The 55,648-nt window shown below is 66.2% G+C and carries 57 protein-coding genes, 1 tRNA gene and 1 pseudogene (2 of these 59 running past the window's edge); 44 read left to right on the top strand and 15 right to left on the bottom strand.

The genetic code is table 11. The features are described from left to right. Nucleotides 1–325 carry the 5' end (the start) of a type I glutamate--ammonia ligase gene (gene glnA / locus EV560_RS15150; protein ID WP_131856602.1) on the bottom strand. It extends 1,085 nt beyond the left edge of the window, so only the first 325 of its 1,410 coding nucleotides appear in the window; the start codon lies at nucleotides 323–325; the stop codon falls past the left edge of the window. A 97-nt stretch (nucleotides 326–422) separates the two neighbouring features. Further along, nucleotides 423–761, bottom strand: coding sequence for a P-II family nitrogen regulator (locus EV560_RS15155; RefSeq protein ID WP_043236635.1), 339 nt, complete (start codon nucleotides 759–761; stop codon nucleotides 423–425). A 347-nt stretch (nucleotides 762–1,108) separates the two neighbouring features. Here EV560_RS15155 and EV560_RS15160 point away from each other — a divergent pair, with 347 nt between their 5' ends. Then, entirely contained in the window at nucleotides 1,109–2,620 is a 1,512-nt protein-coding gene (locus tag EV560_RS15160; protein ID WP_131856780.1) for an NAD(P)H-hydrate dehydratase, read from the top strand. A gap of 58 nt (nucleotides 2,621–2,678) precedes the next feature. Here the strand turns inward: EV560_RS15160 and EV560_RS15165 are convergent, their stop codons facing one another. Beyond that, nucleotides 2,679–3,227, bottom strand: a complete 549-nt coding sequence (locus EV560_RS15165; RefSeq protein ID WP_165923476.1) for a PRC-barrel domain-containing protein — start codon at nucleotides 3,225–3,227, stop codon at nucleotides 2,679–2,681. A gap of 218 nt (nucleotides 3,228–3,445) precedes the next feature. Between EV560_RS15165 and EV560_RS15170 the strand changes: the two genes are divergently transcribed. Both EV560_RS15170 and EV560_RS35780 read left to right on the top strand, forming a co-directional pair. After that, entirely contained in the window at nucleotides 3,446–3,670 is a 225-nt protein-coding gene (locus EV560_RS15170) for a hypothetical protein (RefSeq protein ID WP_131856604.1), read from the top strand. 115 nt (nucleotides 3,671–3,785) lie between these two features. Next, complete coding sequence (locus tag EV560_RS35780) at nucleotides 3,786–3,959, top strand: hypothetical protein (protein ID WP_165923477.1); 174 nt, start codon at nucleotides 3,786–3,788, stop codon at nucleotides 3,957–3,959. Between the two features lie 88 nt (nucleotides 3,960–4,047). On the opposite strand, the gene EV560_RS15175 is transcribed toward EV560_RS35780, so the two are convergent. Then, nucleotides 4,048–4,122, bottom strand: a tRNA-Lys gene (locus EV560_RS15175). Between the two features lie 234 nt (nucleotides 4,123–4,356). On the opposite strand from EV560_RS15175, the gene EV560_RS15180 reads away from it, so the two are divergent. The 12 genes from EV560_RS15180 (at nucleotide 4,357) to EV560_RS15235 (ending at nucleotide 15,237) form a co-directional block, all read left to right on the top strand. After that, nucleotides 4,357–5,430, top strand: coding sequence for a hypothetical protein (locus EV560_RS15180; RefSeq protein ID WP_131856605.1), 1,074 nt, complete (start codon nucleotides 4,357–4,359; stop codon nucleotides 5,428–5,430). Nucleotides 5,431–5,464: 34 nt separating this feature from the next. After that, nucleotides 5,465–5,776: an FtsB family cell division protein gene (locus EV560_RS15185; protein WP_131856606.1), complete on the top strand. Its 312-nt coding sequence runs from the start codon at nucleotides 5,465–5,467 to the stop codon at nucleotides 5,774–5,776. Between the two features lie 743 nt (nucleotides 5,777–6,519). Next, a complete protein-coding gene (pdhA, locus tag EV560_RS15190) occupies nucleotides 6,520–7,500 on the top strand; it encodes a pyruvate dehydrogenase (acetyl-transferring) E1 component subunit alpha (RefSeq protein ID WP_248312073.1) in 981 nt (326 codons plus the stop codon). Nucleotides 7,501–7,579: 79 nt separating this feature from the next. Next, on the top strand, nucleotides 7,580–9,016 hold the full coding sequence (locus tag EV560_RS15195; protein ID WP_131856607.1) for a pyruvate dehydrogenase complex E1 component subunit beta: 1,437 nt from the start codon (nucleotides 7,580–7,582) through the stop codon (nucleotides 9,014–9,016). Nucleotides 9,017–9,028: 12 nt separating this feature from the next. Next, a complete protein-coding gene (locus EV560_RS15200) occupies nucleotides 9,029–10,381 on the top strand; it encodes a pyruvate dehydrogenase complex dihydrolipoamide acetyltransferase (RefSeq protein ID WP_131856608.1) in 1,353 nt (450 codons plus the stop codon). 7 nt (nucleotides 10,382–10,388) lie between these two features. Further along, nucleotides 10,389–11,081: an SGNH/GDSL hydrolase family protein gene (locus EV560_RS15205; RefSeq protein WP_131856609.1), complete on the top strand. Its 693-nt coding sequence runs from the start codon at nucleotides 10,389–10,391 to the stop codon at nucleotides 11,079–11,081. Between the two features lie 78 nt (nucleotides 11,082–11,159). Next, nucleotides 11,160–12,599, top strand: coding sequence for a dihydrolipoyl dehydrogenase (gene lpdA, locus EV560_RS15210; RefSeq protein ID WP_131856610.1), 1,440 nt, complete (start codon nucleotides 11,160–11,162; stop codon nucleotides 12,597–12,599). Between the two features lie 75 nt (nucleotides 12,600–12,674). Continuing rightward, complete coding sequence (locus EV560_RS15215) at nucleotides 12,675–12,923, top strand: GlsB/YeaQ/YmgE family stress response membrane protein (protein ID WP_131856611.1); 249 nt, start codon at nucleotides 12,675–12,677, stop codon at nucleotides 12,921–12,923. Between the two features lie 48 nt (nucleotides 12,924–12,971). Then, complete coding sequence (locus EV560_RS15220; RefSeq protein ID WP_248312052.1) at nucleotides 12,972–13,310, top strand: GlsB/YeaQ/YmgE family stress response membrane protein; 339 nt, start codon at nucleotides 12,972–12,974, stop codon at nucleotides 13,308–13,310. A 47-nt stretch (nucleotides 13,311–13,357) separates the two neighbouring features. Continuing rightward, a complete protein-coding gene (locus EV560_RS15225) occupies nucleotides 13,358–13,642 on the top strand; it encodes a GlsB/YeaQ/YmgE family stress response membrane protein (protein WP_131856612.1) in 285 nt (94 codons plus the stop codon). 93 nt (nucleotides 13,643–13,735) lie between these two features. Then, on the top strand, nucleotides 13,736–14,740 hold the full coding sequence (gene lipA / locus EV560_RS15230) for a lipoyl synthase (protein ID WP_131856613.1): 1,005 nt from the start codon (nucleotides 13,736–13,738) through the stop codon (nucleotides 14,738–14,740). A 17-nt stretch (nucleotides 14,741–14,757) separates the two neighbouring features. Beyond that, complete coding sequence (locus tag EV560_RS15235) at nucleotides 14,758–15,237, top strand: type II toxin-antitoxin system RatA family toxin (protein ID WP_131856614.1); 480 nt, start codon at nucleotides 14,758–14,760, stop codon at nucleotides 15,235–15,237. A 35-nt stretch (nucleotides 15,238–15,272) separates the two neighbouring features. On the opposite strand, the gene EV560_RS15240 is transcribed toward EV560_RS15235, so the two are convergent. Further along, nucleotides 15,273–15,779 (bottom strand): CinA family protein, encoded by a 507-nt coding sequence (locus EV560_RS15240; protein WP_131856615.1) that lies wholly within the window; start codon nucleotides 15,777–15,779, stop codon nucleotides 15,273–15,275. Between the two features lie 4 nt (nucleotides 15,780–15,783). Continuing rightward, on the bottom strand, nucleotides 15,784–16,989 hold the full coding sequence (locus EV560_RS15245) for a bifunctional 2-C-methyl-D-erythritol 4-phosphate cytidylyltransferase/2-C-methyl-D-erythritol 2,4-cyclodiphosphate synthase (protein ID WP_207908034.1): 1,206 nt from the start codon (nucleotides 16,987–16,989) through the stop codon (nucleotides 15,784–15,786). Nucleotides 16,990–17,208: 219 nt separating this feature from the next. Here EV560_RS15245 and dusB point away from each other — a divergent pair, with 219 nt between their 5' ends. The 8 genes from dusB to EV560_RS15285 all read left to right on the top strand — a co-directional run bounded on the left by dusB (nucleotide 17,209) and on the right by EV560_RS15285 (nucleotide 26,924). Then, nucleotides 17,209–18,231, top strand: a complete 1,023-nt coding sequence (dusB, locus tag EV560_RS15250) for a tRNA dihydrouridine synthase DusB (RefSeq protein ID WP_131856617.1) — start codon at nucleotides 17,209–17,211, stop codon at nucleotides 18,229–18,231. 16 nt (nucleotides 18,232–18,247) lie between these two features. Continuing rightward, nucleotides 18,248–19,390 (top strand): two-component system sensor histidine kinase NtrB, encoded by a 1,143-nt coding sequence (locus tag EV560_RS15255; RefSeq protein WP_465247009.1) that lies wholly within the window; start codon nucleotides 18,248–18,250, stop codon nucleotides 19,388–19,390. A gap of 25 nt (nucleotides 19,391–19,415) precedes the next feature. Beyond that, entirely contained in the window at nucleotides 19,416–20,867 is a 1,452-nt protein-coding gene (gene ntrC / locus EV560_RS15260; protein ID WP_131856618.1) for a nitrogen regulation protein NR(I), read from the top strand. Between the two features lie 131 nt (nucleotides 20,868–20,998). Further along, nucleotides 20,999–23,272, top strand: coding sequence for a sensor histidine kinase NtrY-like (locus tag EV560_RS15265; RefSeq protein ID WP_248312053.1), 2,274 nt, complete (start codon nucleotides 20,999–21,001; stop codon nucleotides 23,270–23,272). Next, entirely contained in the window at nucleotides 23,269–24,636 is a 1,368-nt protein-coding gene (ntrX, locus tag EV560_RS15270) for a nitrogen assimilation response regulator NtrX (RefSeq protein WP_131856619.1), read from the top strand. The genes EV560_RS15265 and ntrX overlap by 4 nt, the downstream gene beginning before the upstream one ends. A 248-nt stretch (nucleotides 24,637–24,884) precedes the next feature. Beyond that, nucleotides 24,885–25,133, top strand: a complete 249-nt coding sequence (hfq, locus tag EV560_RS15275) for an RNA chaperone Hfq (RefSeq protein WP_057192822.1) — start codon at nucleotides 24,885–24,887, stop codon at nucleotides 25,131–25,133. Nucleotides 25,134–25,175: 42 nt separating this feature from the next. After that, on the top strand, nucleotides 25,176–26,528 hold the full coding sequence (hflX, locus tag EV560_RS15280) for a GTPase HflX (protein ID WP_248312054.1): 1,353 nt from the start codon (nucleotides 25,176–25,178) through the stop codon (nucleotides 26,526–26,528). Nucleotides 26,529–26,624: 96 nt separating this feature from the next. Next, nucleotides 26,625–26,924 carry a putative quinol monooxygenase gene (locus tag EV560_RS15285; protein ID WP_131856621.1) on the top strand — a complete coding sequence of 100 codons (300 nt, stop codon included), beginning with the start codon at nucleotides 26,625–26,627 and terminating at the stop codon, nucleotides 26,922–26,924. Here the strand turns inward: EV560_RS15285 and mazG are convergent. Beyond that, a complete protein-coding gene (gene mazG / locus EV560_RS15290; RefSeq protein WP_131856622.1) occupies nucleotides 26,921–27,760 on the bottom strand; it encodes a nucleoside triphosphate pyrophosphohydrolase in 840 nt (279 codons plus the stop codon). The two genes, EV560_RS15285 and mazG, sit on opposite strands and share 4 nt — an antisense overlap. A gap of 38 nt (nucleotides 27,761–27,798) precedes the next feature. Here mazG and arfB point away from each other — a divergent pair, with 38 nt between their 5' ends. Both arfB and EV560_RS15300 read left to right on the top strand, forming a co-directional pair. Continuing rightward, entirely contained in the window at nucleotides 27,799–28,218 is a 420-nt protein-coding gene (gene arfB / locus EV560_RS15295) for an alternative ribosome rescue aminoacyl-tRNA hydrolase ArfB (protein WP_131856623.1), read from the top strand. A gap of 1 nt (nucleotide 28,219) precedes the next feature. Next, on the top strand, nucleotides 28,220–28,777 hold the full coding sequence (locus EV560_RS15300) for a regulatory protein RecX (protein WP_248312055.1): 558 nt from the start codon (nucleotides 28,220–28,222) through the stop codon (nucleotides 28,775–28,777). 18 nt (nucleotides 28,778–28,795) lie between these two features. Here EV560_RS15300 and EV560_RS15305 read toward each other — a convergent pair whose 3' ends face one another. After that, entirely contained in the window at nucleotides 28,796–29,773 is a 978-nt protein-coding gene (locus tag EV560_RS15305) for a Bug family tripartite tricarboxylate transporter substrate binding protein (protein WP_131856624.1), read from the bottom strand. 192 nt (nucleotides 29,774–29,965) lie between these two features. Between EV560_RS15305 and EV560_RS15310 the strand changes: the two genes are divergently transcribed. Beyond that, entirely contained in the window at nucleotides 29,966–30,466 is a 501-nt protein-coding gene (locus EV560_RS15310; RefSeq protein WP_131856625.1) for a class I SAM-dependent methyltransferase, read from the top strand. 174 nt (nucleotides 30,467–30,640) lie between these two features. Continuing rightward, a complete protein-coding gene (locus EV560_RS15315; RefSeq protein WP_131856626.1) occupies nucleotides 30,641–31,045 on the top strand; it encodes a winged helix-turn-helix domain-containing protein in 405 nt (134 codons plus the stop codon). Here EV560_RS15315 and msrA read toward each other — a convergent pair. The 4 genes and pseudogenes from msrA to EV560_RS15340 form a co-directional block, all read right to left on the bottom strand. Further along, nucleotides 30,997–31,746 (bottom strand): peptide-methionine (S)-S-oxide reductase MsrA, encoded by a 750-nt coding sequence (gene msrA / locus EV560_RS15320; RefSeq protein WP_131856627.1) that lies wholly within the window; start codon nucleotides 31,744–31,746, stop codon nucleotides 30,997–30,999. The genes EV560_RS15315 and msrA overlap by 49 nt on opposite strands. A gap of 16 nt (nucleotides 31,747–31,762) precedes the next feature. Continuing rightward, nucleotides 31,763–33,633: pseudogene (locus tag EV560_RS36405) on the bottom strand (cytochrome c biogenesis protein DipZ). An 18-nt stretch (nucleotides 33,634–33,651) separates the two neighbouring features. Continuing rightward, a complete protein-coding gene (msrB, locus tag EV560_RS15335) occupies nucleotides 33,652–34,140 on the bottom strand; it encodes a peptide-methionine (R)-S-oxide reductase MsrB (RefSeq protein ID WP_131856630.1) in 489 nt (162 codons plus the stop codon). Nucleotides 34,141–34,254: 114 nt separating this feature from the next. Further along, nucleotides 34,255–35,037 carry a class I SAM-dependent methyltransferase gene (locus EV560_RS15340; RefSeq protein WP_131856631.1) on the bottom strand — a complete coding sequence of 261 codons (783 nt, stop codon included), beginning with the start codon at nucleotides 35,035–35,037 and terminating at the stop codon, nucleotides 34,255–34,257. A gap of 120 nt (nucleotides 35,038–35,157) precedes the next feature. Here EV560_RS15340 and EV560_RS15345 point away from each other — a divergent pair, with 120 nt between their 5' ends. From EV560_RS15345 to EV560_RS15355, 3 genes are all read left to right on the top strand, one after another. Next, nucleotides 35,158–35,538 carry a hypothetical protein gene (locus EV560_RS15345; RefSeq protein WP_131856632.1) on the top strand — a complete coding sequence of 127 codons (381 nt, stop codon included), beginning with the start codon at nucleotides 35,158–35,160 and terminating at the stop codon, nucleotides 35,536–35,538. 53 nt (nucleotides 35,539–35,591) lie between these two features. Next, nucleotides 35,592–37,022, top strand: a complete 1,431-nt coding sequence (locus EV560_RS15350) for an aldehyde dehydrogenase family protein (RefSeq protein WP_131856633.1) — start codon at nucleotides 35,592–35,594, stop codon at nucleotides 37,020–37,022. Nucleotides 37,023–37,203: 181 nt separating this feature from the next. Then, nucleotides 37,204–38,079 (top strand): aldo/keto reductase, encoded by an 876-nt coding sequence (locus tag EV560_RS15355; RefSeq protein ID WP_131856634.1) that lies wholly within the window; start codon nucleotides 37,204–37,206, stop codon nucleotides 38,077–38,079. Here EV560_RS15355 and EV560_RS15360 read toward each other — a convergent pair whose 3' ends face one another. The 3 genes from EV560_RS15360 to EV560_RS15370 all read right to left on the bottom strand — a co-directional run bounded on the left by EV560_RS15360 (nucleotide 38,080) and on the right by EV560_RS15370 (nucleotide 41,063). Further along, nucleotides 38,080–38,610 carry an HPP family protein gene (locus EV560_RS15360; protein WP_131856635.1) on the bottom strand — a complete coding sequence of 177 codons (531 nt, stop codon included), beginning with the start codon at nucleotides 38,608–38,610 and terminating at the stop codon, nucleotides 38,080–38,082. Nucleotides 38,611–38,686: 76 nt separating this feature from the next. Next, complete coding sequence (locus EV560_RS15365) at nucleotides 38,687–39,892, bottom strand: NAD-dependent formate dehydrogenase (RefSeq protein ID WP_131856636.1); 1,206 nt, start codon at nucleotides 39,890–39,892, stop codon at nucleotides 38,687–38,689. Nucleotides 39,893–39,977: 85 nt separating this feature from the next. Next, on the bottom strand, nucleotides 39,978–41,063 hold the full coding sequence (locus EV560_RS15370) for a LysR family transcriptional regulator (protein ID WP_131856637.1): 1,086 nt from the start codon (nucleotides 41,061–41,063) through the stop codon (nucleotides 39,978–39,980). A gap of 319 nt (nucleotides 41,064–41,382) precedes the next feature. Here EV560_RS15370 and EV560_RS15375 point away from each other — a divergent pair, with 319 nt between their 5' ends. The 14 genes from EV560_RS15375 to EV560_RS15440 form a co-directional block, all read left to right on the top strand. Next, nucleotides 41,383–41,796 (top strand): GlcG/HbpS family heme-binding protein, encoded by a 414-nt coding sequence (locus EV560_RS15375; protein ID WP_131856638.1) that lies wholly within the window; start codon nucleotides 41,383–41,385, stop codon nucleotides 41,794–41,796. A 48-nt stretch (nucleotides 41,797–41,844) separates the two neighbouring features. After that, nucleotides 41,845–42,648, top strand: coding sequence for an SDR family oxidoreductase (locus tag EV560_RS15380; RefSeq protein ID WP_131856639.1), 804 nt, complete (start codon nucleotides 41,845–41,847; stop codon nucleotides 42,646–42,648). Between the two features lie 98 nt (nucleotides 42,649–42,746). Further along, nucleotides 42,747–43,247, top strand: a complete 501-nt coding sequence (locus EV560_RS15385) for a nuclear transport factor 2 family protein (protein ID WP_131856640.1) — start codon at nucleotides 42,747–42,749, stop codon at nucleotides 43,245–43,247. Nucleotides 43,248–43,370: 123 nt separating this feature from the next. After that, nucleotides 43,371–44,216, top strand: coding sequence for an oxidoreductase (locus EV560_RS15390; protein WP_131856641.1), 846 nt, complete (start codon nucleotides 43,371–43,373; stop codon nucleotides 44,214–44,216). 96 nt (nucleotides 44,217–44,312) lie between these two features. Beyond that, entirely contained in the window at nucleotides 44,313–44,837 is a 525-nt protein-coding gene (gene tsaA, locus EV560_RS15395) for a tRNA (N6-threonylcarbamoyladenosine(37)-N6)-methyltransferase TrmO (RefSeq protein WP_131856642.1), read from the top strand. A gap of 34 nt (nucleotides 44,838–44,871) precedes the next feature. Next, nucleotides 44,872–45,924: an ABC transporter substrate-binding protein gene (locus EV560_RS15400; protein ID WP_131856643.1), complete on the top strand. Its 1,053-nt coding sequence runs from the start codon at nucleotides 44,872–44,874 to the stop codon at nucleotides 45,922–45,924. A gap of 13 nt (nucleotides 45,925–45,937) precedes the next feature. Further along, nucleotides 45,938–46,975, top strand: a complete 1,038-nt coding sequence (locus EV560_RS15405; protein WP_131856644.1) for a FecCD family ABC transporter permease — start codon at nucleotides 45,938–45,940, stop codon at nucleotides 46,973–46,975. Then, entirely contained in the window at nucleotides 46,968–47,771 is an 804-nt protein-coding gene (locus EV560_RS15410) for an ABC transporter ATP-binding protein (RefSeq protein ID WP_131856645.1), read from the top strand. Before EV560_RS15405 ends, EV560_RS15410 begins: the two co-directional genes overlap by 8 nt. A gap of 47 nt (nucleotides 47,772–47,818) precedes the next feature. Then, complete coding sequence (locus tag EV560_RS15415; RefSeq protein WP_165923479.1) at nucleotides 47,819–48,544, top strand: substrate-binding domain-containing protein; 726 nt, start codon at nucleotides 47,819–47,821, stop codon at nucleotides 48,542–48,544. 456 nt (nucleotides 48,545–49,000) lie between these two features. Then, a complete protein-coding gene (locus EV560_RS15420; protein WP_165923480.1) occupies nucleotides 49,001–49,963 on the top strand; it encodes an NAD-dependent epimerase/dehydratase family protein in 963 nt (320 codons plus the stop codon). Between the two features lie 37 nt (nucleotides 49,964–50,000). Further along, nucleotides 50,001–52,049: a glycosyltransferase family A protein gene (locus EV560_RS15425; protein WP_207908035.1), complete on the top strand. Its 2,049-nt coding sequence runs from the start codon at nucleotides 50,001–50,003 to the stop codon at nucleotides 52,047–52,049. A gap of 34 nt (nucleotides 52,050–52,083) precedes the next feature. Continuing rightward, on the top strand, nucleotides 52,084–53,598 hold the full coding sequence (locus tag EV560_RS15430; protein ID WP_131856649.1) for a DUF6212 domain-containing protein: 1,515 nt from the start codon (nucleotides 52,084–52,086) through the stop codon (nucleotides 53,596–53,598). A gap of 277 nt (nucleotides 53,599–53,875) precedes the next feature. After that, nucleotides 53,876–55,261, top strand: a complete 1,386-nt coding sequence (locus tag EV560_RS15435; protein ID WP_131856650.1) for a c-type cytochrome — start codon at nucleotides 53,876–53,878, stop codon at nucleotides 55,259–55,261. Further along, nucleotides 55,258–55,648, top strand: the 5' portion of a protein-coding gene (locus EV560_RS15440; protein WP_131856651.1) for a (2Fe-2S)-binding protein. The gene runs 107 nt beyond the window's last position; only the first 391 of its 498 coding nucleotides appear in the window; it begins with the start codon at nucleotides 55,258–55,260; its stop codon lies beyond the right edge, outside the window. Before EV560_RS15435 ends, EV560_RS15440 begins: the two co-directional genes overlap by 4 nt.

Raw genomic sequence — 55,648 nt, forward strand, 5'->3', positions numbered from 1 at the left:
TGCCGCGCGGGTCGCGGTTATAGGGCTCGCCGGTGGCCGGCTCGAGCACGTCGCAGGTGATGACCATGGTCGAGGCGGAGAAGAACGGGTCGATGACGGCGGTCGTCGGATCCGGCATCAGCAGCATGTCGGACTCGTTGATCGCCTTCCAGCCGGCGATCGAGGAACCGTCGAACATCGTGCCTTCGGCGAAGATGTCCTCGTCGATCATGGTGATGTCGAACGTCACATGCTGCCACTTGCCGCGCGGGTCGGTGAAGCGGAAGTCCACATACTTGACGTCGTTGTCCTTGATCGCCTTGAGGACGTCCTTGGCGTTCTTCATCTTCGCATTCCTCTCGAAAGCAGTTTCTCAATTCCATCGATCCGCGGGTCTTCGACCCGGCGGTAAGCCGATCTCGTGGGTTCGGGATTGAAGCCCGTCAGATTGCGTCCGCGCCAGTTTCTCCGGTGCGGATGCGGATCGCCCCCTCCACCGTCGATACAAAAATCTTGCCATCGCCGATGCGCCCGGTCTGGGCTGCTTTCTTGATGGCTTCGATGGCGCTCTCCACCATCTCGTCGGCAAGGACGATCTCGATCTTCACCTTGGGGAGGAAGTCGACGACATATTCCGCGCCGCGATAAAGCTCGGTATGGCCCTTCTGGCGGCCGAAGCCCTTGGCCTCAAGCACGGTGATGCCTTGCAGGCCGACCTCCTGGAGGGCCTCCTTCACCTCGTCCAGCTTGAACGGCTTGATGATCGCTTCGATCTTCTTCATGCGCCGACCGGCCTCCCTCATGCGCAACTCAGGAGCGGACGATAGCCCGCATCCCGACATCGCCTGTCAGCCCGGCCGATGCAATGCCGAAATGTCCGGGCCGATGGTCCCGGCAGCCATTTCGACAGCGCGTCGCGGCAGGTGATGCCGTTGCTGCCCTGCTCATAGCATCGGCCCGGGCGCCTCGCCATGTGGGAGCAGGGCGCGAACCGCCTCTTCATGAGGCGGAATTCCGCCTATAATTTATGCAGATGCCGCTTCAATAGACAATCCCCGTCACAAGGGACGGGCTTGCCCACGAGGGGCTGCTTTCGGATGATGCGGGCGTGAGCATTTCCGACAAGACCATGCTGGCGCTGCTGACGCCTCGCGAGATGGCGCAGGCCGACAAGGCCGCGATCGCGGCGGGTACGCCTGGACTCGTCCTGATGGAGCGAGCCGGCAAGGCCGTAGCCGATTCGGTCAGCCGCCGGGTGCGGCCGGGGCAACGCATCCTGGCGCTGTGCGGGCCGGGCAATAATGGCGGAGACGGCTTCGTCGCGGCGCGGCTGCTGCGCGAGCGTGGCTATGCCGTGACTCTGGCGCTCGCCGGCGAGCGGGCGGCGCTTGCGGGCGATGCCGCTGCCATGGCCGCGCGCTGGACCGGCGCGGTCGAGCCACTCGCGGCCGCCAAACCGGAGGAGGCGGCGCTCATCGTCGATGCCCTGTTCGGTGCCGGGCTCAGCCGGCCACTTTCCGGGGAGGTGGCGGATCTGGTTGAGCGCGTGAACACCGCGGACGCTGCAATCGTCGCCGTGGATGTGCCGAGCGGGCTCTCGGGCGAGACCGGGCAGGCGCAGGGACCGGTCGTAAGGGCCGACGAGACCGTCACATTCTTCAGGCTGAAGCCAGGTCATCTGCTTCAGCCGGGGCGGGCGCTTTGCGGCGTGACCACGCTCGCTGATATTGGCATCAGCGAAGCGGCGGCGTTCGGGCCGGGCGGCCTCAGCCCGGCGTCTTTCCGCAACGATCCGCGGCTTTGGTGGTCTGCTTGGCCGATCCATGGGGTCGAGACCCACAAGTATCAGCGCGGCGCCGTGCTCGTCCTGGCCGGAGGCCTTGCTGGCGTGGGGGCGCCGCGCCTGAGCGCGCGTGCGGCGCTCAGAATCGGCGCCGGGCTCGCGACCGTCGCCTGCCGGCCGGAAGCGCTCGCTGCACATGCTGCGCGTGGGCCGGACGCGCTGATGCAGAGAGCCGTGGCCGAACCCGACGAACTCGATGCCCTGCTGGCGGAAAAGCGCCTTGCCGCTGTACTCGCCGGCCCGGCCCTCGGGCTCGACGCGACCGCGCGCCAGCAGGTGATGGCTGTGCTGCGCAGCCCGGTGCCGGCCGTGTTCGATGCCGATGCATTGAGCCTGCTCGCGGCGCGGACCGGCTCGCTGAAGCGAGCCATCGCGAAACGCGGCGCGCTATGCGTGCTGACGCCGCATGAGGGCGAATTCCATCGACTGTTCGGGGGCTTGCCCGAGATCGCGCAGGCGACGTCCAAACTGGAGCGGGCACGACGCGCTTCTGCCTATACTGGGGCGGTGATCGTGCTCAAGGGGCCGGATACGGTGATCGCCGATCCGGCTGGTGAGGCTGCGATCAATGTCACCGGCTCTTCGGCCCTGGCGACCGCCGGTTCGGGCGATGTGCTCGGCGGCATCATCGCGGGGCTTCTGGCGCAAGGCATGCCTGCCTACGAGGCTGCCGCGGCGGCCGTCTGGCTGCACGGCATGGCCGGCGAATCCTGTGGCCCCGGGCTGATCGCGGATGACCTGCCCGAGGCGATCAAGTCAGTGGCTGCCGAACTTCGCCATCAACCGAAGCGCGACTGAGGGTCTGCACAGGCAAAAAAGCGGCCCGCTTCAACGAAGCGGGCCAGTTTGCGCCATTCTAGCGAGCGGCGTAGGTCACGGCCGGAGCGCTGGTGAGCTGCTCCTTGGTCATGGTGATCTTGCCGTGATCCGGATACATGGTCGGACCCTTCGGCGCAGATGCCCCGGACGGCGGGGTCGGCGAAGCGGACATGCTGCCCGAACCACCCGACGGGGCCGGAGCCGGCGCCGCCTGCACCATCGGCTCGTCGCTCCAGGTGATCTGCTCGAACGGGATCGCGACATCCTTGGAGCCGAGGCCCAGGAAGCCGCCGACGCCGACCGTCACGGTTTCGATCTTGCCGCCCTTGTCGAACACGACCTCGGTCACGTCGCCGACCTTCTTGTCGTCGGCGCCGTAAATATCGACGCCCATCAGCTTCGAGGCGCGCCACTTGCCTGGCGCCGCCAGATTCTGCTCAGGCGGCTTCGTGCTCTCGGTGGCAGCCGGCGGAGCGGCAGGAGCGGCAGATGGCGGGCTCGGCGAAGGTGCGCTGGTCTGCGCAACGGCCGTCGCGGCGATAAACGCGGCGCCGACAGCCGTCAGCGCAATATGACGCTTCAACATTGTTTCCTCCATTAAAGGCCGCCCAGGGCGGCATGTAGGAGGAACGTCGAAATGCGGATTTGGTTCACCTATCTGCTGTTGCTTTTCCGTAAGGGCAGCAATCTGGCCGGGAAACAGCGCGCTTTGCGCGTGATGCGCCGGTTGAGCGAACCGGCCTTCCCGTGTTTCGATGGTACCGGATGTCGCCGCCAGGCGTTCCAGTCGATGAGGAGAACGCCATGCCTGCGAGCGCTGCGCCGAAGACCGAAATCAGCCTTCATCTCTCGGCAGACGAACTGGCGGCGGTCGACCGTCACCTGCGCGAAAGCCAGTCGCGCCAATCTCGCGAGGAGGCGCTGGCCGGGATCATCCGGCGCTGGGCGGTCGACAAGGGCCTTCTCCCGGAACAGGGCGACGAGGACGGACTCGAGCCCGACGAGCTCAATGCCAGCAACGACGGGTGACGCCGTTTGGCGCTGAGTCCGTGTCGATTGCGCTCCGCCTCTGATGGAACGGGCGCAGTCACCGGCCGTTGATGTGAGCCCAATATCGCTCCGGGCCAGGTGCGGGAGATTTCAGGTGAAAGAACCGATCGTGATTCACACCGAGGATGACTACGAGCGCGCCCAGCTGCGTGTGAAGGAACTCGGTCGGCCGCCCGAAGGCAGCGCCGAGGAAAAGGAGCAGCAGGCGCTGGCCGAGGCGATGCTGGCCTGGGAGCTCAGGCACGACGAGGCCGATGACCGGGGCTGAACCTGCAAGGCCTCTGCCGTCTCTGCTTCTTCAGGGACGTGGCGCCGCACGGCCCTGAACTGAGCTGCGCTCTATCCGCCGAGGGGCTTGGTGAGCGGGGAGGGGATCGAACCCTCGACCACATGATTAAAAGTCACGTGCTCTACCACTGAGCTACCCGCCCTCACTTGCGCGCTGACATACGGAGGCCCCGCGCGCGGGTCAACATGGTTCGTTCTTCGGCGAACGATTGTTCCGCTGCGGCTTTGGTGGCAGAAGGCGCGCGTGAGGTTCTGTATGCTCGATTTGCCCGGTTTCTACGAAACGGCCGCGCCGTTCTTTCTCGGTGGCGATCATGGCGACCTGCCGCTGATCCAGGCCGCGCCTGCCGGACAGATGTTCCACATTGGTTGATTCCATGAAACCGGCGCCGGATTGGCGAGGCTGGACGAGGAGTTTCCTCGTCACGGCGCTGCTGCTCGTCGCGCTGCTGTTCAGCTTCATCGCGATGCTCGATCCGTTCGGCTCGCGGGTCGGCCCCGGGCAGGCGGCACGCCCGCTGATGGACCTCAATCAGCGCTTCATGTATCCGCAGCTCGTTCGCTCCGGCCGATATGATGCTGCGGTCTTCGGCACCTCGACCATGCGGCTGCTCGACCCGGCGATCCTCTCGCAGGGTCTCGGCGCACATGTCGTCAACCTCGCGATGAACGCGGCGACGCCCTGGGAGCAGCTCCAGATGGTCGAGCTGTTCACGCGCAAGACTGTTGCACCCAAGATGGTCCTCTGGGGCATCGACCAGACCTGGTGCGATGCCGATGCGACCACCCCGGAGAAACGGCTGACGCCGCGGCCATTCCCGCCCTGGCTCTACGACGACAAGCGTTGGAACGACTGGCCGGAACTGATCAACCTGACGACGCTCGAGATCGCGGCGCGGTTGTTCATGCACAAGCTCGGATACATGCCGGAACGGATTCGCGGTGACGGTTACGAGGTCTTCACGCCGCCGGAGGAGCAGTATGACCTCGCCCGGGCACGTTTCCACCTGTTCCAGCACACTGGTGGCGTTGCGCCGGAGCTCTCACCGATTGTTCCGCCGATAGCGGTCGGCGCCGAGGAACGGGCAGCCTGGCGTTTTCCGGCGCTTGACTGGCTCGACTCAGCGTTCGCCGCGCTGCCGGCCTCGACGCAAAAGCTGATCGTGCTGCCGCCGCTCCATCTCGGCGGCTTGCCGCGCGAGGGCTCGGCCGGCTGGCAGCACTATGCCGCCTGCAAGGCGGCGCTCGGTACGATCGCGGGCAGACACGGCGCGGTGATCGTCGACTATGCCCATGCCTCGCCGATCACGCGCGACGATGCGAACTACTGGGATCCATTGCATTTCCGCCTGCCGATCGCGCGGCGGGTCGAGGCCGATCTGATCGCGGTGGCGCATGGCGGAGAGCCGACGGCGGATGGCGCGGCCCGCGTCCTGCAGCCAATTCGTTAACCTTGGAGAAACCACGTCGGCCTAGCCTGTCGACATGGTCGTTCGCCGCGGTGTCAGATCCATTGTCGTCACGCTCCTGCTCTACCTCGTGTCGAGCGCGGCGGTCGGCTATTTCATGTTCCACGCCCAGCATGGTTCGCGCGGGCTGGAAGCGCGCAGCGACGTGCAGGAAGCGCTCAGGGCCGAGGAAGAGCAGCTTGCGGCGCTGGTCAGCGAGCGCAAGGGCTGGGAACAGCGCCTGTCGCTGATGCGCGACGAGGCTGTCGACCGCGACCTGCTGGAAGAGCGGGCCCGCACCGTGCTCGGGCGCGTGCACAAGAACGATGTCGTGATCATGGGGCGCTGATGCGCCAGATCATGCTCGGGACGCGCAGCGCGTCTCGGGAGCTCCCTGCTAAAGCATTTTCGAGCGAAGTGGACACCGGTTCGCGTGAGGAAAATGCGTTAAAACAAAGGGGTAGAGAATTTTCGCGATTCGGAGAAGCGCGGAAATGCTCTAGAACGAAGTCCCGATCCCGCAGCCGCCGGCCCCGCTCCCTCCGCGCCCGCTTCCGCCGCCTCCGCCAAAGCCACAGCCGGCTCTGCCGCAACCCGACAAGGCGAGGGCGAGGATGATCGTCAGGAGAATGCGGCAGGGCATGGCGGAAGGACTCGTGCCAAAGCGCCGGGACAGGGCGTCACCGGCCTGACGAATTCATTCCGGATGTCAGGAGATTGATCAAGGTCGAAGCGATCCTTGCACAATCCGGAGATATGCGTCCCAACCGCGGTCCATGTCGGCCGTGACGTGGCCCCCCAGGGGCCTCGTCGCGACGCCGGCAAATAGTCCCGAATACATCGATCAACCGAATTTCAGTTAATTCTCGAAAATCAAGCGATTTCAGCAACATAACTCTATGCTGCATTGCGAGATACGGCCCTCGCCAAGGGTTTGGCGATCCTCTACAACCAAAGGCGAATGATCTTGGAGGATCGCCGATGGCTATCGCCGCGCGCAAGACGAAAGCTCCCGCTCAACCGAAAACGGCCGCGAAGGGAGCTGCCAAGAGCAACTCCGCCAAGTCCGGCGCCGACAAGCCCTTGAGCAATATGCCGACTTTCTCCAAGGAGGAGGAGCTTCACGCCTATCACGAGATGCTGCTGATCCGCCGCTTCGAGGAGAAGGCGGGCCAGATGTACGGCATGGGCCTGATCGGCGGCTTCTGCCACCTCTATATCGGCCAGGAAGCGGTCGTCGTCGGCATGCAGATGGCCTCGAAAGAGGGCGACAAGGTCATCACCGGGTATCGCGACCACGGCCATATGCTCGCCTGTGGCATGGAATCGCGCGGCGTGATGGCCGAACTGACCGGGCGTCGCGGTGGCTTGTCGAAGGGCAAGGGCGGCTCGATGCACATGTTCAGCCGCGAGAAGCACTTCTACGGCGGCCACGGCATCGTCGGCGCGCAGGTATCGCTCGGCACGGGGCTCGGCTTCGCCAACTGGTATCGCGGCGACAACACGGTCTCGCTCACCTATTTCGGCGACGGCGCCGCCAACCAGGGCCAGGTCTACGAGAGTTTCAACATGGCGCAGCTCTGGAAGCTGCCCGTGGTCTTCGTCATCGAGAACAACCGCTATGCCATGGGCACGGCCGTGAACCGCGCCTCGGCCCAGACCGATTTCTCCAAGCGCGGCCTGTCTTTCGGCATCCCGGGCGAGCAGGTCGACGGCATGGATGTGCGTGCGGTTCGCGATGCGGCCGAGCGCGCGATCGAGCATGCCCGCTCCGGCAAGGGCCCCTATATCCTGGAAATGCAGACCTACCGCTATCGCGGCCACTCGATGTCCGACCCGGCGAAGTACCGCTCCAAGGACGAGGTCCAGCGCATGCGCGAGGAGCACGATCCGATCGAGCAGGTGCGCGGCCGCCTGACCCGCGACTTCAAGATCGGCGAGGACGAGCTCAAGGCGATCGACGCCAAGGTGCGAGAGATCGTCAACGATGCCGCCGAATTCGCCACGCATGACCCCGAGCCGGATGTCTCCGAGCTCTGGACCGACATCACGCTGGAGAAGGCGCGGGCCTGAGAGCCCGCCCGACCTCACACGCCTTCGCCGGCTTCCGGCGCTCCCCATCCCCGAGTCCAGTCAAATCCCGGGTGCATTCATGCCGATCGATATCCTGATGCCCGCGCTCTCGCCCACGATGGAAGAGGGCAAGCTCGCCAAATGGCTCAAGAAGGAGGGCGACGCGGTCAAGGCCGGCGACGTCATCGCCGAGATCGAGACCGACAAGGCGACCATGGAGGTCGAGGCCGTCGATGAAGGCATCCTCGCCAAGATCCTGATCGCCGACGGCACCGAAAACGTCGCGGTCAACACGCCGATCGCGGTGATCGCCGCCGATGGCGAGGATGTCAGCACCGCCGCGAGCGGAGCGGGCAAGTCAGAGAAGCCGGCCGCCAGCCAGCCGCAGGCGGCTGAATCGGCTCCGCCTGCTGCGACCGGCGAGGCTCCGAAGACCGCCGAGGCACCGAAGGCTGAATCGGCCGCCGCGCATCCGCCGGTCCCGGCCCAGGCCAAGGCCTATGACGCATCCTCCGAGTTCCCGGCCGGCGCCGAGATCGTCCATATGACCATGCGCGAGGCGCTGCGCGACGCCATGGCCGAGGAGATGCGCCGCGACGGCGACGTCTTCGTGATGGGCGAGGAGGTCGCGGAATACCAGGGCGCCTACAAGGTCACGCAGGGCCTGCTGCAGGAGTTCGGCCCCAAGCGCGTCATCGACACGCCGATCACCGAGCATGGCTTCGCCGGTATCGGCGTCGGTGCGGCCTTGACCGGCCTGAAGCCGATCGTCGAGTTCATGACCTTCAACTTCGCCATGCAGGCGATCGACCAGATCATCAACTCGGCCGCGAAGACGCTCTACATGTCCGGCGGCCAGATGGGCTGCCCGATCGTGTTCCGCGGCCCGAACGGCGCTGCCGCCCGCGTCGCCGCCCAGCACAGCCATGATTACGCCGCCTGGTACTCGAACGTGCCCGGCCTCAAGGTGGTGATGCCCTATACCGCCGCCGATGCGAAGGGCCTGCTCAAGAGCGCGATCCGCGATCCGAACCCGGTGATCTTCCTCGAGAACGAGATCCTCTACGGCCGCTCCTTCGACGTGCCCAGGGGCGACGACTTCCTGGTCCCGATCGGCAAGGCCAGGGTCGCCCGTCCCGGCACGGACGTCACCATCGTCTCCTTCGGCATCGGCATGACCTATGCGCTCGGCGCCGCCGAGGCGCTGGCCAAGGAAGGCATCGAGGCCGAGGTCATCGACCTGCGCACGATCCGGCCGATGGATATCGAGACCGTGATCGCCTCGGTGCAGAAGACCAATCGCTGCGTCGCGGTCGAGGAAGGCTTCCCCCAGTCGGGCGTCACCGCCGAGATCGGCATGCGGATCATGGAAGCGGCCTTCGACTATCTCGATGCCCCCGTCGCCCGCGTCACCGGCAAGGACGTGCCGATGCCCTACGCGGCCAATCTCGAGAAGCTCGCCCTGCCGAATATCGGCGAGGTCGTCGCGGCCGCCAAGGCCGTCTGCTATCGCTGAGGAGCGCGCGCCATGCCGACCAATATCCTGATGCCCGCGCTCTCTCCGACGATGGAGAAGGGCAATCTCGCCAAGTGGCTGAAGAAGGAAGGCGACGCCATCAAGTCCGGCGACGTGATCGCCGAGATCGAGACCGACAAGGCGACCATGGAGGTCGAGGCGGTCGACGAGGGCATCCTGGCCAAGATCGTCGTGCCGGAAGGGACGGCCGATGTCGCGGTCAACGAGGTCATCGCCGTGATCGCGGGTGAGGGCGAGGATGCCAAGAGCATCTCCGCTCCGGCCGCCGGCGCCGCGCCCAAGGCTGAGGCTCCCAAGGCCGAGCCCGCCAAGGCCGAGGCTCCGGCAGCGCCTGCCGCTCCGGTGAGCCAGCCGGCTCCCACCGCTGCGGCCGGGCTGAATACCGGTGGCCAGTCGGTCTCCGGCGATCGCCCCTTTGCCTCGCCATTGGCGCGCCGCCTTGCCAAGGATGCCGGGCTCGATCTCTCGAAGGTCCAGGGTTCCGGCCCGCATGGCCGCATCGTCGAGCGCGATATCGAGGCGGCCAAGCAGGGCGGTGCCGCCAAGGCGGCTCCGGCCGCTGCGCCTGCCGCGCCGAAGGCGGCTGCCGCGCCGCTTGCCGCCGGGCCGTCCGACGAGGCGACCAAGAAGCTGTTCGAGCCGGGCTCCTATGAGGAGATCCCGCATGACGGCATGCGCAAGACGATCGCGCGCCGCCTGACCGAAGCCAAGCAGACGATCCCGCATTTCTACCTGACCGTGGATTGCGAACTCGACGCGCTGCTGAAGCTCAGGGCCGAGCTCAACGCCGCCGCGCCCGAGAAGGACGGCAAGCCGGCCTATAAGCTCTCGGTCAACGACATGGTGATCAAGGCGCTGGCGCTGGCGCTGCGCGACAAGCCGGAAGCGAATGTGAGCTGGACCGAAGCCGTCATGCTCCGGCACAAGCAGGTCGATGTCGGCGTCGCCGTGGCGATCCCGAACGGCCTGATCACGCCGATCATCCGCGACGCCGCCCGCAAGACGCTGAGCCAGATCTCGAACGAGACCAAGGACCTGGCGGGGCGGGCCAAGAACCGCAAGCTGAAGCCCGAGGAGTATCAGGGCGGCACGACGGCGGTCAGCAATCTCGGCATGTACGGCGTCAAGGAGTTCACCGCCGTGATCAACCCGCCGCACTCGACCATCATCGCGGTCAGCGCCGGCGAGCAGCGCGCAGTCGTCAAGAATGGCGCGCTGGCGATCGCAACCGTGATGTCGGTGACGCTCTCGGCCGATCACCGCGCCGTCGACGGCGCACTCGGCGCCGAGCTGATGCAGGCCTTCAAGGGCTATATCGAGAAGCCGATGGCGATGCTGGTCTGAGGCGGCGATGATCCGCCCGGCCCGCATCCTTGCCTTCGGCGATTCCCTGACCTGGGGGCGCATCGCCAACCGGCCGGAGCGGCATGGTGACGAGGTGCGCTGGCCGCGTGTGCTGGAAAAGGCGCTCGGCGGCTATGCTGATGTGATCGAGGAAGGGCTGAACGGACGGCGGATCGCCCTCGATGATCCGCTGCGGCCCTATCGCTCCGGCATCTCGCTGCTGCCGCTGTTCATCGAGTGCCATGCACCGCTCGATCTCGTCATCCTGATGCTCGGCACCAATGATTGCCAGCGCATCCATTCGCAGTCGCCCTACGACGTCGCCCGTTCGATGCGGGCGCTGGCGCAGGTGGCACAGCGTCCGCCGGTCGAGGCGGGCATGCCGGTGCCGGAGGTGCTGATCGTCGCGCCGCCCGTCGTGCGTATGCCGGATGATCCCGAGCATGAGGCGACCCTGATCATGGAAGGGGCGCCCGAGAAGATGGCGCAGCTGGCGGGCTATTATCGCCGCATCGCCGACGAGATCGGCGCCAGCTTCTTCGACGCCGCGGCGGTCGCCACGGTGTCCGGAGCGGACGGCGTCCATCTCGATGCCGAGAATACCCGGGCGATCGGGCTGGCCCTGGCGCCCGTCGTCGACGGCCTGCTTGGCCTGCCGCTGCCGGCTCGCGGGCCGGCGCTGCGGATCACGGGCCCATGAACCCGATTTCGACAGGGGCTCGCCCCCTTAACCTCAATGCCTCCCCCCAAGAGGGAGGAAAGAGCCGAGGTGTCTTCCATGGCTGATTACGACGTCATCATCATCGGCTCCGGCCCCGGCGGCTATGTCGCCGCGATCCGCGCGGCGCAGCTCGGCTTCAGGACCGCGATCGTCGAGCGCGAGCACCTTGCCGGCATCTGCTCGAACTGGGGCTGCATTCCGACCAAGGCGCTGCTGCGCACGGCCGAGATCATGCATTACGGCGAGCACGCCAAGGATTACGGGCTCGTGCTCGAAGGCACGTTCAAGGCCGATCTCGAGGCGATCGTGAAGCGCTCGCGCGGCATCGCCGTGCGGATGAACAACGGCGTCCAGTTCCTGATGAAGAAGAACAAGGTCGACGTGATCTGGGGCGAGGCCAAGCTGACCAAGCCCGGCACGATCGCGGTGGCGCCGACCAAGAAGCCGGCGATGCAGCCGCAAGGCCCGGTGCCGAAGAATGCCAAGGGCGAGGGCACCTATACCGCCGACCATATCATCGTCGCGACCGGCGCCCGGCCGCGCGCGCTGCCGGGGCTGGAGCCGGACGGCAAGCTGATCTGGACCTATTTCGAGGCGATGGTGCCGCAGAAGATGCCGAAATCGCTGCTGGTGATGGGCTCCGGCGCCATCGGCATCGAGTTCGCATCGTTCTACCGGACGATGGGCGTCGAGGTCACCGTGGTCGAGGTGCTGCCGCAGGTCGTGCCGGTCGAAGATGCCGAGATCGGCGCATTTGCTCGCAAGGCCTTCGAGAAGCAGGGGATGAAGATCATCACCAGCGCCAAGGTGACCAAAGTCGAGAAATCAACGGATTCCATCACCGCCCATATCGAGGACGAGAAGGGCGGCAAGCAGACGATCACCGCCGACCGGATGATCTCGGCCGTCGGCGTCGTCGCCAATGTCGAGAATATCGGGCTCGAGGCGCTCGGCGTGAAGACCGATCGCGGCTTCATCGCCATCGACGAGTATTGCCGCACCAATGTGAAGGGCATCTACGCGATCGGCGACGTCGCCGGCCCGCCGATGCTGGCCCACAAGGCCGAGCATGAAGCGGTCATCTGCGTCGAGGCGATCAAGGGCCTGCATCCCCACCCGATGGACAAGCTGATGATCCCGGGCTGCACCTATTGCCAGCCGCAGATCGCCAGCGTCGGCCTGACCGAGGCCAAGGCCAAGGCGGCAGGCTACGAGCTCAAGGTCGGCCGCTTCAACTTCGTCGCCAACGGCAAGGCCGTGGCGCTCGGCGAGGATAGCGGCATGGTCAAGACGATCTTCGACGCCAAGACCGGGAAGCTGCTCGGCGCCCATATGGTCGGCGCCGAAGTCACCGAGCTGATCCAGGGCTTCGTCGTCGCCATGAACCTGGAGACGACCGAGGAAGAGCTGATGCACACGATCTTCCCGCACCCGACCCTGTCGGAAACGATGAAGGAAAGCGTGCTCGACGCCTATGGCCGGGTGTTGAACGCCTGAGATGCGGGCAAGGCGTTGCCTTGACGTCGCATTGCGCTTGCATCCTGATGGTCTGACTGGGGCTGGAGAACCGCCATGGATATGCGTTCGGTCATCGTCGCCATACTCATCGGTCTCGTTGCGGGCTGGCTTGCCAGCATCGTCGTCGGTGGCGGCGGCCTGGTCCGCTACATCATCACCGGCCTGATCGGCGCTTTCGTCGGCAGCTTCCTGCTCTCGGCGACGGGCATCAATCTCGGCATCGGCAACCCGCTGGTCTCGCAGATCGTCACGGCGACGATCGGCGCGATTGTGGTGGTGCTGCTGGCACGGCTGATTGCGTAAGCCGTCGCCGCGCTGGAAATCCGTGACGCCAATGGGCATATCCCGCCCATGAGCCCGAAAGCACGAAAGCCCCGCGGGCCCGACCGCGTCATCGCCGACGACAAGGTCGAGATTCTGCCGCCGGGGCGCGGGCTGGTCCTGGATTGGCGTGTTCTGGCGCCGACCGTCCTGCTCGGCACCGTGACGGGCTTCGTCGCCAGCCTCGTCGTCGGAGGCGGCGGCCTGCTGCGTCACGCGGTGGTCGGCATTCTCGGCATGCTGGTCGGGCAGGGGCTGGTGCGCCTGACCGGCTGGCGGGTCCGGACGGGGCACGCCCTGCTCGACGAGGCCGCAATGGCGGTGCTCGGCGCGATCCTGGTCGTGCTGCTGGCGCGGTTCATCGCGTGATAAGGTGTTCTGACGAATAGAGACGGCTGGCGAAAGGACCACGATCCATGGATAGCCCCATCTATGCCGCACTCGGCACGCCGGGCTACGGCTTCTTCATGACGCTGTTGATCGGCATGCTGGCAGGCTGGATCGCGGAGCGGCTGACCTCCTCGGACCACGGTCTCTTCACCAACATGCTGGTCGGTGTTGCCGGCTCCTTCGTCGGCAGCCAGCTGGCGCAACTCGTCGATATCCCGATCTTCGGTTTCTTCCGCACCTTGGTCGCGGCCGTGATCGGAGCAGTCGTGGTGATCACGATCTGGAACGCGATGCGCAAGCCGAAGGCCTGACGCGACGACCGGTCAGGTTGCCGCAATGCACAATGCGGATTAGCTAGAAGAATAGCCGCCTTCCGGATTGGAGGCGGCGCTTAGGAAGATGTGATGGCCCTTGTTCTCGATCTCCTGAACCGCGATCCGCGGCCGAATGCCGGCAATCCCAAGGCGGAGACGAAGCCGGTGACGGAGCTGCGACATCCCGAAAAGCAGAAGCGGCCGGAGAACCCGGTCCTGCGCAAGCCGGACTGGATCAGGGTCAAGGCGCCCGGCTCGCCGAAATGGGCCGAGACGCGCCAGATCGTGAAGGAGAACAAGCTCGTCACGGTCTGCGAGGAGGCGGGCTGCCCCAATATCGGCGAGTGCTGGGAGAAGAAGCACGCCACCTTCATGATCATGGGCGACACCTGCACGAGGGCCTGCGCTTTCTGCAACGTCAAGACCGGCGTGCCCGAGCCGCTCGACCATGAAGAGCCGCGCAAGGTCGCGGAGGCCGTCGCCAAGCTCGGCCTCGAGCATGTCGTGATCACCTCGGTCGATCGCGACGATCTCGCCGATGGCGGCGCCGAGCATTTCGCCCGCGTCATCCGGGCCATTCGCAAGGCCTCGCCCGGTACGACGATCGAGATCCTCACCCCTGATTTCCTGCGCAAGCCGGGGGCGCTCGAAGTGGTCGTGGCGGCGAAGCCCGACGTGTTCAACCACAATCTCGAGACGGTGCCGGGCAAGTACCTGACCGTGCGGCCCGGCGCGCGCTATTTCCACTCGCTCAGGCTGCTGCAGCGCGTGAAGGAGCTCGACCCGACCATCTTCACCAAATCCGGCATCATGGTCGGCCTTGGCGAGGAGCGGAACGAGGTGCTCCAGCTGATGGATGACCTGCGCTCGGCCGATGTCGATTTCATCACCATCGGCCAGTATCTCGCGCCCTCGCGCAAGCACCATGCGGTGATCCGCTTCGTCACGCCGGAGGAGTTCAAGAGCTTCGAGGCGATCGCCTATGTGAAGGGCTTCCTGATGGTGTCCTCGACGCCACTGACCCGCTCCTCGCATCATGCCGGCGAGGACTTCGCCCGGCTGCGCGACGCCCGCGCCGCCAAGCTCGGCAAGTGAGGCGGTAAGCGCTGCTCATGCCGATGTTCAACACCAGCCGCCGCGTCAAGCATTCGCCCGAGCGGATGTACGAGCTCGTGGCGGATGTCGAGCAATATCCGCAATTCCTGCCGCTCTGCGAGGGGCTCAAGGTGCGCCGGCGCACGCCGCGCGAGGACGGCGGCGAGGTGCTGATCGCCGACATGACCGTCGGCTACAAGGCGATCCGCGAGACCTTCACCAGCCGGGTCACGCTCGATCCGGCCAATCTCAAGATCCTGGTCGAATATGTCGACGGGCCGTTCCGGCACCTCGAGAACCGCTGGAGCTTCAAGCCGCTCGATGGCGGCGGCTGCGAGGTCGGCTTCTTCATCTCCTACGAATTCGCCAGCCGCATGCTCGGCCTGCTGATGGGCGCGATGTTCGACAAGGCCTTTCGTAAATTCGCTGAGGCCTTCGAGCGCCGCGCAGATGTCGTCTATGGCCGCGGCGGTGCTGCGGCGGCCATTACCGGCTGAGACGCCATCTTGCTGCCGAGTCGCGGGCGAGCGGCTCAGGCGTCCGACTGATTGCCGATCGCCGCATGCTTGAGGAGATCGAGCGCCTCGACCACCGAGAGGCGGCGGATCTCGTCTCGTGACAGGGCGCCGAAGCGCTTTTGACGGTGAACTGTGCCCGCTGCCGTGGCGCAGCCGAAATGCACGAGGCCAACGGGTTTGGCCTCGGAGCCGCCGCCAGGGCCGGCAACGCCGGTGATCGCGACGGCGATATCGGCAGCAAGCCGCGTCCGTCCGCCTTCGGCCATCGCTCGCGCGACGGGCTCGCTGACGGCGCCATGAGCCTCGATCAGCCCGGCATCGACGCCGGCCAGTGCCGTCTTGGCGGCGTTGGAATAGGTCACCAGCCCGCCATTGACGACGTCTGAGGAGCCGGGGATCGTCGTCAGCGCGCCGGCGACGAGGCCGCCCGTGCAGGATTCAACCGTCGCGACGGTGAGCTTGCGCTCACGGCAGAGCGCCAGGACTTCGATGGTCAGCGCGGTAATCGCGGGATCGAACATCGCTTCACTCCTGCTCAGGCAAGCGGACGGTCGCGGTGGCGAGCGCAGCGAGGCCTTCGCCGCGCCCCGTAAAGCCCATGCGCTCGGAGGTCGTCGCCTTGATCGCGACCCGGTCGAGGCCGATGCCGGCGATCTCCGCAATGCGGGCGCGGATCGCGTCGCGATGCGGGCCGACCTTGGGCGCCTCACAGACGATGGTCAGATCGAGATGGTCGATACGGCCGCCACGAGCGGCGATGCGCCCAGCGGCGAAGGCCAGGAAACGATCGGAGGAGGCGCCGCGCCATTGCGCATCGCTCGGCGGGAAATGCGTGCCGATATCGCCCTCGGCCAGGGTTCCGAGCAGCGCGTCGGTCAGTGCATGCAGCGCGACGTCGCCGTCCGAATGCGCCTTGACGCCCTGCGAATGCCGAATGCGGACGCCGCCGAGCCAGACATGGTCGCCCTCGGTGAAGGCGTGGACGTCATAGCCCGTGCCGACGCGTGTGGTGAGTTGCCCCTCGAGACGCGCTGCCGCGGTCATGAAATCCTGCGGATGGGTCAGCTTCACGTTCCGGGCGTCTCCAGGGAAGGTCGCAACGGGATGGCCAGCCCATTCCATCAGCGCGGCATCGTCGGTGAAGCCGGCCAGGCCGGAGGCGGCCGCAGCCTCATGCGCTGCGAGCAACGGCTGGAAATGAAAGGCCTGCGGCGTCTGCACGCTGACGAGTTGGTCGCGGGGCGGTGTCTCGACCACGCAGCCTTCGCCATCGATGCGCTTGATCGTGTCGGTGACGGCCAGCGTCGGGATTGCGGCCAGGCCGCTATGTGCGGCCGCAAGCGCTCGGCCGATCAGGTCGGCCGAGACGAAAGGGCGGGCTGCATCATGAATCAGGACGATTCCGTCAAAATCCTCGGCCGCGAGCGCCTGGAGCCCCCGTCTGACCGAATCCTGGCGCGTCTCACCGCCAATGACGGGCATCATCAGTTTCGTCGCCGAGAGGCCGCCCACGCTTTGAGCATAGCGCTCGTCATCGCCCGGGCCGATCACCGTGATGATGCTGCCAACCGCTGCCTCAGCCAGAAAAGGGGCAAGTGCATGCCGCAGAACCGGGCGGCCGGCGAGTTCGCGATATTGTTTCGGCGTTTCACCGCCGGCACGCAAGCCGCGCCCAGCGGCGACGATCAGCGCGGCGACCGGGAGGGTTTGTGTTTTGGCTTCGGGCGGCACGGCAGCAGGTTCCAGCAAGGGGTTGGTGATAGAGCATCACGCCGGAAAGTGCGAAGCCGTTTTCGGACGATGCCATCCCTCGCAGTTCCCAGGGGTGACCCAAGGAAAGCGGGTGAGTCTGCATACGGTATGCGGTGCGGTGGGGGTGCGACGTTGATGCGGTGCAACATGAGCCCGTGCCCCTTGCGCGAATGCAGCAATGTCTAATAAATCATCATAATGGAAACTGCCTCATATTCGGGCGAAGGTGCCCCGGCGATCGCCAAGGTTGCCGTGGCCTCCCGCGCCTTCCTGGCTCCGATGTCCGGCGTCACCGATGTCGTGATGCGCCGGATCGCGGCGCGCTATGGCGCCGGCCTCGTCGTTTCGGAAATGGTCGCCTCCGACGAGTTCGTGCGCGGCAGCGAGGAAGCACGGTTGCGGGCCGAGGGCACGGGCGTTTTCCCGCATGTCGTCCAGCTCGCCGGCTGCGATCCGCATTGGCTCGGCGAGGCGGCGCGGCTGGCGGAAGCAACCGGCGCGCAGATCGTCGATATCAACATGGGCTGCCCGGCCAAGCGGGTGACCGGCGGCTGGGCAGGCTCGGCCCTGATGCGCGATCTCGATCATGCGCTGACGCTGGTCGAGGCGGCGGTCGCCGCGGTCGACGTGCCGGTGACGGTCAAGATGCGGCTGGGGTGGGACGATGCCTCGCGCAACGCGCCGGAGCTGGCGCGACGCGCGGTCGATGCCGGTGCGGCGATGATCACGGTCCATGGCCGCACCCGCCAGCAATTCTACAAGGGCAGCGCCGACTGGGTGGCGATCCGCGCCGTGCGCGATGCCGGCAATTTCCCGCTCGTTGCCAATGGCGACATCCATACGCTCGAGGATGCGCAGGCCTGCCTGGCGCATTCGGGCGCCGATCTCGTCATGGTCGGACGGGCGGCCCTCGGCCGACCCTGGCTCGTCGGTGCGATCGGAGCGGCCCTCGATGGTCGCGACGAGATCGAGCTCGGCGCCGATGAGAAGCTCGCCGTGGCGCAGGAGCATTACGAGGGCCTGCTCAGCCTGATGGGGCGGGAGCAGGGCGTGCGCCATGCCCGCAAGCATCTTGCCGCCTATGCCGACGAGGCGGTCGCCAGCGGCTGCGAGCCGGATGCGGCCGTGCGCCGACTGCTGCTGACCACCGACGATCCAGGCCAGGCGCTCAATGCGCTTGCGAGCTTGTTTTCCAACGAAAGCAGCCGCGAGGCAGCCTGAACGAGGAATGTTGCGTATGACGATGGCGTTCATCGACAGTGCCGACGAGGCGCGGGGAGGGCTGGTGCTCGATCCCATCGAATTGCAGGCCCTGCAGGTTCTGCCCATGCCGGTCCTGGTCGTCGGCGATGGGCATAGCGTGCTCTATGCCAACACGGCCGCCGAGGACTTCTTCCAGTCGAGTGCGGTGGTGCTGAAGCGCCAGCGCCTGGACGATCTCATCGCCTTCGGCTCGCCTGTCCTCGGCCTGGTCGAGGAGGTCCAGCGCCGCGGCGCCAGCGTCAGCGAGTACCGGCTCGACCTCGGCTCGCCGCGGCTCGGCAGCGAGCGCATCGTCGATGTATTTGCCTCTCCCTTGCCCAATCAGGGCGAGGCGGTGGTGCTTTTGCTGCAAGAACGGACAATTGCCGAAAAAATGGACAGGCAATTGACCCATCGCGGAGCAGCCCGCTCGATCACCGCTCTCGGTGCGATGCTGGCGCATGAGATCAAGAACCCGCTCTCCGGCATTCGCGGCGCGGCGCAACTGCTGGAGGCTTCGGTCAACGATAGCGACCGGCTGCTGACCCAGCTGATCTGCGACGAGGCGGACCGGATCGTGAAACTGGTCGAGCGGGTCGAGCTCTTCGGCGACGAGCGCCCGAGCGAGCGCGGGCCGGTCAATGTCCATGACGTGCTCGACCATGTGAAGCGGCTGGCGCAGTCCGGCTTCGCCCGCCATATCCGCTTCAACGAGGTCTATGATCCGTCGCTGCCGCCCGCCGCCGGCAACCGCGACCAGTTGGTGCAGGTGCTGCTCAACCTGGTGAAGAACGCGGCCGAAGCCATTGGCGAACATGCGATCGATGGCGAGATCACGCTGACGACGGCCTATCGCCCGGGCATCCGCATGCAGCTCGCCGGCTCGTCGAGCCGGATCGCGCTGCCGCTCGAGATCGGTATCCGCGACAACGGTCCGGGCGTGCCCGCGGACATCCTTTCGCACCTGTTCGATCCCTTCGTCACGACCAAGGCACAGGGCAGTGGCCTTGGACTTGCACTCGTTGCCAAGGTGATCGGCGACCATGGCGGAATCGTCGAATGCGAGTCGGTGCCCAGGCGCACGACTTTCCGGATTCTTCTGCCCCTGCATGAAGCGCGGTCCGGTCGGACCGGGTGAAACCGAAGGCCTAGGACAGGACTGAATGCCAAGCGGTAACATTCTCATCGCCGACGACGACGCCGCGATCCGTACGGTGCTCAATCAGGCCCTTGCCCGCGCGGGCTACGAAGTGCGCACCACCGGCCAGGCGGCGACGCTCTGGACCTGGGCGGCACAGGGGCTCGGCGATCTCATCATCACCGATGTCGTGATGCCCGATGGCAACGCCTTCGATCTGCTGCCGCGGATCAAGCGGGTGCGGCCTGAGCTACCGATCATCGTGATGAGCGCGCAGAACACGTTCATGACGGCGATCAAGGCCTCGGAACGCGGCGCCTACGAATATCTGCCGAAGCCCTTCGACCTGAAGGAGCTGGTGGCGATCGTCGGGCGGGCCCTGTCGCGGCCGCGCGGCGACGGTGGCCGCAACAATACGGTCGCCGAAGCCGAGGATATCCCGCTGATTGGCCGCTCGCCGGCGATGCAGGACGTCTACCGCGCGCTCGCCCGGCTGATGCCGATCGACCTCACCGTGATGATCAATGGCGAGTCCGGCACCGGCAAGGAATTAGTGGCGCGCGCGCTGCACGATTACGGCAAGCGTCGGAACGGCCCCTTCGTCGCGATCAACATGGCGGCGATCCCGAAGGACCTGATCGAATCGGAGCTGTTCGGCCATGAGAAGGGCGCTTTCACGGGAGCGCTGACCCGTTCCTCGGGTCGCTTCGAGCAGGCCGAGGGCGGCACGCTCTTCCTCGACGAGATCGGCGACATGCCGATGGAGGCTCAGACCCGCCTGCTGCGCGTGCTGCAACAGGGCGAATACACGACGGTTGGTGGCCGCACCCCGATCAAGACCAATGTCCGCATCGTCGCCGCGACCAACAAGGACCTGCGCATCTCGATCGCGCAGGGCTTGTTCCGCGAGGACCTGTTCTTCCGCCTGAACGTCGTGCCGATCCGCCTGCCGCCGCTGCGCGAGCGCGTCGAGGACATTCCGGATCTGGTGCGGCACTTCTTCTCGCTGGTCGAGAAGGAGGGGCTGCCGCGCAAGCAGGTCGATTCGGAAGCGATGGACGTCATGCGGCGCTATCGCTGGCCGGGCAATGTCCGCGAGCTCGAGAACCTCGTGCGCCGCCTTGCCGCGCTCTATCCGCAGGAGACGATCACGGCACCGATCGTCGAGGCCGAGCTGCAACCGGCATCGGCCACGGCCAGCTTCTCGAACGGCCCGGGCCCTGAGAGGACCGAGACGCTGTCCGGCTCGGTCGAGCGCCATCTCAACCAGTATTTCGGCGGATTCGGCGACAATATCCCGCCTCCCGGCCTCTATCACCGCATTCTGCGCGAGGTAGAGCCGCCGCTGATCGCCGCTGCGCTGGCGGCAACGCGGGGCAATCAGATCCGTGCGGCCGAGCTGCTGGGGCTTAATCGCAACACATTGCGCAAGAAGATTCGCGAGCTCGACATGCAGGTGGTGCGTTCGCCGCGCTGATTTGAGCACCAAATAAGGCAACTTCGCCTTTCATACGTCACATTTTGACAACACCGTTGCGGCGGCGCATCAGTGACGCGCCCGCTCCGGCCTTAGTGGCGCCGGACCGACATCGGAGTTGTTGAACCATCGTGACCGCCTCGATCAGCGACATCAGGATCACGCCGCGTGGCGAGGATCCGCCACGCCGCGTATCGGGCTGGATCGGCGCCTTCGTCGTCGTCTTCGCGCTCGTTTCCGCGCTGGTGACCTTCCTCGTCCTGTCGGGCTCGACACCGATCGCGCCGGTGCACGAGGTCGTCATCGGCGTCTTCGTCCTCAACGGGCTGCTGATTCTCGCGCTGCTGATCATCGTCGCCTTCGAGACGGCGGTGCTGATCAGGGCGCGCCGGGCCGGCGCGGCCGCGGCCGGGCTGCATGTGCGCATCGTCGGCCTGTTCAGCATCATCGCGGCGCTGCCGGCGGTACTCGTCGCGGTCATCGCCACGGTGACGATCGAGCGCGGGCTCGAGCCCTGGTTCTCCGACCGGATGCGCGATGCGATCTTCAAATCGGTCGAGGTCGCCGATGCCTATGCCGCCGCGCAGTGCCAGTCGCTCGGGCGCGAGATCCGCATCCTCTCCGACGATCTCAACCGCGCCAAACCGGCCTTCGAGGTCGATCGCAAATGGTTCGAGACCTTCTTCACGGCGCGCGCCACCGCGCTCGGCCTGCCTGTCGCCGCCGTGATGCGGCCACCGGACACGGTCGTGGTGCGGGCCAGCATCGACGTGCTCAAGGATCCGCCGAAACCGGACAAGGCGACGTTCGAGGATGCGGAATCCTCGCCCGAACCGATCTGCGTGCTGCCTTCCTCGGGCCGCGTCTTCGGCGCGATGCTGAAGCTGCCGCCCTATGACGGGTTCCTCTTCGTTGCCCGCGAGGTCAATCCGCTCGCCGTCGAGTTCCCCGCCGTCGCCCGAGGTGCCGCGGTCGAATACCTCTCGATCGATGCGCGCCGGAAGGGCGTGCAGATCGCCTTCGCCTCGATGTACGCGCTGATCGCGGTCATCCTGCTGCTCTCGGCGATCTGGTTGGGCTTGAGTTTCGCCAACGGGCTGGTCGCACCGATCAGACGGATGATCCACGCGACCGACCAGGTTTCGAGCGGGAATTTCTACGTCCAGGTGCCGATCCGACGATCTGAGGGCGATCTCGCCCATCTCGGCGAGACCTTCAACAAGATGACCGCCGAGCTCAGGCGCCAGCGCGACGGGCTGGTCACCGCGAGCGAGGTGATCGACCGACGACGGCGCTTCACCGAGACCGTGCTCTCCGGCGTCTCCTCCGGCGTGCTCAGCCTGGATGGCGACGGCCATATCACCATCATCAATCGCTCGGCCGAGACCTTGCTGGGCGCCGGTGGACGGCTGCTCGGCGAGCCGATCGCCCAGGTCGCGCCCGAGATCGCCGAGTTCGTGGCCGATGCGCTGCATAACCGCCAACGGCTGAGCTCGGGCCAGATCGCGATCACCCGTGGCGGCCGAGACCGCATGGTCAACGTCCGGGCCGTCCGCGAAGGCGAGGGGGCGGGCGCCGGCCTCGTCGTCACCCTCGACGACATCACCGATCTCGTCTCTGCGCAGCGCACCGCGGCCTGGGCGGATGTGGCGCGGCGCATCGCCCATGAGATCAAGAACCCGCTGACGCCGATCCAGCTCTCGGCCGAGCGCATCCGCCGCAAGTTCGGCCGCGTCATCACCGATGACAAGGAGGTCTTCGAGCAGTGCACGGCGACGATCGTGCGTCAGGTCGAGGATATCCGGCGCATGGTCGACGAGTTCTCGTCCTTCGCGCGCATGCCGAAGCCGTCGCTGGCGCGGGAGGATATCGTCGAGACGGTGCGCCAGATCGTCTTCCTGATGCGGGTCGGCAATCCCGAATTGACGATCTCCGAGAACCTGCCCTCCACGTCGGTTCCGGCCCAGTTCGACCGCCGGCTGATCTCGCAGGCGCTGACCAATGTCATCAAGAACGCGACCGAGGCGATCTCGGCCGTGCCGATGGACGAGCGCGGCCTGGGGCAGATCGATGTCGCCTTCCAGCGACGTGACGACGGCGTGATCGTCATCGACGTCATCGATAACGGCAAGGGCCTGCCGGTCGATCAGCGCCAGAAGCTGCTGGAGCCCTATATGACCACCCGCGAGGGCGGCACGGGGCTTGGCCTCGCCATTGTCGGAAAGATCCTCGAGGACCATGGCGGCGGCATCGAGCTGCTCGACCGGCCGGATGCCGCGGAGGGCAAGCGCGGCGCCCGCATCCGCCTCTGGTTCCCCGAGGGTGGGCCTCCGGATGTGATGGCCGAGCTCGACAAGGATATTTCCAAAGCCATCAAGGACGATAACAACGGGACTCAGGAATGAGCGCTGATATTCTGGTCGTCGATGACGAAGCCGACATCCGCGAACTCGTGGCCGGTCTGCTCGAAGATGAAGGCTATCGCACTCGCAAGGCCGGCTCTGCCGACGATGCGCTGGCCGCGATCGCCGCACGCCGCCCCAACCTCGTCTTCCTCGATATCTGGCTGCAGGGCAGCCGGCTCGACGGGTTGCAGGTTCTTGACCTGATCAAGGAAAGCCATCCCGACCTCGCGGTCGTGATGATCTCGGGCCATGGCAATATCGAAACCGCCGTCTCGGCGATCAAGAGCGGCGCCTATGACTTCATCGAGAAGCCGTTCAAGGCCGACCGGCTCGTGCTCGTGGCCGAGCGCGCGCTCGAAGCCTCGCGGCTGCGGCGCGAGGTGCGCGAGCTCAAGACGCGCTCGGTCCAGGCCAGCCGGATCGTCGGCAAGTCGACCGTGGTCAACCAGTTGCGCCAGACCATCGACCGCGTCGCGCCGACCAATGCGCGCGTGCTGATCACTGGCGAGCCGGGCTGCGGCAAGGAACTGGCGGCGCGCACGCTGCACGAGGCCTCGAGTCGCGCCTCGGGCCCCTTCATCGTCATCAATGCGGCGACGATCACGCCCGAGACGATGGAGGAGGAGCTTTTCGGCATCGAGGGCGGCGATGGCCGCTCGCGCCGGGTCGGGGCGCTGGAGGAGGCGCATGGCGGCTCGCTCTATATCGATGAGATCGGCGACATGCCGCGCGAGACGCAGAACCGTATCCTGCGCGTGCTTGTCGACCAGAATTTCCAGCGTGTCGGCGGCGCGACGCGGGTGCATGTCGATGTCCGCATCATCTCCTCGACCAGCCGTAACCTGGCGCAGCTGATCGCCGACGGGACTTTCCGCGAGGACCTCTACCACCGGCTCAGCGTCGTGCCGGTCAAGGTGCCCTCGCTCTCGGAGCGGCGCGAGGACGTGCCGGAGCTGATCGAGTTCTTCATGGACCAGATCTCGGTCGCGACCGGCCTGCCGAAGCGGCGCATCGGCGGCGACGCGATGGCCGTGCTGCAATCGCATGAATGGCCGGGCAACGTCCGGGAGCTGCGCAACAATGTCGAGCGGCTGATGATCCTGACCAAGGGCGACCCGACGGCCGACATCACCATCGAGATGTTGCCGGCCGAGGTCGGCGCCATGGTGCCGACGACGCCGTCCGGTTCCGGCGGCGAGCGGCTGATGAGCCTGCCGCTGCGCGATGCGCGTGAGATCTTCGAGCGCGAATATCTGATCGCGCAGATCGCCCGCTTCTCCGGGAACATCTCCCGCACCGCCGAATTCATCGGCATGGAGCGCTCGGCCCTGCATCGCAAGCTGAAGTCGCTCGGCGTGGGCTGATTCCGGCCTTGGGGCCGCGTCTGACGCAGGGCGAGCGGCCAGAATCTTGCAACGGCACGCGCGCCTTGCATGTGCGCTTGCACACAACGCGGGGCTTCCGGGCGTATATGCGCGTCGAGCCTCTTGCATTGCACCCTAAGCCGACGATCTAATGCACCATCGGTGTTCCGACATGTCAGGCGACTGAACGGAACGAAGCCGGATCGCTAGCGCAACCCGAGACGCGATCCCAACAACAGGGGCTGAACATGGCCGCAGAGCGGGCACAAAACCTTCAAGACACTTTCCTCAACCATGTCCGCAAGCAGAAAATTCCTCTGACGATCTTCCTCGTCAATGGCGTGAAGCTGCAGGGCGTGGTGACCTGGTTCGACAATTTCTGCGTGCTGCTGCGCCGCGACGGGCATTCCCAGCTCGTCTACAAGCACGCGATCTCGACGATCATGCCAGGCCATCCCGTCCAGCTCTTCGAGCCCGAGGACACGGACAAGGCCTGAGCCGTGGCCGGCCGCTCGCGAGCGGGGGATGAGCCAGCAGCGGTGAAGCCGCTCGACGAGATCGAGCGCGAGATCGCCGCCAATACGGCCGCATTCGTCATCGGGCCCTATTTGCAGAGCCGCGCTGCCGGCAAGACGGTCGACACGAATCAGCGCTCCTTCGCGGCACGGCTGGACGAAGCCGTCGGCCTTGCGGCTGCGATCGATCTCGACGTGGTCGATGCGATCCAGGTGCTGCTGCCGGCGCTCCGACCAGCGACCTATCTCGGCAAGGGCAAGGTCGAGGAGATCGCCGCGCGCATCAAGGACGAGGAGATCGGCCTCGTCGTGATGGATTGCGCGCTCTCGCCGGTGCAGCAGCGCAATCTCGAAAAGGCCTTCGGCTGCAAGGTCATCGATCGCACCGGCCTGATCCTCGAGATCTTCGGCCGGCGCGCCCGCACCAAGGAAGGCGCGCTGCAGGTCGAACTCGCGCATCTCAATTATCAGAAGAGCCGGCTGGTGCGGTCCTGGACCCACCTTGAGCGCCAGCGCGGCGGCTTCGGCTTCCTCGGCGGGCCCGGTGAAACCCAGATCGAGGCCGACCGGCGCGTCATCCAGGAGCGGATGACCAAGATCGAGCGCGATCTCGACACGGTGAAGCGCACCCGCTCCCTGCATCGTGCCAGCCGCAAACGCGTGCCTTATCCGGTGGTTGCGCTGGTCGGCTACACCAATGCCGGCAAGTCGACCCTGTTCAACCGGCTGACCGCGGCCGATGTGCTGGCGCAGGACATGCTCTTCGCGACGCTCGACCCGACGGCGCGAGCGATCAAGCTGCCGCATGGCGCGCGCATCATGCTCTCCGACACGGTCGGCTTCATCTCGGACCTGCCGACACAGCTCGTCGCCGCCTTCCGCGCGACGCTGGAGGACGCGATCGAGGCCGATGTGCTGCTGCATGTGCGCGATCTCGCCCATGAGGATACGCAGGCGCAGGCCGCCGACGTCCAGGCGATCCTGCGCGATCTCGGTATCGACCCCGAGGATGGCCAGCGCGTCATCGAGGTCTGGAACAAGGCCGACTTGCTCGACCCGGCCGAGCACGAGCGCCAGCTCGGATTGGCGGAGCTGAAGGCGGAAAAGGCGCGGCCGGTGCTGGTCTCGGCCCTGACCGGCGAGGGGATGGGACGGCTGACCGACGCGATCGAGGCGCGCATCGCGGTCAGCCGGCCGGTCTATGCCCTGCAGCTTGAACCCGGCGACGGCAAATCGCTGGCCTGGCTCCATGCCAATGGCGAGATCCTGACACGCCAGGACGAAGAGGACGGCACCCTGAGCCTGACCGTGCGGCTGCCGCCCGAGCGGGAAGGGGCCTTTGGCGCCCGATTCCCGCAGGCGCAGCGGCAGCATTGAGCGGCTGCGACATGCTGCCGTGATCTGACACTGCGATAAGGGACGAGCAGAGTCCGAGCGGCTGGCCCTGCTGCCGCGCGTTTCAGGATATCGGCCATGTACGGAATGATCGTCCAGATGCTCGCTGCGCCCGGCAAGCGCGAGGAACTGGTCGCCATCCTCACCGAGAGCACCGGCGCCATGCCGGGCTGCCTCAGCTATGTCGTGGCGCTCGACGCCGCCAATCCGGACGCGGTCTGGGTCAGCGAGGCCTGGGACAGCAAGGGAAGCCACGCCGCCTCGTTGGAGTTGCCCGAGGTCAAGGCCGCGATCGCGCGCGGACGGCCCTTGATCGGCGGCATGGGAACTTTCGTCGAGACGCAGCCCGTCGGCGGCCACGGCCTCGTCGCAGGCTAGCGGGCGCCCGCCTTCTCATCGCGCTTCACCGCCTGCCAGAGCGCTTCCAGCTCGTCGAGCGTCGCGTCCTTGGCGTGACGGTTCTCGGCCTCGAGCCGCGTCTCGATCCCCCTGAAGCGCCGTTCGAACTTGGCGTTGGCTGCCGCGAGGCAGCCTTCCGGATCGGCGTCGACATGGCGGGCGAGATTGGCGACGACGAAGAGCAGGTCGCCGATCTCCTCGCGAATCGCCGCTTTGTCACCGGAGGCCAGCGCCTCGTCGATCTCGGCCGTCTCCTCGCGGATCTTGTCGAGCACGAGTCTGGCGTCGTTCCAGTCGAAGCCGACGGTCGAGGCCTTGGCCTGCAGCTTCCAGGCTCGCGTGAGGGCAGGGAGGGCTCGCGTCACGCCGGCGAGCACGCCCTTGTCCTCGTCTGACAGGGGCAGGCCGACGGCGCGGTGGGCCTCGGCTTTCTCCGCCTTTTCCTCAGCCTTGATCCGATGCCAGAGCGCCTTGACCTCATTGGGTGAAAGGTCCCGCGCATTGCCGAAGACATGCGGGTGGCGCCGGATCAGCTTCCTGGTGATCGCCTCGACCACGTCGGGAAAGGCGAAGGAGCCTTCCTCCTCGGCCATGCGTGAATGGAAGACGACCTGAAGCAGGAGATCGCCGAGCTCGTCCTTGAGGTCGAGCTTGTCGCCACGCGCGATCGCGTCGGCGACCTCATAGGCCTCCTCGACCGTATAGGGTGCGATGCTCGCGAAATCCTGCTCAAGATCCCATGGGCAGCCGCTGCCCGGCGTGCGGAGTGCGGCCATGATCTCGATCAGCCGGGCGATGTCGCGTGAGGGCTGCAACGCTGCAATTCTCCCTGGAGTGAGGTAGCGTTCCTCCCATGATTCAAGTCACTCCGTCCATCGCGATCGACGAAAGCGAGATCGAGGAAAGCTTCGTGCGCGCCTCCGGTCCCGGCGGTCAGCATGTCAACAAGGTCTCGACCGCGGTCGAGCTCAGGTTCGACGCGCGCCGCTCGCCCTCGCTGCCGAACGACGTGGCGATCCGCCTGATGAAACTCGCCGGCAGCCGGCTGACCCAGGACGGCGTGATCGTCATCGTGGCACAGGCCCAGCGCAGCCAGAAGCGCAATCGCGAGGAGGCGCTGGAACGGTTGCTGGAGCTGATCCGCCAGGCCGCCGTGCGGCCGCAGACGCGCCGCGCCACCAAGCCCACCAAGGCCTCGAAGGAAAAGCGCCTCGCCTCCAAGGAGAAGCGCTCCTCGGTCAAGGCCGGCCGCTCGAAGCCGGGAATGGAGTAGGGTGGCCGCCGATCCCTCGCCCACGCCGCGCGCTGGCAGGCCGGCGCGCAAGCCGCCGCGCCGCATCAGCGCCGACTATCTCCAGCGCGCGGCGATGCACTATCTCGAACGCTATTCCGCGCCGGCCGCGCAGCTTCGCCGTGTGCTCCAGCGCAAGGTCGCGACGAGCTGCCGATATCATGGCGACGAACCCGGGCGCTTCGCTGAGATGCTAGATGAGGTCGTGGCACGCTGCGTTTCGTCGGGGCTGGTCGATGACCGGCGCTTTGCCGAGGCGAGAGCGGCGAGCCTGCGCCGCAAGGGCCGCTCCTCGCATGCCATCGCCGCCAGGCTGAGCGCGAAAGGCGTCGACCGTGGATTGGTCGACGAGGCGAGCCAGGCCACCGCGGAGCAGGAACTCGCCGCCGCACGGCTTGCCGCGCGCCGGAAGCGCCTCGGGCCATGGAGCCGCGGCGACCGGGCGGCAGATCGACAGAAGCACCTGGCCGCGCTGGCGCGAGCAGGTTTCCCGATGCAAATCGCCCGCGCCGTGATCGACGGCGCGGGCGACGAGGATTGACAGCGATGATGGTCCGGCTCAGTCGAGCCTGACATTGGCATCGGCCGCGACCTTGCCCCAGCGGGCGACCTCCGACTTGACGAATTTGCCGAAATCGTCGCCGTAAATCGCTGGAATCGCAGAACCATTCTTCTTCCAGGCTTCGGCGATCATCGGCGCCTTCAGCGCTTTCTCGATTTCGCTGCGCATGCGCGCGACGATCTCGGGCGGCGTGTTCTTCGGCGCGAAGACCGCATACCAGGTCGCGACCTCATAGCCGTCGAGCCCGGCCTCCTTGGCGGTCGGCACGTCGGGAATCGCGTCCGAGCGCGTCGCGGCAGCGACGGCGAGACCACGCAGCGCCCCGCTCTGGATCTGCGGCGCCGAGGAGCCCAATCCGTCGAACAGGATATCGACCTGGCCGGCGACGAGGTCCTGCAGCGCAGGACCGGCGCCACGATAGGGCACATGGGTCAGGTCGGTCTTGGTCTGGAGCTTGAACAATTCGCCGGCAAGATGATGGGTCGTGCCGTTGCCGGCGGAGGCATAGTTGAGCTTGCCCGGGTTCTTTTTGGCGAAGTCGACCAGTTCCGCGACCGTCTTGGCCTGGACCTTGGGATGGACGACGATGACCTGCGGCGGCTGCGCGATGACGCCGATCGGGATGAAATCGGTCTCGATATTATAGTCGAGCTTCGGATAGAGAGCCGGCGCGATGGTGTGATGGGCGGCGCCGACGAGGAAGGCATAGCCGTCCGGCTGCATCTTCGACGCCGCCGAGGCGCCGACCGTGCCGCCTGCGCCGCCGCGATTGTCGATGATGATGCGCTGGCCGAGTTGCTGCTCGAGCTGGGCCGCAAGCGGCCGGGCGAAGGCGTCGGTGCCGCCGCCCGCGGGGAAAGGCACGACGAAGCTGATCGGCCGCTGCGGCCAGGTCTGCGCCTCGGCGGCTCCGCCCGCGGCCGCGCCCAAACCTGCGGCGAGCGCCAGCGCGACGAGCCAATTCGTCTTGATCATGACAACAAGTCCTCCCATCGGATGAAAACCGGGCTCTTGGTGGCCCTGAGATGTCGCAAAGCGACATTTCGCAGATAGTGGAAGGGATTAGGACATTCGCCTCCCGAAATGGCAAGTTGCCCCTTCGACTGAGGCGGAACCCCGGGTTGCAGCATTGACATTGGCCGGCAGGCCGAAGATCACAGCTTGGCCATGAGCCGTCTCGACAGTTTCATTCGCCGTCTCGAAGCGCAGCGCCTGGTCCTGAACTGGGCGGCGGCGGCGATCGCCGATCGCGACGGCCCTGTGCTCGAGCTCGGCCTCGGCAATGGCCGCACCTATGACCATTTGCGAGAGATCCTGCCGGGCCGGTCGATCTATGCCTTCGAGCGCAAGATATCGGCCAATCCGCGTTCGATGCCACCGCCCGAGGCGCTGGTGCTCGGCGAGATGGAAACGACGCTGCCGGATTTCGCGGCCCGGCACGGCCGCAATGCGGTGCTGGTCCATGTCGACGCCACCACCGGTGTGCCGGAGCTCGATCGCGTGCACCTGTCCTGGCTGCCCGGCCATGTCGCGATGCTGGCGGCGGATGACGCGCTGGTACTCAGTGGCTGGGAGCTCGAGCACCTGGCGCTACGCGCAGTGCCATTGCCGGACGCCGTGCCCGATGGACGCTATTTTGCCTATCGGCGCAACGTTGCGATCGACTGAGGCCGTTAATCCCGGCGGCAACAAGTCGGCCCGCCCGCAACCCGGTCGCCGATTTGGCTTGTTCTAAAGCGATAAGAGTGCACGGCTAGCGCATCAACCCGAATAGTGGATTGCGGATTTCGGAAAAGCCGATGCGATCCAGCCGCGTCACCCGTCTCGAATGGAAGCCCTGACATGCCTTCGCTCAGCGTGCGCATCGATCTTGACCCCGACGGCCGGATCGGCCCGGGTAAGATCGAGCTGCTGGAACAGATCGCCGCTTTCGGCTCCATCGCCGCTGCCGGCCGGGCAATGGGCATGTCCTATCGGCGGGCCTGGGAACTCGTCGAAGAGATCAACACCATCTTCGGGAAGCCGGTGGTCGAGCGGCAGACCGGCGGCAAGCAGGGCGGTGGCGCGAGACTGACGACGCTCGGACTTGCCCTGATCTCACGCTACCGCGCCATCGAGAAGGCGACCGCCGAGGCCGCGAGGGTGCATCTCGCGGCGCTTCAGGCGGAGGTCGAGCGCGCCGAGGCGGGCGAGCCGGATCACCTCACCGAGGCGGTCTTGTCGACCAAGATGGGTTCGGGCCGGTAGAGATCCGGAAAGATCCGCTGCAGGCTGGCGACCTTGGGCGCATCGTTGATGACGATATAGGGATGGGCCGGGTTCTTCTTCATGAAGTCCTGATGATAGGCCTCGGCTGGGTAGAAGATGCGGTCGGGTTCGATCTTGGTGACGATCGCCGCGTCGAAGGCCCGAGCCTGGTTGAGCTGGGCGATATAGGCCTTGGCGACGCGGGCCTGCTCGGCATCGGCCGGGAAGATCGCTGAGCGATATTGCGTGCCGGTATCCGGCCCCTGCCGATTGAGCTGGGTCGGATCATGCGCGACCGAGAAATAGATCTGCAGCAGCTTGGCATAGCTGATCTTGCGGGGATCATAGGTGATCTGCACGGACTCGGCATGGCCGGTGCGGCCGCTGCTGACCCTGTCGTAATCCGCTGTCGAACGCTCGCCGCCGGCATAGCCCGAGACGGCATTGCTGACGCCTTCGACATGCTGGAACACGCCCTGAACACCCCAGAAGCAGCCACCGGCAAGCACGGCGACCTTCGGCCCGTCATCCTGGGCGGCGGCGGCCTCCTTGACGCTGGGCACGGGGATGACCCGCGCCTCCTCGGCAGCGAGCGGCGAGAATTTCAGCAGCGCGCCGGCCGCGGCGGCGACAGCGAGCGTCAGCAGGGCGAGGCGGCTGCCACGCAGGATCGGTTTGGTGTGATTGGGATGGTCGGACATGGGATCGTCTCCACGGTCAGCCGAAGGTGAAAGCATAGGCCTGGAGGCCGGGATCGAGAAAGCGTATCTCGAAGGACCGGTCGCCGATCGCGCCCTTTTGACGGACGAGTTGGTAGAGGCGCTGGCCGGTGACGGTGCCGTTGCCCTCGGCGTCGATATCGACGCCATGGTCGGCGCCGGGCGCCGCGCCATCGAGCGTGACGCGGAAGCGCACCGGCTTGCCGTCGGCGCCCGGGCCGAGCACGAGATGCAGGTCGCGGGCATGGAAGCGATAGGTGATGCCGCCATCGGGCGCATCGAGAGCGGCATGTTCCTTGCCGATCGTCCAGTGACCCGAGAGGCCCCATTCGTTGAGGCGGGGCGTACCGGCCTCGTAGACCTTCGCCTTGTCCTCGGCCGCACCGCCGGGCGAGACGAAATTCTCGGCCCGCTCATAGCCGAGATAGGTCTCGGGCGAGCGGACATCCTTCTCGTCCGAGGCCAATTCCGCGCCGGAGGCGCTGACCGAGACGGTGCCTGTCGCGATATCGTTTCGTCCAGCTTCTGCCAGCAATTGCTGGATCACCTTTTCGGACGCGTCGTAGCCGCCCTCGCCGAAATGGTGGTGGCGGATACGGCCCTGCGCATCGATGAAGTAATGCGCCGGCCAGTACTGGTTCTTGAAGGCGCGCCAGATCGCGTAGTCGTTGTCGACAGCGACGGGATAGCTGATCTTCAGATCGGAGACCGCCTGCTTCACATTGTCGATGCGCTTCTCGAAGGCGAATTCCGGGGCGTGGACGCCAATGACGACGAGGCCCTGATCCTTGTATTTCTCGGCCCAGGCCCGGACATAGGGGATGGCGCGCAGGCAGTTGATGCAGGAATAGGTCCAGAAATCGATCAGGACGACCTTGCCCTTCAGCCCTTCGGCAGTCAGCGGCGGCGAGTTCAGCCATTCGACGGCACCGGCGAGCGAGGGCAGGGCGCCTTCGACCGGCAGCGGGCCGCTCTCGCCCTGCGGCTTGGCCGCCATCATCATCGCCGGATTGGCGCTCATCATCATGCCGGGATTGGCACCGGTCATGGCCGGGCCGGAGCCCGTCATGGCGGGATTGCCGCCCATCATCGCCGGGCCGCCGCCGGAGGGCGTCATCGCCGGCGCCGCGGGCCGGCCGGCCGCGACGTCGAAACGGTCGAGCAGGCCCTTTCGAGCGAATTGGTGCTGGCAAGCGAGACGCGCGCCAGGAACCCCGTATCGAGCCCGAGCGCGATCGCAACGACCGCGGCGAGCACCGCGACACCGCCGGCACGGCGCAGCCATTCTCCCGCGCCGAGCGAGCGCTTCATCGCAGCGAAGACCTTGCCCCCGGCCAGCAGCGCCAGCGCCAGTGAGGTCGCGGCGCCGAGCGCATAGGCCAGCAGCAGGAACGAGGTCTGGGCATTGGCGCCCTGCAGCGCTGCGCCGGTCAGGATCAGGCCGAGGATCGGCCCGGCACAGGGCGCCCAGAGCAGCCCCGTGGCGATGCCGAGCAGCAGCGAGGGCAGGACCGCGCCCGAGCCGCTGCCGCCCTGTTCAGCCGCCTGCGACAGCCGCCCGCCGAGCGCGACCAGCGGGCGCGTGAGCCTGTCGGAGATGGCTGGAAACAGCAGTGCGAGGCCGAACAATGCGAGCAGCGCCATAGCGGCGAGGCGGCCGTACTGGTTGGCCTCGACCGCCCAGTTGCCGCCGACCGCCGCGAGCGTCGCGACCGCGGCGAAGGCGGCGGCCATCCCGACGAGCATTGGCAGCCCGCTCTTCAGGAAGGGCTGGCCGGCGCGCGCGAAGACGAAAGGCAGAACGGGCAGGATACAGGGGCTGACGATCGTCAGCACGCCGCCGAGATAGGCAAGCAGAAGCAGAGTCATCGGGTTCGGCCTTCGCCGTCAGGCCGCCAGCGGCTTGAACGCCATGGCGACGCCGTTCATGCAGTAGCGCAGCCCGGTTGGCTTCGGCCCGTCGTCGAAGACATGGCCGAGATGGCCGCCGCAGCGGCCGCAATGCACGGAGGTCCGGACCATGCCGAAGGTCGTGTCGCTCTCGGTGCCCACCGCCTTGTCGTCGATAGGCGCCCAGAAGCTCGGCCAGCCGGTGCCGCTGTCGAACTTGGTGGTCGAGGAGAACAGGTCCTGCTCGCAGCCGGCGCAGGCGAAGGTGCCGCGACGCTTCTCCCTGTCGAGCGGGCTCGAATAGGGCTGTTCGGTCGCGCTCTGGCGCAGCACGGCATATTGCTCGGCACTAAGGAGCTTGCGCCATTCGACGTTCGTGCGCGTCACGGCAAAGGTCTCTGCGGCCAGGGCGCTGCGGCCCCGCAACGCCAGCCCGATCGCGGCCGTGCTCGCCAGGCTCTTCAACAGAAAGCGCTTCGTGATCATCGGCCAGTCCCCGTTCCGATTCACCGACCTGCCCCAGCAGTCGTGCCGCAGATAAGGCGCTATTTTTTGACAGGAATAGCGCGCATCGCGCGCTTGTGATCCACGGCGACGGCTTCAACCGGGCGGGCCACCGGCAATGAGTCGAAGCGAACCCTCGAAATAGGGCTGAACCCGCAGGTGTCCGTAGCGTCTGTCCCAGTCGCCGCTCGCAAGGTCTCGGCCCAGGGCCGCGACGAAGCGCTCGCCGATGGCCGGATCGACGAAGCTCCAGGCCGAGTTCGCCAGCCGCGCGCCGGGATCAAGCAGGGCCTCGGGGCGGCCGTAGTAGGCCTCGCCGAAGCCATCGGTGCAGCGCAAGGGGATCGGCACGGCCAAGGTCTGCACGTTGGCGCCCAGTGCCCGCTCGATGGCGGCGATGGGCGGATAGCGCCTCGCCTCCACCGCGATGACCTCGGGAGCATAGTGGGCCAGCCAGAAGCGGTCGAGCTCGTCGGGATCGCAGGTCATCACCAGCACGGGCCCGCGTGTCACGCGTCGCATTTCGGCGAGCCCGCGCCGGAGGTCGGACCATTGATGCACCGTGAAGGTCGCCATGCCGGCATCGAAGCTGTCATCGGCGAAGGGCAGCCGCTCGGCGACGGCATCGATCGCCGCGGCGAGATGCGCCGGGCGCTGCGCCCGCATCGAGGCCGAAGGCTCGACGGCAGTCACGGCCCGGTCGGTTGGCTCGTAGGAGCCCGCACCGGCTCCGACATTCAGCACTGTCTGCGCATCTCCGAGCAGGTCGTTGACCAGCGCGGCGATTTGCGGGTCCGGCTGGCGATAATGGGCATAGCCCGAGCCGATCACGCTGTAGTTCGCATCGCCCGCGCTGCCATCTGCATGTCTTGCATCCATATCTCGCCTCACGTCCAGAACGTCGCTGCAATGTTGAACCAAAGGCTTACGCGCGCGTGACAATCGCTTAGCTGCCCTCTATCGTTATAGCCAAATGAAAATAACGAAAGAGGCGCGGGGATGCTCATCGAAGGCCAATCGCTCACCACCTGCGAAATCGAGCCCGACGGCAGCGCGATCATGCTCGGGCTGATCGACGACCGGGGCGAGGCGCGCAAGCTGCGCCTGCCTGTCGAGCAGGTCGGCGCCCTCGCCATGACCTTGCCCTCGCTGATCGAGCGGGCGCTGAAGACGCGCTATCGCGATTCCAGCCTGCGCTATGCGTATGAGTTGGGGTCGTGGACGCTTGAACAGGCTTCCGATCCGCAGACGCGCATGATGACATTGCGGACGACAGACGGGTTCAGCGTCTGCTTCTCGCTGCCGCTGGCGCAGGGCGAGGCCTTGAGCGAGGCGCTCGCGCGGTCGCATCAGCGGGATGAGCCCGTGCGGGCGAACTGACGGATTTCTTCCGGCCGGCATCTGGCTGGCCCCAACCGCCTCTGGAGACGACCATGGCGCACGAACTGCAATTCTATATTGACGGCGAATGGGTGCAGCCGAGCGGCAGCCGGACGCTCGGGGTGATCGATCCCTCGAACGAGGAGCCCTTCGCGACGATCGCGCTCGGCGAGCAGGCCGATGTCGACCGGGCCGTCGCGGCTGCGCGCGCCGCCTTTCCGGCCTTCGCTGCGACCTCGCGCGAGGAGCGGCTGGCGCTGATGCGGCGCCTGCTCGAAGCCTACAAGGCCCGCTATGACGACATCGCCGCGACCTTGTCGCGCGAGATGGGTGCCCCGAAGGATCTGGCGCACCGTGCCCAGGCCGGCATGGGCACGGCCCATCTCGGCAAGATGATCGAGACCCTGGAGAACTACGCTTTCGAGGAGCTGCGCGGCACGACCCTGATCGCCAAGGAGCCGATCGGCGTCGTCGGCATGATCACGCCGTGGAACTGGCCGATCAACCAGATCATGTGCAAGGTCGCGCCCGCGCTCGCCGCCGGCTGCACCATGGTGCTGAAGCCGAGCGAGATCGCTCCGCTCAACGCCATCATCTTCGCCGAGGCGATGCACGAGGCCGGGGTGCCCAAGGGCGTGTTCAACCTGGTCAATGGCGACGGCCCGACCGTCGGCGAGGCGATCGCGCGCCATCCGGGCGTCGACATGGTCTCCTTCACCGGCTCGACCCGCGCCGGCATCCTCGTCGCCAAGGCGGCGGCCGATACGGTCAAGCGCGTGCACCAGGAGCTCGGCGGCAAATCGGCCAACATCATCCTCGACGATGCCGACCTCAGGAAGTCGGTGAAGCTCGGCGTCGAGAGCGTGATGCGCAACTCCGGCCAGTCCTGCAACGCGCCGACCCGGATGTTCGTGCCGTCCGCTCTGCATGACGAGGCGGTCGCGATCGCCAAGGCGGTAGCCGAGCCGCTCAAGGTCGGCGCGCCCGGCGCCGAGGGCACCTGGCTCGGCCCGGTCGTCAGCGAAACGCAATACAACAAGATCCAGCGCCTGATCGAGGCCGGCATCAGCGAGGGTGCCGATCTCGTCACCGGCGGCCCGGGGCGCCCCGAGGACCTCAACCGGGGCTATTACGTCCGCCCGACCGTCTTCGCCAATGTCACCGACGAGATGACGATCGCGCGCGAGGAAATCTTCGGGCCGGTACTCTCGATCCTGCCTTACAAGAGCGATGAGGAAGTGATCGCCCGGGCGAATGACACGCCCTACGGGCTGGCGTCCTATGTCCAGTCCGGCTCGATCGAGCGCGCCCGCAAGGTCGCGGCGAAGATGCGCAGCGGCAATGTCTATATCAACTATCCGGCCTGGGATGCGGGCGCTCCGTTCGGTGGCTACAAGCAATCCGGCAATGGCCGCGAATACGCCGATTTCGGGCTCGACGAGTTCTTGGAGATCAAGGGAACGGTCGGCTACGCGGCCGCCTGAGCTACGGACGACATGAGAAGGGAGCGCAGCGTGATTGTTTAGCTGCGCTTCATATGGCGTTGCCTGGTTGCGTGCTTATCGCGGCGCAATCAGCATCCCAGATAAGGGGCGCCATGTCGCTCGCGGAGCTTCCACTGCCCGCGAGCGCTCGCAGTTCCAGTTCCTTATCGAGGACATCTCCATGTCTCAGCCAAATGCAGCCCAGTCCGGAACCTTCCGGATCGGCAATGATATTGAAGTCAACCGCCTCGGCTTCGGCGCCATGCGCATCACCGGGCGCGGCATCTGGGGCGAGCCCGCCGATCATGCCGAGGCGATCCGCACCCTGAAACGTCTGCCGGAACTCGGCGTGAACTTCATCGACACCGCCGATTCCTATGGGCCGGATGTCTCGGAGAAGCTGATCCGCGAGGCGCTCCATCCCTATTCCGGCCTGCTGATCGCCACCAAGGGCGGCTTGACCCGCGGCGGCCCCGACCAATGGACCCCGAAGGGCGATCCCGATTATCTCATCGGCCAGGCCAAGAAGAGCCTGCAGAAGCTCGGCGTCGAGCGGATCGACCTCTGGCAGCTCCACCGCATCGATCCGAAGGTACCGCGCGACGAGCAGTTCGCTGCGGTGAAATCGTTGCTCGACGACGGCATCATCCGCCATGCGGGCCTGAGCGAGGTCTCCGTCGCCGATATCGAGGCCGCCCGGAAAGTCTTCCGGGTCGCGACCGTGCAGAACCGCTACAACCTCGTCGATCGCGGCAGCGAGGACGTGCTGGATTATTGCGAGCAGCACGGCATCGGCTTCATCCCGTGGTATCCGCTCGCCGCCGGCAATCTCGCCAAGTCCGGCTCGCTGCTCGACACGATCGCGCATCGCCAGGGCGTCGGGCCGAGCCAGGTCGCGCTGGCCTGGGTGCTGAAGCGCAGCCCGGTGATGTTGCCGATCCCGGGCACCTCGCAGGTGGCGCATCTCGAGGAGAATGTCGCCGCGGCGGCGCTCGCGCTCTCGGACGATGAGTTTGCTGGGCTCGATCGCGCCGGCAAGGCCGAAGCCGGCCGCTGATCAGCCTCTGGCGCGATAGGCTTTGCCGGAGACCAGCCGGTGGAAGCCTGTCCCGATCAGCACGATCGCGAGCGCGCCAAAAAGCACGGGCGTGATCAGGAAAGGCCAGGGCGCCCCTGCCATCAGCACGACGAGCGGATCGGCGCCCGCCGGCGGGTGTAGGGTTCCGGTCAGGGACATGCAGCTGATTGCAAGTCCGACGCCGAGCGCCAACCCGAACGGCGTCGGGCCGACCAGCGCCAGCACGCAAAGCCCGGCGATCGTCGAGATCAAATGACCTCCGATGACGTTGCGCGGTTGCGCCAGCGGGCTTTGCGGAAGGGCGAAGACGAGCACGCAGCTCGCGCCGAAAGGCGCGATCAGCAGGAGCGCCCCGCTCTGCAGGCCGCCGATGGCGAGGGCGAGGATGGTGAGGAATCCGCCCAGACCAGCCAGCAGCGCTTCGCGCAGGCGCAAGGCACCGTGCGGCAGGCCCAGACGGGAGCGCAGAGGTTGGACGATGGCGGTATCGGCCGCGTCAGGTGGTGGCATGATGTCTCGCTCGGCAAAGGCGTAGGGCAGGGGGCGGCGGCTCCGATGACCGGCGCCGCCGCGGGGCAGCTCGTGCTCAGCCGGCCTTCCGGAACTTCGCCGCTTCCTCGGAGCCGCCGGTGGCATTGCCCTTCGAATAGGAATGGGCGCCGGTGCCGGCGAGTGCGCCGCCCTGGACGATCAGGTACTCGTCGCGGATCGGCCGGCCCTCGAACCAGCATTCCAGGATCTCGCGCACGCCAGCCGCATAGCGCGCCTGGGCCGAGAGCGAAGTGCCGGAAATATGCGGTGTCATGCCGTGATGCGGCATCGTCCGCCAGGGATGGTCCTTCGGCGCCGGTTGCGGGAACCAGACATCCCCCGCATATCCCGCGAGCTGGCCGTTTTCGAGGGCGCGCCCGATGGCGTCGCGGTCGCAGAGTTTGCCGCGCGCGGTGTTGACCAGATAGGCGCCGCGCTTGAACAGCTTGAGCGTCTCCTCGTTGATCATGTGCTCGGTCTCCGGATGGAGCGGGCAGTTGAGCGTGACCACGTCGCAGACGCCGTACATCTCCTCGCGTGTCGCGTGCCAGGTCAGGCCGAGCTCGTGCTCGACCTCGGCCGGCAGCCGATGGCGATCGGTATAGTGCAGGTGCATGTCAAAGGGTTTCAGGCGACGCAGCACGGCCAGCCCGATCCGCCCCGCCGCGACCGTTCCGACATGCATGCCCTCGACATCATAGGAGCGCGTGACGCAATCGGCGATGTTCCAGCCGCCCTGCACAACCCATTGGTAGGACGGGATATAATTGCGCACGAGCCCGAGGATCATCATCACCACGTGCTCGGAGACGCTGATCGAGTTGCAGTAGGTGACCTCGGCGACGGTGACGCCGCGATCGATCGCCGCCTGCAGGTCGACATGATCCGAGCCGATGCCGGCCGTCAGCGCGAGCTTGAGCTTCGGCGCCTTGGCGATGCGCTCGGCCGTCAGATAGGCCGGCCAGAAGGGCTGTGAGATGACGATCTCGGCATCGTGCAGCTCGCGCTCGAGCTGCGAGTTCGCTCCGTCCTTGTCGGAGGTGACGACGAGCGTATGGCCCAGCGATTCCAGGTATTTGCGCAGTCCGAGCTCGCCCGAGACGCTGCCGAGCAGGGTGCCCGGCTGGAAGTCGATCGCCTTCGGTGTCGGTAGCGTCTGGCCGCCGGGATAGCGCTCGATCTTGGGCAGGTCGTCGCGCGCATAGGATTTCGGATAGCCGTCGACCGGATCATCGTAGAGGACGCAGACAACCTTTGCCATTTCGGGGCTCCCTTGACTGTGAGGCAAAGAGGAAGCGCCCGCCCGTCCAATGACGATCGGCAATATCGGGTGATCAGGGCCTGCTCTATTTGGCTGAGCCGATCCCTGAGGTGATACTGGCTGGTTCGCGTTTCCTCGTTCGACTGTTGCTCGGCTTGCTTTCAGCTTCGTGCCGCGTCGAACGATTTGAGGATTGCGCGGCGGGGTGATCAAATCCAATGAAAGTTTTGGAAGGCTTGATCGAAGGCGTCGATGGAGACGCGCCTATCCCATCGCGCAGCTCGGCCGCGAAATCCATGCCGGCAAGGCTTGCCGCGAGTGCGTTCGCCATGGCCGAGCTCGGCTCGCGGTCGGACAGCACGAGGCCGATCGTCTGGCTCTGTTCGGGCTCGACCAATCGCACGGCCGCCAGATCGGCGGCAGCACCGAACAGATAGAGGAAACTATCCGGCACGATGCTGGCCCAGCCGCCCTGGCGCAGATGCGAGCACAGCGCCAGGAACGAGTTGCTGACCACCGTCGGCGCAATCGCGACGCCGACGGAATCGGCGAGCCGATTGATGATGCGCCGGTTCTGCATGTCCTCGCTGAGCAGGCAGAGCCGCGACCCGGCCGCCTCGCGCCAGGTCAGGCGCTCGCGCGAGGCGAGCGGGTGGTTCCGCCCGGCAATGAAGATGAAGCGTTCGCGGTAGAGCGGCAGGCGCCGGACATGCTCGATCGGCTCGTTGTCGAGATAGGTCAGGCCGCCATCGATCTCGAAAGCGTCGAGTCCTTGCGCGATGGCGCGCGAGGTCAGCGACAGGATCTCGATCTTCGCGTCGGGATGGCAGGCCAGGAAGCGGGCGCTGAGCAGCGCGATGGCCGGCATCGCCGCCGGGATGACGCCGAGCCGCAACGTGCCGGTCAGGCCGCTGCGCAGCCCCGTGAGGTCTTCGCGCAGGCTGCCGTAATCGGCGAGGATCTGGCGGCCCCAGACCAACAGCTTCTCGCCCTCTGGAGTGAGCCCGACGAATTTGTGGCTGCGGACGACGAGCTGCGCCTCGAGATCCTCCTCGAGCTTGCGGATGGCAGCCGACAGTGTCGGCTGCGCGATGTTGCAGGCGTCGGCCGCGCGGGCGAAGTGACGTTCCCGTGCGAGCGTGACGAAATAGGAGAGCTGGCGAATGAGCATCGGAAAGCCCGGGTAATCGTTATTCCCATTGGGATATATCGATTGCCAAAGATAGCCAAGCCTTCGCCTCACATTGAGTGCTTCCGGCAGCCGCGGAAGCCCATCGGAAACCCGCCATTCCAATTGGAAAAATTTGCCACGAGGCGCCGCTTGCCCGTTTCGCAGAAGTGCATCCGGTCGGCGGAAATCAAAGTTCCGAGTGAATATAACGACGCGCCTGATCTCATCTAACGCAATCTAACGAGTTTTCGCGGTTGCCGCACTGGTCTGGAAGCGCGGAGGCGGCGATGGTCCGGACGTCGGAGACACGGGGCGGATCATGCAACTCAGCTCGCAGCAGGCGCAGGTCATCATCGACGGCGCACAAGCAAAGGCCGGCGAGATCGGCCTGCCCGTCGTCATCGCCGTGCTCGATGCCGGCGCGCATCTCAAGGCTTTCAGCCGGATGGACGGTGCCGTGCTGGCCTCGATCGACATTGCCAAGCGCAAGGCTGCGACGGCCGTGCTGTTCCAGGCCAATAGCGAGGCGGTCTGGGACTATTGCAAGCCGGGTGCTCCCGCTCCGGGGCTGGAGCTCACCAATGGAGGGCTTGCGCCGTTCGGCGGCGGCATCCCGCTGAAGGGGCCGGACGGAGCCGTCATCGGTGCGCTCGGCGTCTCCGGCGGCTCGGTGCAGCAGGACGTCGAGGTCGCGCAGGCGGCGCTCGCCGCCTTCGAGCGGCTATCGGGCTGACCTCGCGCGGCCACGCCAATCCAGATTCAATCAACAGAGGAAAGACCGATGTCCAAGACCATCCTCATCACCGGCGCGGGCTCCGGCTTCGGCAAGGCCGCTGCGATCGGCATGGCGAAGAATGGCCACAGCATCATCGCCACCGTCCAGGTCTCCTCACAGGTGACGCCGCTGCGCGAGGAGGCTGCGTCGCTGGGCCTGAAGAATTTTCAGGTCGAGCGGCTCGACCTGACCGATCCCTATGACATCAAGCAGGCGCAGGGCTGGGATTTCGACGTGCTCTGGAACAATGCCGGCATGGGCGAGGCGGGGCCGGTCTGGGAAATCCCGATCGAGCTCGTGCGCAGGAATTACGAGGTCAATGTCTTCCTGCCGCTCGTGCTGACCCAGGGCGTGGTGCAGCGCTGGGTGCGCGAAGGCAAGCAGGGCAAGGTCGTGTTCACCTCGTCGATGGGCGGCCTGTTCACCCCGGCGAACTGGGGTACCTATGTCTCGACCAAGCACGCGCTCGAGGCCTTTGCCGAGGCGATGCAACACGAGCTCGCCGGCTACGGCATCAAGGTCCAGACCATCAATCCCGGCGCCTATTACACCGGCTATAACGAGACCATGGCCGATAATCCGTTCCGCTGGCTCGACGACAGCAAGAATTTCACCAAGCGCGCCGAGCTGCGCAAAGGCTTCGACGACTTCTTCGCCACGCCAGAGGGCAAGATGGATCCTCAGGAGATGATCGACCGGATGATCGAGATCGTCCCGGCCGATACGGGCAAGTTCCGCAATGTCTGCCCGAAGGCGATCGAGGACATGCTCAAGGCGCATCAGCTCGCCGCCTGGGAGAACCAGATCTGAGAGCCGGACCGACTGCCCCGTCCGCCCCCTCGCATCTGCCGTCGGCGGCCGGCCCCAAGGCGACGGCCGTCCAAAGGCTTTCCCAAAAGGACCATGAGATGAACAGCAGACAGTCGACCAACCGACGCCGCGGCGCTGGCCTGCTCGCGGTCGGTCTGGCAGCACTCCTTGGCGCCCCGGCCGCGCTGGCGCAGCCAGGTGACAACAAGGCGATCGTGCAGCGTGCCTTCGCGGCCTGGGCGGCCGGGACCGGTGGTCCCTATGACCTCCTCACTGATGACGCGAGCTGGACCATCACCGGCAACTCGCTGGCCTCGAAGACTTATGGCAGCCGCGAAGCCTTCATGAGCGAGGTGATCAGGCCCTTCAACGCGCGCATGAGCACAGGACTGAAACCAACCATCCGCAATCTCTATGCCGAGGGCGACACCGTCGTCGTCTTCTTCGACGCCAGCGGTACCGCACGCGACGGCAAGCCCTATGCCAATACCTATGCCTGGTTCCTCGATATGCGCGGCGGCAAGATCGAGAGGGCTCACGCCTTCTTCGACAGCATCGTGTTCAATGATTTCTGGAGCCGCGTGAAACCGGCTCAGTAGTGCACTTAGAGCATATTCGAGCGAAGTGGACGCCGGTTCGCGTGAAGAAAATGCGTCAAAACAAATAGATAGCGGATTTTCGCGATTCGAAGAAACGCGGAAATGCTCGAGACGGAGGCCACCATGGCAACATGGTTCATCACCGGGGCTTCGCGCGGCTTCGGCGCGCGTATCGCCCGGCTCGCCTTGGCGAAGGGCGACAATGTCGCCGCCACCGCGCGCAACCCGCATGCGGTGAGCGAGCAACTCGGCGAGCATCCGAATCTGCTGCCGCTGGCGCTCGACGTCACCGACGAGGCGCAGTGCCGGGCCGCGGCCGCGGCCGCGGTCGAGCGTTTCGGCCGGATCGACGTGCTGCTGAACAATGCCGGCTACGGCCTGCTCGGCGCGGTCGAGGAAGCCAGCGCTGCCGAGGTCGAGGCGCTCTACCGGACGAATGTCTTCGGACTGCTGGCCGTGACCCGCGCCATCTTGCCCCAGATGCGGGCGCAGCGCTCCGGCCGCATCCTGAACATCTCATCGATCGGCGGTTATCGTGCGGGCGCAGGCTTCGGCGTCTACAGCTCGACCAAATTCGCCGTCGAGGGGCTGTCGGAATCGCTGCATGCCGAACTCGCACCGCTCGGCATCCATGTCACCGTGGTCGAGCCCGGCTATTTCCGCACGGATTTCCTCGATTCCTCCTCGCTCGCGGTGAGCAAGGCCTCGATCGCCGACTATCACGAAACAGCGGGCAAGGTGCGCAATGTCGCCTCCGGACTCAATCACGAGCAGCCCGGCGATCCGGACAAGCTGGCAAAGGTCCTGGTCGATTTCGCCGATGCGCCCAATCCGCCGGTCCGCCTGCCGCTCGGGAGCGATACGGTCGCGGCGATCGCCGCCAAGCACGCCTCCGACGACAAGATCCTGGCCGAATGGCGGGCCATCTCGGTCTCGACGGATTTCGTCCCGCCGACCGCCGCCGTCTGATCGGACCGCGCCGCTCTCCAAACGTCGTCTGCTCGATTGTCAGCGCTATGCTCGCTCGAATATAACGGAAGCGAGAGCGCAGGATCGGTCGAGTCCATGGTCCGAGAGAACGAGATCCGCAAGGCCGAGATGGCTGTCGAGCCGCCGCCGGCCAGCGATGCCGGCCTGGTCTTCATCGGCCGGATCCGCACGCCCTGGACCTCGCGGCTGACCTGTCCGCGCCAGGGCAGGGCGGACGGGCCGATCTGCCGGATCGAGCTGTTCGAGCCCTGGGTGGCCGCGCTCGACGGCATCGAGCGCTTCGAGCGGCTTGAGGTGCTGTACTGGCTGCATCTGTCGCGGCGCGATCTCGTGCGCCAGAGCCCGGCCGATGATGGCCAGACCTATGGCACCTTCTCGCTGCGCTCGCCGGTCAGGCCCAATCCGATCGGCACGTCGATCGCCCATCTCGTCGGGCGTGAAGGCCCGGTGCTGCTGGTGCGCGGCCTCGATTGCCTCGACGACACGCCGCTGCTCGACCTGAAACCCGACCGCAGCCTGTTCACGCCGATCGCGCCGCCGCAACCGGGCGACTTCGAGATCGGCGATAGTCAAAGCGCCGCAATGGCGGAGCGGACATGATCGCGGGCCCTTTGGCCGAGCAGGAGCAGAAAAGATGAGATTTCGCACGCTGATCGCTTCCCTGACCCTGGCCGCGCTGTCGCTGCTGGCCGTGCCGGCCTGGGCCGACCGACTGGTGACCGACCAGCTCGGTCGCCAGGTCAAGATTCCCGACAAGGTCGCCCGCGCCGTCGTGCTGCAGCACCAGGCGCTCAACCTGATCGTCCAGCTCGATGCGGTCGACGAGGTCGTCGGCATCCTCGACGACTGGAAGCGCCAGCTCGGCGCCAATTATGTCCGGCTCGCACCCCAGCTCGAGAAGCTCCCGACGCCGGGCGGGCTGACCAAGGTGAATATCGAGGCACTGCTGAAGCTGAAGCCGGATGTCGTCTTCGTCACCCACTACGCGCCGCCCGACATGATCAAGCAGATGGAGAACGCCGGCCTTGCGGTGATCGGCATCGCGATGATGACGGCGCCGCCGACCGAGGCCGCCAAGCTCAACCCCGTCGTTGCCGACGAGGAGGCCGCCTATGCGACCGGCTATCCCGAGGCGATCCGGCTGATCGGCGACATCCTCAACCGCAAGCAGCAGGCCGAGGAGCTGATCACCTATTCGCTGGAGAAGCGGAAGGTGGTTCAGGACCGGCTCGCCGACCTGACGGAAGCGCAGCGCGTGCCGGTCTACATGGCCAATCCCGATCTCACGACCTATGGCACCGGCAAGTATACCGGGTTGCTGATGCGCCGCGCCGGCGCGGCCAATGTCGCAAGCACCATCGTCGGCTACAAGCAGGTCTCGATGGAGGACGTGCTGAAGTGGAATCCGGCGGTGATCTTCGTGCAGGAGCGCTATCCATCCGTCGTCGACGAGATCAAGCGCGCTCCCGCCTGGCAGCCGATCGACGCGGTCAAGAACGGCCGGGTCTACCTGATGCCTGAATATGCCAAGGCCTGGGGGCATCCGATGCCGGAGGCTCTCGCCCTCGGCGAGCTTTGGATGGCCAAGACTCTCTATCCCGCGCGCTTCGCCGATATCGACCTGCAGAAGGAGGTCGACGCTTACTACCGGCGCTTCTACCGCACGGGCTACGATTCCTTCCACTGAGCCGGCCTCGCGCGTGTCACGCTCCGCTGCGGCCGGGAGCCTCAGGCCCGGCCTCGTCATCGCCATTCTCGCGCTGCTGCTGCTTTTGGCAGCGCTCGTCTCGCTCGGCCTCGGGCGCTACGAGATCCCGCCGTTGCGCGTCGTGCAGATCCTGTTCTCCGGCATCCTCCCCGCCGACGCCGGCCTGTCGGAGATCGAGCGTAATGTCGTTCTCAATGTCCGCTTGCCGCGTATCCTGACGGCGATCTTCGCGGGTGCGGGCCTGGCGCTTTGCGGTGCGGCGCTTCAGGGCGTCTTCCGCAATCCGCTGGTCGGCCCGCACATTATCGGCGTCTCCTCGGGCGCAGCCTTCGGCGGCACGCTGGCGATCCTGCTCAGCGCCTCGCAGAGCCTGTTGCTCTTACTGGCCTTCGCCTTCGGCGTGCTTTCGCTGCTGATGGTCTACGCGCTGCACGCGCTGGTCGGGCGGCGCAACATGCTGGCGCTCGTGCTCGCCGGCGTCATCATAGGCGGCTTCTTTGGTGCGCTGGTCAGCCTGGCGCAGTATCTCGCCGATACCGAGGAGAAGCTGCCGCGCATCGTCTTCTGGCTGCTCGGCAGCTTCGCCACCGCCGATTACGAGAAGCTCCGGCTGATGCTCGGGCCGCTGCTGATCGGAGGCGTGCTGCTGATCCTGCTGCGCTGGCGCATCAACATCCTCTCGCTCGGCGATGATGACGCGCAGGCGCTCGGCATCTCGGTTGCCGGCACGCGCTGGCTGATCCTGGTGCTGATCGGGCTCGTCGTCTCGGCCCAGGTCGCGGTCAGCGGCGTCATCGGCTGGGTCGGGCTCGTGGTGCCGCATATCGCCCGCATGCTGGTGGGCCCCGATCATCGTCCGCTGCTGCCGGCTTCGCTCATAGCCGGCGCGCTCTACATGGTTCTGATCGACGATCTCGCCCGGACGATGACCGACAGCGAGATCCCGCTCGGCATCCTCACCGCCTTGCTCGGCGCGCCGATCTTCGTGCTGATCTTCTTCCGCAGCCAGCGGGGAGGACGCGATGGCTGAGGCGATGATCACGATCAACCGGGCCGGCCACAGCTATGACGGCAGGCGCTGGCAATATCGCGCGCTCGACCTCACGGTGACGCGCGGCGAGGTCGTCGCGGTGCTCGGCCCCAATGGCCGCGGCAAGTCGACCTTGCTGCGCTCGATCGTCGGCCTGAACCGGCCGAGTGCGGGGTCGATCGCAACGAGCGGCCCCGTCGGTTTCGTGCCGCAGGATTTCAGCGCGCCCTTCTCCTACAGCGTGCTCGATATCGTGCTGATGGGCCGGGCGCGCCATATCCATGCGCTCGGCGTACCGGGAAAGCGCGATATCGCGATCGCGCGCAAGGCCTTGGCGACGTTGGGGATCGAGGATTTCGCCGAGCGTGGCTTCGACACGCTGTCGGGCGGCGAGCGGCAGCTTGCCCTGATCGCCCGGGCGCTCGCGAGCGAATGTCCGATCCTGCTGCTGGACGAGCCCGCCTCCGCGCTTGACCTGAAGAATCAGGACCTGGTCCTTGGCTTCATCCGGCAAATCGCGGGCATTGGGGGGTTGACGGTGGTTTTCACCACGCATCAGCCCAACCATGCGCTCGCTGTGGCCGACCGCGCACTGCTGATGGGCGAGGGCGACAGCTACCGGATCGGCACGCTCGCGGAGGTAATGACCGAGGCCAACCTGGCGGCGCTCTATCATCTGCCGGTCAGGATGATCTCCTATGCCGAGGATGATGTGGAATTGATCACCTTCGCGCCGACATTCCGCTCGCAATTCGAGCGGGCGCGCGCGGAGCGCCATGATGGGCAAGAGCCATGACGATTTCTGCCGTTGATGGCGCTGCCGCAGCAGGAGCCGTTCCCGTCGTGCTCTATGCCGCAGGAAGCCTGCGCCCGGCCTTCGAGCAACTGCTTCCTGCCTTTACGCAAAAGACCGGCCACGAGATTCGGACCACGTTCGGGCCGGCCGGCTTGCTGCGGGAGCGGATCGAGCGCGGCGAGCGCGCCGATATCTTCGCCTCCGCCAATATGGCGCATCCCGAGCGCCTCTTCGCACAGGGGCTGTTCGAGCAACCGGCCTGTTTCGCCCGCAATCGCATCTGCGTGCTGGCGCGGCGCGAGCTCGGCCTGACCTCCGCGAATCTCCTCGAGATATTGCTCGATCCACAGATCAAGCTGGGCACCTCGACGCCAGAGGCCGACCCCTCCGGCGATTATGCGCTGGCGGTGTTTGCGCGTGCCGAAGCCGTTCGGCCCGGCGCCGAGGCGATCCTGACGGCGAAGGCACGCCACCTCGTCGGCGGCCGCCAGCCACTCGCTCTTCCGGAAGGCCGTGCGGCCGGAGAATGGCTCATCGCGACCGGTCAGGCCGACATCTTCCTGAGTTATTGGACGAGTGCGCAACAATCGGCCGGCAATGCCGCAGTCGAGATCATCAAGCTTCCGGCCGAGCTGAGCATCGTGGCGGAGTATGGGCTATCGATGGCGGCGCAGGCGGTTCCGGCGACCTCTGTATTGGCGCGCCATATCATGTCCGATGAAGGACAGCGCATTCTTCAAGACCGGGGCTTCGACGCGGCCCGAACCCCTTAGCGAGCCGCGTCGCGGCAGCGGCGCATGGAAGCGTCGGTCGCTTGCGCTTGTCTTGAGCGCACCGATAGCGGCCATACCACCAAGACCGGTGAGGCCGGCATTCCTGAATGGGCCCGCGGCACGTCCGCCCCGACCCTGTTGAGCAAGTCAGCACGCAGGGCAGCCCGCGTTCGGCGCTGGCGCAAAGGCGCGCGCCTATTGACGGCGACAGCATCAGCTCAGTCGACACGCCCTGCCGTATTGATGACGCATTCACCCATCACCAAAATATATCTACTAGACTTTTGAGAATAACCATCCGATCAATTCACGTAACTAGGATCATCTATCAAAGTATTGGAGATTAATTAGAACGAATTTCGAAACAAATTCGCAGACGACTCGCCAAACTCTTGAATCATCGCCGATTTCATCCTGCCCGTCTTAACGAACCTGCGAGTAGACATGCCAATCGCCATGACCGACGCTCCGAGGCTCGACGGTACCCGATGCCTCATCATGGGAGGCGGCGGCTTTCTCGGTGTCCACCTGGCCAATGCCTTGATTCGTCAGGGCGCCGTGGTGCGCGCCTTCGGGCGCAGCCTGACCGATCCCACCGAGCTCGATAGGCGGGTCCGCTGGAGCTGCGGACATTTCGAGGATGTCGAGGCGGTCGCCGAAGCGGCGCGCGGCCAGGAGATCGTGTTCCACCTTCTGAGCGGCTCCGTGCCGGGACAACCCGGCCAGAAACCGGCTTCCGATCTCGAGACGAACGTTGTCGGCACCTTGCGCTTGCTTGACATCTGCAACGCGGCCGCCGTCAGGCGCGTCGTCTTCGCCTCGTCGGGCGGCACCGTCTATGGCCCGGCTGAGCGGTTTCCGACCCCTGAAGCTGCGGCTACCGATCCGATCTCGGCCTATGGCGTCGGCAAGCTCGCGATCGAAAAGTACCTTGCCCTCTATCAGCATCTCTACGGGCTCGAATATCTCGCCCTGCGCATCGCCAACGTCTATGGGCCGCTGCAATCGACATTGAAGCGCCAGGGCGTCGTCGCGGCGATGCTCGACCATGCGCTCGCCGGCAAGCCGCTGGAGATCTGGGGCACGGGCGAAGTGGTGCGCGATTTCGTGCATGTCGACGATGTCGTCTCGGCCCTCCTGCTGGCGGCGACCTATGACGGCCCGCACCGCGTCATGAATGTCGGATCGGGGACCGGGCTCAGCATCAATCAGGTCGCGAGCGATATCGAGGCCGTCGCCGGCACGACCAGCCTGTCGCGGATCTATCGCGCCGGACGTGCCGCGGATGTGCCGGTCAATATCCTCGATATCTCGCTGATCACCCGGGAGACGCCATGGCGGCCGAGGCGTCCCTGGCTCGATGGCCTGCGCAGCACCGCCCGCTGGATGGCGGCCCAGCGCCAGGGCCGGCTCGTTTGACGCGGCACGGAATCTCGAAGGTCGCGGGGAGCAGGACGTGAACAGCAAGACAGAAGGGGATGTGCGGGCCGCCATCCTCATCCCCGCCTATGGCCAGCCGGGGCTGACCGCGGAGGCGCTTCATACGGCCATCGCCCAGCAGGCGGATTTCGCCTTCGCGGTCGTCGTCGTCAATGACGGCTGCCCTTCGCCCGAAACGCACGAGATCTGCCTCAACTTCGCAGCGACGTATCCGGGCAAGGTCTTCTATCTGAAAAAGGCGAATGGCGGCCTCAGCGCCGCCCGGAATTCCGGCCTGGAGTTCGCTCTTTCGGCGTTTCCGGCGCTGGAAGCGGTCTATTTCCTCGATTGCGACAACCATATCGGGCCGTTGCTGCTGCAGCGCATGGTCGATGCATTGCGCGCCTCCGACGAGACCGTCGGATGGGCCTATGCAGATGTCGACAAGTTCGGCTTCGCGAGCTTCGGCGACACGTCCGGGCGCTATTCCCCCCTGGAACACCTGTTCCGCAGCTTCTGCGAGGCCGGCAGCATGGTCTCGCGGCGCATGCTCGATGCCGGCGCCCGGTTCGACACGGCGATGCGCAAGGGCGTCGAGGATTGGGATTTCTGGCTGCAAGGGCTCGGCAAGGGCTTTCGCGGCGTGCACGTCGCGGATGCCGGGTTTCGCTACCGGCGACGCGGCGAGAGCATGCTGGTCGAGGCCGAACGCGATATCGCTCCGATCCTCGCCTATATCCGTGGCAAGCACGCGCAGCTCTACAATGTGAAATCGGTGCTGCGCCTGGAGATCGAGGCGCGGGCGCGCTACGCCATCCATCATCCCGATACCGGCTTCGTCCGCTGCATGACCGCTACCGGGATGAGCGAGCTCATCACGCTCGACGATTATCTCGTCCGGCTGATGCGAGCCGCCGAGCGACCGGACTATGGGCACTGCCCCGGCCATCTGATCGTGATGGATCAAGCGCTCTTCGACACTCTGGCGGGCTGGCGCCTGCTCTCCGGCGTGCTCTGGAAGCTCGAATGCGCAGTGATGCAGGCTGCGATCGCCGCATGCTCGATCACGCTTCACCCTTCGCCTGACCGTACGGTGAGATGGCGCGCCGTCTCGTCCAGCCGGCTCACGGCACAGCAGATCCCATCGCCGCCGGAGACCGCGCAGGTCGTGGCAATCGAGGCAGGGGCTTTGCTGGCACAGCAATTTCCGGACGGCGCCTTCGCCACCGGCAATCATTGGCATGCGGTCAAGCCGTTCGGCGGTCGATTCTTCGATCTGGAGATCGGCCGCGCGCATCCAGGTGAAACGCCGCCTGCAGTCGGAGAGGGTTTCGCATCGCTTCAACGCAGGCTGGAAGCGGTGGCGGTATCTCACGGTCGCGCGCTGTGGCGTGCCGCCGAGCATGACCGCTATCGGGCGCGTGCCGCCGTTCCGCGCGACCTCTATCCCGAGCTGTTCAACACGCCATCCGTCTTTCCGCCTGCCGCATCGCAGCGGAGCGTAGCGCTGGTCGTCGACGACGCCACGCCCGCCGCCATCGCTCTCGCGGCGCAGCTCGCCGAGGCACTGCGAGAGGAGGGGTATGGTCCGCACCTCGTCAGTTTCGGCGCGCTGCTCCCATACGGAGCGGCGCCTCCAGCAGACTTCGACGAGATCGTGGCGCTGCCGCTCGATTCACTGTGCGGAACCGAGGCCTCGAAGCGCCAGAGCTATCTCGGGACGAGCCTGCCGCTTCTGGACTGGCGCGACAGGCAAGCGGCGCTGGCGACGCTTGCCGCCTATTCCCGCGTCGTCTCGGTTGGGAGTCACGTGCTGCACCTGATCGCCGGCGCTCTCCGGCAGTTGAAGGTCGAGACCTGGGCCGTTCTCGTTCGGCCAGACGAGCAATCCGCCGTGGATTCGGTCACTGCATGCTCCGCCTTCGAACAGGCCTATGACGCGATCGTTCCGGATACGGAGGAGTTGCTGCATCTCTGCCGGGCGCTCGGCATTCCGGCAAGGAAGCTGCGCCTGTGGCCCGATGCCGCTCGGGCACTCGTCGCTGCGTCACCCAGCCGGGACGAGGCGGCACCAAGAATCCAATGAGAGCAAGAATCCAACGGGAGAAGGTCTCCATCTGATGCTGCACGCTTCCCCCGATCTGCTGCCCTCGCTCTATGATGGCAGCCCGAAAGTCCTGGTCGCGACGCCTCGAGATCGACCGAGGGGCTTCGTCCCGCCGGCCGATGCCATGCGTTGGCTCGTCGCGGAGACCCTGGATGGCACCGAGTTCGTGCTGTCGCCCGCGGACGGCGGCAGCGTCGGGCTCGATCGCCGCAGGATCGACCTGCCTCCCACCAATGTCTGGGCCGTCTGGAGCCCGGAGCCGACAATTCCCGTGGCCGGCCTGGCGGATTGGTGGTCGCGCTCCGGAGGAAAGGGCGCCGAACCGATCTTCGTCAACGGCGACGCCGCAATGCTGCGCAGCGCGCTGATCGAGCGCTCGCTGGCCGAAGTCGCTCGCCTGACACGGCTGAACCAGTCGCTGATCGAGGATCTCGCAGCCCTGCGTGAAAGCTGGGCGCACGCCATCCGCATCCCGCCCGAACTCGAGGAGCTGCTGGCCAACCTTCGCGCTGCCCCGCCACGCCTCGTCTTCGAGACGCCGGCAGCCAATGGCGGAGCGGCTGTTCCGAGGGTCGAGGATGGCGGTCCGTCAGCGTATCTTCGTCAGCGCCTGCCCATGGGTGCGCGCGGCTTTCTCGGCATCGATCTGCACCTCGCCGCGCCGGGCCTTGGCGATGGCTTCCTCGAAGCGACGCTGGTCGTTCTGGAGACGGAAGCGGAATTGGCACGGTGGCGCATGCCTTATCGCGAACTGGAGGCTGGCTGGGTGCCCCTGCGATTGCCATCCGCATCGGCCCTGACCTGGCGTGGGCTCGAGCTGCGCATCCAGGCCGCCGGCGGGACGACAGCGCCGCGCCTCTCCTGTGCCCCGGTCGGTCTGCTCCGAGACTATGCCTGCGTGGCGTCGGCGGGGGAGGTTCCGCGCGAGGCGATGCTGGAATTCAGGCTCTGGGGCGGCATCCCCGATCTGAAGACGCAAACAGGGGGCGCTGCTCTGCCGGCCAATCCGGCGATCGCGATCCCCGACCAGGTGATCGCAACCATGCGGTCGACCCGGGATCTGACCTGGGCCTACCCATATTTCGGCTATCTCGACCGGGGCAGGGTGCTGCTGCGCCCGTTGAAGGCGTCGCCGGCATCGGCAGCCTGCGTCAGCCTGCCGGCCAAGCCGGGCCTCGCAGCACTGTCCTGCGAAGCCATGATCGACGATGGGCTCTGCAAGACGCGGCTGCTGGTCCGCCTCGTCGCAACCCGCCCGGGCCATGCTGTGGAGGATGCGGAGCACGGCATCGGTGTTCTCGCCGCGAGCGAATGGATCGAGCTCGCTGAGCCGCTCAAGCCCTTTGGCCTGACGGCCCGCCTGCCAGAGTCGGAATCGGGACCTGTCGACCTGCATGTCTTCTCGCGCTTGCCGGAGGGCGGAAAGCTGGACCACGGCCGGGTCATCTTCAGCCGCTTCGCAGCCGAGCTCGACGAACGGGCAGCCTCGAGGCGCCCCCCGATCATGCCCGTGGCGAAGCCGGATTGACGTAGAGTGTTTTCGCGGTTCTCCCAAGCGCGAGAACACTCTATCCCTTTGTTTCAACGCATTTTCTTTGCGCGAACCGGTATCCACGTCACTCGAAGATGCTGTAAGTTCGGTCCTGCCGCGACGTGCTCGCGGCAGGGCGTGCTGGCATAAACGTGATGAGCCTGGCCAAGCTTGACTTGGCCATCTTTGCATTACACTCGTTAAAAGCGGCGCGACTCCCATATGGGGAGCGCGCCGGGCTACGACTAACGCTGGATCGGAGGATCCTGAGGCGATGATGGCATTGCGGGCCATTTGCATTGTTGCCGTCATTGGCTTCGCCGGCTTCCTGGCTTTCGCCTGGCGCTCCGAAATCCCGCCCGAGCAGCCGAATGCACGCCCCGCCTTTGACCCCGCTCTCGTCGCCAAGGGCGCGCAACTGGCCGCGGTCGGCAATTGCATCGCCTGTCATACGGTGCCGGGCAAGGCGGCCTTCGCCGGCGGGCTCGCCTTGCCGACGCCCTTCGGTACGATCTACTCGACCAACATCACACCCGATGCGGAAACGGGCCTGGGCCTGTGGAGCGAAGCCGCCTTCCAGCGCGCGATGCGCCAGGGCGTCGATCGCGAGGGGCGGCATCTCTATCCGGCCTTCCCCTATGACCACTACACGCGGGTCACGACGGAAGACAGCCGCGCGCTCTACGCCTTCATCATGAGCCGCGATCCGGTCAAGGCGACGGCGCCGGCCAACGAGCTGCCGTTTCCGTTCAATGTCAGGCTGATCCTGGCCGGCTGGAAGCTCCTGTTCCTGCGCGAGGGCGAATTGCCACGCGACGCGTCCAAGAGCGAGGCCTGGAACCGCGGCGCCTATCTCACCGAAGGTCTCGGCCATTGCGGCGCCTGCCACACGCCGCGCAACAGCCTCGGCGCCATGGATGCGAAGCGGCCCTTCGCCGGCGGTGAAGCAGAGGGCTGGCAGGCCTATGCGATCAACGCGGAATCGCCTGCTCCAGTGCCATGGAGCAAGGACAGCCTGGCCCAGTATCTGCGCCATGGCTGGCATCCGAACCATGGCGTCGCCCGCGGCCCGATGGCGGAGGTGACCGGCAATCTCGGGCTGCTGCCCGATGCCGATATCGATGCGATCGCGACCTATGTCGCCGACATCATGGGCACGCCGTCGCCGCAGCGACAGCAGGAGGCGCAGAAGCGGATCGAGGACGCGTCCCGCCGGCAGCCTCATGTCGCTTCGGCAGCGCTGACGCAGGGCGCGGCGGGGGCCGGCACGGCGCGATCGGGGGCAGCGATCTATGCCTCCGCCTGCGCCACCTGCCATGATAGCGGACGGCCACAGCCGTTCGGCGGATTGTCGTTCCGGCTCAGCAGCGCTGTGAATGCGCCCAATCCCCAGAATATCGTCAATGTCACGCTGTTCGGGCTGCCCCCGGCCGATGGCGAGGCGGCGCCGGTGATGCCCAGCTTCGCCGGGGTGCTGAGCGACCGGGACATGGTTGCGCTGCTCAACCATTTGCGGGCGCAGTTCACGGACAAGCCGGCCTGGACCGGTCTTGAGGACCTGGTGCGCCGGACGCGGACGGGCGAGCACAAGGTGGCCGTCCGCCCGGCCGATGGAATCGAGCGAGCTCCGGCGAATGTCGGTGCGGAGGAGAGGCGATGACGATCGAGCTCACCATCAACGGCAAGAGTCACAAGGTCGAAGCGGATGCCGCGACGCCCTTGCTCTATGTGCTGCGCAACGACCTCGCCCTGAACGGCGCCAAGTTCGGCTGCGGCCTCGGCCAGTGCGGCGCCTGCACCGTGCTTGTCGACGGCAAGGCGACGCTGTCCTGCATCACACCCATTTCGCTTGCGGAAGGGCGGCAGGTCACGACAGTCGAGGGGCTTGGCACGGCGGAGGCGCCCGGGCCGGTCCAGGCCGCCTTCATCGAATTGCAAGCGGCCCAATGCGGCTACTGCATCCCCGGCATGATGATGAGCGCGCAGGGACTGCTGCAAAGCAATCCCGCGCCGACCGAGACCGAGATCCGCAATGCGCTGCAGACCA

It is taken from the genome of Allobosea sp. BK604, assembly GCF_004341515.1.
Taxonomy (GTDB): Bacteria; Pseudomonadota; Alphaproteobacteria; order Rhizobiales; family Beijerinckiaceae; genus Allobosea.

Excerpts from the sequence above, each read along its gene's own strand:
- EV560_RS15155 (WP_043236635.1), bottom strand. The coding sequence starts at position 761 with ATGAAGAAGATCGAAGCGATCATCAAGCCGTTCAAGCTGGACGAGGTG.
- EV560_RS15160 (WP_131856780.1), top strand. The coding sequence starts at position 1,109 with ATGCTGGCGCTGCTGACGCCTCGCGAGATGGCGCAGGCCGACAAGGCC.
- EV560_RS15165 (WP_165923476.1), bottom strand. The coding sequence starts at position 3,227 with ATGTTGAAGCGTCATATTGCGCTGACGGCTGTCGGCGCCGCGTTTATC.
- EV560_RS15170 (WP_131856604.1), top strand. The coding sequence starts at position 3,446 with ATGCCTGCGAGCGCTGCGCCGAAGACCGAAATCAGCCTTCATCTCTCG.
- EV560_RS15180 (WP_131856605.1), top strand. The coding sequence starts at position 4,357 with ATGAAACCGGCGCCGGATTGGCGAGGCTGGACGAGGAGTTTCCTCGTC.
- EV560_RS15185 (WP_131856606.1), top strand. The coding sequence starts at position 5,465 with ATGGTCGTTCGCCGCGGTGTCAGATCCATTGTCGTCACGCTCCTGCTC.
- pdhA (WP_248312073.1), top strand. The coding sequence starts at position 6,520 with ATGCCGACTTTCTCCAAGGAGGAGGAGCTTCACGCCTATCACGAGATG.
- EV560_RS15195 (WP_131856607.1), top strand. The coding sequence starts at position 7,580 with ATGCCGATCGATATCCTGATGCCCGCGCTCTCGCCCACGATGGAAGAG.
- EV560_RS15200 (WP_131856608.1), top strand. The coding sequence starts at position 9,029 with ATGCCGACCAATATCCTGATGCCCGCGCTCTCTCCGACGATGGAGAAG.
- EV560_RS15205 (WP_131856609.1), top strand. The coding sequence starts at position 10,389 with ATGATCCGCCCGGCCCGCATCCTTGCCTTCGGCGATTCCCTGACCTGG.
- lpdA (WP_131856610.1), top strand. The coding sequence starts at position 11,160 with ATGGCTGATTACGACGTCATCATCATCGGCTCCGGCCCCGGCGGCTAT.
- EV560_RS15215 (WP_131856611.1), top strand. The coding sequence starts at position 12,675 with ATGGATATGCGTTCGGTCATCGTCGCCATACTCATCGGTCTCGTTGCG.
- EV560_RS15220 (WP_248312052.1), top strand. The coding sequence starts at position 12,972 with ATGAGCCCGAAAGCACGAAAGCCCCGCGGGCCCGACCGCGTCATCGCC.
- EV560_RS15225 (WP_131856612.1), top strand. The coding sequence starts at position 13,358 with ATGGATAGCCCCATCTATGCCGCACTCGGCACGCCGGGCTACGGCTTC.
- lipA (WP_131856613.1), top strand. The coding sequence starts at position 13,736 with ATGGCCCTTGTTCTCGATCTCCTGAACCGCGATCCGCGGCCGAATGCC.
- EV560_RS15235 (WP_131856614.1), top strand. The coding sequence starts at position 14,758 with ATGCCGATGTTCAACACCAGCCGCCGCGTCAAGCATTCGCCCGAGCGG.
- EV560_RS15240 (WP_131856615.1), bottom strand. The coding sequence starts at position 15,779 with ATGTTCGATCCCGCGATTACCGCGCTGACCATCGAAGTCCTGGCGCTC.
- dusB (WP_131856617.1), top strand. The coding sequence starts at position 17,209 with ATGGAAACTGCCTCATATTCGGGCGAAGGTGCCCCGGCGATCGCCAAG.
- EV560_RS15255 (WP_465247009.1), top strand. The coding sequence starts at position 18,248 with ATGACGATGGCGTTCATCGACAGTGCCGACGAGGCGCGGGGAGGGCTG.
- ntrC (WP_131856618.1), top strand. The coding sequence starts at position 19,416 with ATGCCAAGCGGTAACATTCTCATCGCCGACGACGACGCCGCGATCCGT.
- ntrX (WP_131856619.1), top strand. The coding sequence starts at position 23,269 with ATGAGCGCTGATATTCTGGTCGTCGATGACGAAGCCGACATCCGCGAA.
- hfq (WP_057192822.1), top strand. The coding sequence starts at position 24,885 with ATGGCCGCAGAGCGGGCACAAAACCTTCAAGACACTTTCCTCAACCAT.
- EV560_RS15285 (WP_131856621.1), top strand. The coding sequence starts at position 26,625 with ATGTACGGAATGATCGTCCAGATGCTCGCTGCGCCCGGCAAGCGCGAG.
- arfB (WP_131856623.1), top strand. The coding sequence starts at position 27,799 with ATGATTCAAGTCACTCCGTCCATCGCGATCGACGAAAGCGAGATCGAG.
- EV560_RS15305 (WP_131856624.1), bottom strand. The coding sequence starts at position 29,773 with ATGATCAAGACGAATTGGCTCGTCGCGCTGGCGCTCGCCGCAGGTTTG.
- EV560_RS15310 (WP_131856625.1), top strand. The coding sequence starts at position 29,966 with ATGAGCCGTCTCGACAGTTTCATTCGCCGTCTCGAAGCGCAGCGCCTG.
- EV560_RS15315 (WP_131856626.1), top strand. The coding sequence starts at position 30,641 with ATGCCTTCGCTCAGCGTGCGCATCGATCTTGACCCCGACGGCCGGATC.
- msrA (WP_131856627.1), bottom strand. The coding sequence starts at position 31,746 with ATGTCCGACCATCCCAATCACACCAAACCGATCCTGCGTGGCAGCCGC.
- msrB (WP_131856630.1), bottom strand. The coding sequence starts at position 34,140 with ATGATCACGAAGCGCTTTCTGTTGAAGAGCCTGGCGAGCACGGCCGCG.
- EV560_RS15340 (WP_131856631.1), bottom strand. The coding sequence starts at position 35,037 with ATGGATGCAAGACATGCAGATGGCAGCGCGGGCGATGCGAACTACAGC.
- EV560_RS15345 (WP_131856632.1), top strand. The coding sequence starts at position 35,158 with ATGCTCATCGAAGGCCAATCGCTCACCACCTGCGAAATCGAGCCCGAC.
- EV560_RS15350 (WP_131856633.1), top strand. The coding sequence starts at position 35,592 with ATGGCGCACGAACTGCAATTCTATATTGACGGCGAATGGGTGCAGCCG.
- EV560_RS15355 (WP_131856634.1), top strand. The coding sequence starts at position 37,204 with ATGTCTCAGCCAAATGCAGCCCAGTCCGGAACCTTCCGGATCGGCAAT.
- EV560_RS15360 (WP_131856635.1), bottom strand. The coding sequence starts at position 38,610 with ATGCCACCACCTGACGCGGCCGATACCGCCATCGTCCAACCTCTGCGC.
- EV560_RS15365 (WP_131856636.1), bottom strand. The coding sequence starts at position 39,892 with ATGGCAAAGGTTGTCTGCGTCCTCTACGATGATCCGGTCGACGGCTAT.
- EV560_RS15370 (WP_131856637.1), bottom strand. The coding sequence starts at position 41,063 with ATGCTCATTCGCCAGCTCTCCTATTTCGTCACGCTCGCACGGGAACGT.
- EV560_RS15375 (WP_131856638.1), top strand. The coding sequence starts at position 41,383 with ATGCAACTCAGCTCGCAGCAGGCGCAGGTCATCATCGACGGCGCACAA.
- EV560_RS15380 (WP_131856639.1), top strand. The coding sequence starts at position 41,845 with ATGTCCAAGACCATCCTCATCACCGGCGCGGGCTCCGGCTTCGGCAAG.
- EV560_RS15385 (WP_131856640.1), top strand. The coding sequence starts at position 42,747 with ATGAACAGCAGACAGTCGACCAACCGACGCCGCGGCGCTGGCCTGCTC.
- EV560_RS15390 (WP_131856641.1), top strand. The coding sequence starts at position 43,371 with ATGGCAACATGGTTCATCACCGGGGCTTCGCGCGGCTTCGGCGCGCGT.
- tsaA (WP_131856642.1), top strand. The coding sequence starts at position 44,313 with ATGGTCCGAGAGAACGAGATCCGCAAGGCCGAGATGGCTGTCGAGCCG.
- EV560_RS15400 (WP_131856643.1), top strand. The coding sequence starts at position 44,872 with ATGAGATTTCGCACGCTGATCGCTTCCCTGACCCTGGCCGCGCTGTCG.
- EV560_RS15410 (WP_131856645.1), top strand. The coding sequence starts at position 46,968 with ATGGCTGAGGCGATGATCACGATCAACCGGGCCGGCCACAGCTATGAC.
- EV560_RS15420 (WP_165923480.1), top strand. The coding sequence starts at position 49,001 with ATGACCGACGCTCCGAGGCTCGACGGTACCCGATGCCTCATCATGGGA.
- EV560_RS15430 (WP_131856649.1), top strand. The coding sequence starts at position 52,084 with ATGCTGCACGCTTCCCCCGATCTGCTGCCCTCGCTCTATGATGGCAGC.
- EV560_RS15435 (WP_131856650.1), top strand. The coding sequence starts at position 53,876 with ATGATGGCATTGCGGGCCATTTGCATTGTTGCCGTCATTGGCTTCGCC.